Origin of the sequence: Bradyrhizobium sp. SSBR45G, from assembly GCF_030159255.1 — a bacterium.
Classification (GTDB): Bacteria; Pseudomonadota; Alphaproteobacteria; order Rhizobiales; family Xanthobacteraceae; genus Bradyrhizobium.
Map to the genome: position 1 here is coordinate 1 of NZ_BSCT01000028.1, position 57,671 is coordinate 57,671.

45 protein-coding genes (1 of these 45 running past the window's edge) are annotated in these 57,671 nt (G+C 66.4%); 23 read left to right on the top strand and 22 right to left on the bottom strand.

The annotated features are described in order from the left end of the window. Nucleotides 1-129: 129 nt before the first annotated feature. Both QQL87_RS26380 and QQL87_RS26385 read left to right on the top strand, forming a co-directional pair. Nucleotides 130-1,569 (top strand): glutamine synthetase family protein, encoded by a 1,440-nt coding sequence (locus QQL87_RS26380; RefSeq protein WP_284418407.1) that lies wholly within the window; start codon nucleotides 130-132, stop codon nucleotides 1,567-1,569. A gap of 53 nt (nucleotides 1,570-1,622) precedes the next feature. Further along, complete coding sequence (locus QQL87_RS26385) at nucleotides 1,623-1,871, top strand: hypothetical protein (protein WP_284418406.1); 249 nt, start codon at nucleotides 1,623-1,625, stop codon at nucleotides 1,869-1,871. A 6-nt stretch (nucleotides 1,872-1,877) separates the two neighbouring features. Here the strand turns inward: QQL87_RS26385 and QQL87_RS26390 are convergent, their stop codons facing one another. After that, on the bottom strand, nucleotides 1,878-2,582 hold the full coding sequence (locus tag QQL87_RS26390) for an SDR family oxidoreductase (RefSeq protein WP_284418405.1): 705 nt from the start codon (nucleotides 2,580-2,582) through the stop codon (nucleotides 1,878-1,880). A 277-nt stretch (nucleotides 2,583-2,859) separates the two neighbouring features. On the opposite strand from QQL87_RS26390, the gene QQL87_RS26395 reads away from it, so the two are divergent. After that, nucleotides 2,860-4,464 (top strand): histidine kinase famiy protein, encoded by a 1,605-nt coding sequence (locus QQL87_RS26395; RefSeq protein WP_284418404.1) that lies wholly within the window; start codon nucleotides 2,860-2,862, stop codon nucleotides 4,462-4,464. Nucleotides 4,465-4,525: 61 nt separating this feature from the next. Further along, nucleotides 4,526-5,563 (top strand): magnesium/cobalt transporter CorA, encoded by a 1,038-nt coding sequence (gene corA, locus QQL87_RS26400; RefSeq protein WP_284418403.1) that lies wholly within the window; start codon nucleotides 4,526-4,528, stop codon nucleotides 5,561-5,563. Between the two features lie 119 nt (nucleotides 5,564-5,682). Here corA and QQL87_RS26405 read toward each other — a convergent pair whose 3' ends face one another. The 8 genes from QQL87_RS26405 to QQL87_RS26440 all read right to left on the bottom strand — a co-directional run bounded on the left by QQL87_RS26405 (nucleotide 5,683) and on the right by QQL87_RS26440 (nucleotide 13,826). Continuing rightward, nucleotides 5,683-6,282, bottom strand: a complete 600-nt coding sequence (locus QQL87_RS26405; RefSeq protein WP_284418402.1) for a VOC family protein — start codon at nucleotides 6,280-6,282, stop codon at nucleotides 5,683-5,685. 333 nt (nucleotides 6,283-6,615) lie between these two features. Continuing rightward, on the bottom strand, nucleotides 6,616-7,332 hold the full coding sequence (locus tag QQL87_RS26410; RefSeq protein WP_284418401.1) for an SDR family oxidoreductase: 717 nt from the start codon (nucleotides 7,330-7,332) through the stop codon (nucleotides 6,616-6,618). Then, the gene (locus QQL87_RS26415) at nucleotides 7,329-8,189 is read right to left on the bottom strand and encodes an ATP-binding cassette domain-containing protein (RefSeq protein WP_284418400.1); all 861 of its coding nucleotides are present in this window, start codon (nucleotides 8,187-8,189) and stop codon (nucleotides 7,329-7,331) included. The genes QQL87_RS26410 and QQL87_RS26415 overlap by 4 nt, the downstream gene beginning before the upstream one ends. Further along, entirely contained in the window at nucleotides 8,186-9,061 is an 876-nt protein-coding gene (locus tag QQL87_RS26420) for an ABC transporter ATP-binding protein (RefSeq protein WP_284418399.1), read from the bottom strand. Before QQL87_RS26420 ends, QQL87_RS26415 begins: the two co-directional genes overlap by 4 nt. After that, entirely contained in the window at nucleotides 9,058-9,948 is an 891-nt protein-coding gene (locus QQL87_RS26425; protein WP_284418398.1) for an ABC transporter permease, read from the bottom strand. Before QQL87_RS26425 ends, QQL87_RS26420 begins: the two co-directional genes overlap by 4 nt. Continuing rightward, nucleotides 9,941-10,948, bottom strand: coding sequence for an ABC transporter permease (locus QQL87_RS26430; protein ID WP_284418397.1), 1,008 nt, complete (start codon nucleotides 10,946-10,948; stop codon nucleotides 9,941-9,943). Before QQL87_RS26430 ends, QQL87_RS26425 begins: the two co-directional genes overlap by 8 nt. Nucleotides 10,949-10,961: 13 nt before the next feature. Further along, nucleotides 10,962-12,503: an ABC transporter substrate-binding protein gene (locus QQL87_RS26435; RefSeq protein WP_284418396.1), complete on the bottom strand. Its 1,542-nt coding sequence runs from the start codon at nucleotides 12,501-12,503 to the stop codon at nucleotides 10,962-10,964. 78 nt (nucleotides 12,504-12,581) lie between these two features. Next, the gene (locus QQL87_RS26440) at nucleotides 12,582-13,826 is read right to left on the bottom strand and encodes a dienelactone hydrolase family protein (protein WP_284418395.1); all 1,245 of its coding nucleotides are present in this window, start codon (nucleotides 13,824-13,826) and stop codon (nucleotides 12,582-12,584) included. Between the two features lie 159 nt (nucleotides 13,827-13,985). Here QQL87_RS26440 and QQL87_RS26445 point away from each other — a divergent pair, with 159 nt between their 5' ends. Next, complete coding sequence (locus QQL87_RS26445; RefSeq protein ID WP_284418394.1) at nucleotides 13,986-14,618, top strand: helix-turn-helix domain-containing protein; 633 nt, start codon at nucleotides 13,986-13,988, stop codon at nucleotides 14,616-14,618. Between the two features lie 205 nt (nucleotides 14,619-14,823). Continuing rightward, nucleotides 14,824-15,315, top strand: a complete 492-nt coding sequence (locus tag QQL87_RS26450) for a DUF805 domain-containing protein (protein ID WP_284418393.1) — start codon at nucleotides 14,824-14,826, stop codon at nucleotides 15,313-15,315. Here the strand turns inward: QQL87_RS26450 and QQL87_RS26455 are convergent. The 5 genes from QQL87_RS26455 to QQL87_RS26475 all read right to left on the bottom strand — a co-directional run bounded on the left by QQL87_RS26455 (nucleotide 15,258) and on the right by QQL87_RS26475 (nucleotide 21,849). Then, nucleotides 15,258-18,491, bottom strand: coding sequence for an efflux RND transporter permease subunit (locus QQL87_RS26455; protein ID WP_284418392.1), 3,234 nt, complete (start codon nucleotides 18,489-18,491; stop codon nucleotides 15,258-15,260). The two genes, QQL87_RS26450 and QQL87_RS26455, sit on opposite strands and share 58 nt — an antisense overlap. Next, a complete protein-coding gene (ihpB, locus tag QQL87_RS26460) occupies nucleotides 18,484-19,476 on the bottom strand; it encodes a divalent metal ion exporter adaptor subunit IhpB (protein ID WP_284418391.1) in 993 nt (330 codons plus the stop codon). The genes QQL87_RS26455 and ihpB overlap by 8 nt, the downstream gene beginning before the upstream one ends. After that, nucleotides 19,473-20,741 (bottom strand): divalent metal ion exporter subunit IhpA, encoded by a 1,269-nt coding sequence (ihpA, locus tag QQL87_RS26465; RefSeq protein WP_284418390.1) that lies wholly within the window; start codon nucleotides 20,739-20,741, stop codon nucleotides 19,473-19,475. Before ihpA ends, ihpB begins: the two co-directional genes overlap by 4 nt. A 58-nt stretch (nucleotides 20,742-20,799) precedes the next feature. Continuing rightward, the gene (locus QQL87_RS26470) at nucleotides 20,800-21,090 is read right to left on the bottom strand and encodes a hypothetical protein (protein ID WP_284418389.1); all 291 of its coding nucleotides are present in this window, start codon (nucleotides 21,088-21,090) and stop codon (nucleotides 20,800-20,802) included. A gap of 150 nt (nucleotides 21,091-21,240) precedes the next feature. Continuing rightward, on the bottom strand, nucleotides 21,241-21,849 hold the full coding sequence (locus QQL87_RS26475) for a LysE family translocator (protein WP_284418388.1): 609 nt from the start codon (nucleotides 21,847-21,849) through the stop codon (nucleotides 21,241-21,243). 350 nt (nucleotides 21,850-22,199) lie between these two features. On the opposite strand from QQL87_RS26475, the gene QQL87_RS26480 reads away from it, so the two are divergent. Beyond that, a complete protein-coding gene (locus QQL87_RS26480) occupies nucleotides 22,200-23,675 on the top strand; it encodes an amidase (protein WP_284418387.1) in 1,476 nt (491 codons plus the stop codon). Nucleotides 23,676-23,703: 28 nt separating this feature from the next. Here QQL87_RS26480 and QQL87_RS26485 read toward each other — a convergent pair whose 3' ends face one another. After that, a complete protein-coding gene (locus QQL87_RS26485) occupies nucleotides 23,704-24,453 on the bottom strand; it encodes a transglutaminase-like cysteine peptidase (RefSeq protein ID WP_284418386.1) in 750 nt (249 codons plus the stop codon). A gap of 608 nt (nucleotides 24,454-25,061) precedes the next feature. On the opposite strand from QQL87_RS26485, the gene QQL87_RS26490 reads away from it, so the two are divergent. Together QQL87_RS26490 and QQL87_RS26495 are read left to right on the top strand one after the other, a co-directional pair. Further along, nucleotides 25,062-31,478 carry an Npun_F0296 family exosortase-dependent surface protein gene (locus QQL87_RS26490; protein ID WP_284418385.1) on the top strand — a complete coding sequence of 2,139 codons (6,417 nt, stop codon included), beginning with the start codon at nucleotides 25,062-25,064 and terminating at the stop codon, nucleotides 31,476-31,478. Nucleotides 31,479-31,583: 105 nt separating this feature from the next. Continuing rightward, nucleotides 31,584-33,815, top strand: a complete 2,232-nt coding sequence (locus QQL87_RS26495; protein WP_284418384.1) for a CHASE2 domain-containing protein — start codon at nucleotides 31,584-31,586, stop codon at nucleotides 33,813-33,815. A 223-nt stretch (nucleotides 33,816-34,038) separates the two neighbouring features. Here the strand turns inward: QQL87_RS26495 and QQL87_RS26500 are convergent, their stop codons facing one another. Continuing rightward, a complete protein-coding gene (locus QQL87_RS26500; protein ID WP_284418383.1) occupies nucleotides 34,039-35,634 on the bottom strand; it encodes an ABC transporter substrate-binding protein in 1,596 nt (531 codons plus the stop codon). 235 nt (nucleotides 35,635-35,869) lie between these two features. Between QQL87_RS26500 and QQL87_RS26505 the strand changes: the two genes are divergently transcribed. The 10 genes from QQL87_RS26505 (at nucleotide 35,870) to QQL87_RS26550 (ending at nucleotide 47,624) form a co-directional block, all read left to right on the top strand. Then, on the top strand, nucleotides 35,870-37,516 hold the full coding sequence (locus QQL87_RS26505; RefSeq protein ID WP_284418419.1) for an ABC transporter substrate-binding protein: 1,647 nt from the start codon (nucleotides 35,870-35,872) through the stop codon (nucleotides 37,514-37,516). 295 nt (nucleotides 37,517-37,811) lie between these two features. Continuing rightward, the gene (locus QQL87_RS26510; RefSeq protein WP_284418382.1) at nucleotides 37,812-38,765 is read left to right on the top strand and encodes an ABC transporter permease; all 954 of its coding nucleotides are present in this window, start codon (nucleotides 37,812-37,814) and stop codon (nucleotides 38,763-38,765) included. A 2-nt stretch (nucleotides 38,766-38,767) separates the two neighbouring features. Then, entirely contained in the window at nucleotides 38,768-39,670 is a 903-nt protein-coding gene (locus QQL87_RS26515) for an ABC transporter permease (RefSeq protein ID WP_284418381.1), read from the top strand. A gap of 295 nt (nucleotides 39,671-39,965) precedes the next feature. Continuing rightward, nucleotides 39,966-41,015, top strand: a complete 1,050-nt coding sequence (locus QQL87_RS26520; RefSeq protein ID WP_284418418.1) for an ABC transporter ATP-binding protein — start codon at nucleotides 39,966-39,968, stop codon at nucleotides 41,013-41,015. A 28-nt stretch (nucleotides 41,016-41,043) separates the two neighbouring features. Then, nucleotides 41,044-41,241 carry a hypothetical protein gene (locus QQL87_RS26525; RefSeq protein ID WP_284418380.1) on the top strand — a complete coding sequence of 66 codons (198 nt, stop codon included), beginning with the start codon at nucleotides 41,044-41,046 and terminating at the stop codon, nucleotides 41,239-41,241. Beyond that, nucleotides 41,238-42,650 (top strand): amidase, encoded by a 1,413-nt coding sequence (locus tag QQL87_RS26530; RefSeq protein WP_284418379.1) that lies wholly within the window; start codon nucleotides 41,238-41,240, stop codon nucleotides 42,648-42,650. The genes QQL87_RS26525 and QQL87_RS26530 overlap by 4 nt, the downstream gene beginning before the upstream one ends. 306 nt (nucleotides 42,651-42,956) lie before the next feature. Next, the gene (locus tag QQL87_RS26535) at nucleotides 42,957-43,940 is read left to right on the top strand and encodes an ABC transporter ATP-binding protein (protein WP_284418378.1); all 984 of its coding nucleotides are present in this window, start codon (nucleotides 42,957-42,959) and stop codon (nucleotides 43,938-43,940) included. Nucleotides 43,941-44,063: 123 nt separating this feature from the next. Next, complete coding sequence (locus tag QQL87_RS26540) at nucleotides 44,064-44,333, top strand: GlsB/YeaQ/YmgE family stress response membrane protein (RefSeq protein WP_284418377.1); 270 nt, start codon at nucleotides 44,064-44,066, stop codon at nucleotides 44,331-44,333. 194 nt (nucleotides 44,334-44,527) lie between these two features. Next, on the top strand, nucleotides 44,528-46,270 hold the full coding sequence (locus QQL87_RS26545) for a type I secretion system permease/ATPase (protein ID WP_284418376.1): 1,743 nt from the start codon (nucleotides 44,528-44,530) through the stop codon (nucleotides 46,268-46,270). Between the two features lie 13 nt (nucleotides 46,271-46,283). Further along, entirely contained in the window at nucleotides 46,284-47,624 is a 1,341-nt protein-coding gene (locus tag QQL87_RS26550; RefSeq protein ID WP_284418375.1) for an HlyD family type I secretion periplasmic adaptor subunit, read from the top strand. 209 nt (nucleotides 47,625-47,833) lie between these two features. Here the strand turns inward: QQL87_RS26550 and QQL87_RS26555 are convergent, their stop codons facing one another. From QQL87_RS26555 to QQL87_RS26565, 3 genes are all read right to left on the bottom strand, one after another. After that, nucleotides 47,834-48,316 (bottom strand): CinA family protein, encoded by a 483-nt coding sequence (locus QQL87_RS26555; RefSeq protein ID WP_284418374.1) that lies wholly within the window; start codon nucleotides 48,314-48,316, stop codon nucleotides 47,834-47,836. Between the two features lie 78 nt (nucleotides 48,317-48,394). Beyond that, on the bottom strand, nucleotides 48,395-49,708 hold the full coding sequence (locus QQL87_RS26560; RefSeq protein ID WP_284418373.1) for an MFS transporter: 1,314 nt from the start codon (nucleotides 49,706-49,708) through the stop codon (nucleotides 48,395-48,397). A gap of 119 nt (nucleotides 49,709-49,827) precedes the next feature. After that, nucleotides 49,828-50,751 (bottom strand): transcriptional regulator GcvA, encoded by a 924-nt coding sequence (locus QQL87_RS26565; protein WP_284418372.1) that lies wholly within the window; start codon nucleotides 50,749-50,751, stop codon nucleotides 49,828-49,830. A gap of 116 nt (nucleotides 50,752-50,867) precedes the next feature. On the opposite strand from QQL87_RS26565, the gene QQL87_RS26570 reads away from it, so the two are divergent. Together QQL87_RS26570 and QQL87_RS26575 are read left to right on the top strand one after the other, a co-directional pair. Then, nucleotides 50,868-51,071 carry a DUF1127 domain-containing protein gene (locus QQL87_RS26570; protein ID WP_284418371.1) on the top strand — a complete coding sequence of 68 codons (204 nt, stop codon included), beginning with the start codon at nucleotides 50,868-50,870 and terminating at the stop codon, nucleotides 51,069-51,071. A gap of 76 nt (nucleotides 51,072-51,147) precedes the next feature. After that, nucleotides 51,148-51,738 carry a GNAT family N-acetyltransferase gene (locus tag QQL87_RS26575; protein WP_284418370.1) on the top strand — a complete coding sequence of 197 codons (591 nt, stop codon included), beginning with the start codon at nucleotides 51,148-51,150 and terminating at the stop codon, nucleotides 51,736-51,738. 281 nt (nucleotides 51,739-52,019) lie between these two features. Here QQL87_RS26575 and QQL87_RS26580 read toward each other — a convergent pair whose 3' ends face one another. Together QQL87_RS26580 and QQL87_RS26585 are read right to left on the bottom strand one after the other, a co-directional pair. Further along, a complete protein-coding gene (locus tag QQL87_RS26580; protein WP_284418369.1) occupies nucleotides 52,020-52,721 on the bottom strand; it encodes an SDR family NAD(P)-dependent oxidoreductase in 702 nt (233 codons plus the stop codon). Nucleotides 52,722-52,828: 107 nt separating this feature from the next. Further along, a complete protein-coding gene (locus tag QQL87_RS26585) occupies nucleotides 52,829-53,848 on the bottom strand; it encodes a glutathione S-transferase family protein (protein WP_284418368.1) in 1,020 nt (339 codons plus the stop codon). A 119-nt stretch (nucleotides 53,849-53,967) separates the two neighbouring features. Here QQL87_RS26585 and QQL87_RS26590 point away from each other — a divergent pair, with 119 nt between their 5' ends. Together QQL87_RS26590 and QQL87_RS26595 are read left to right on the top strand one after the other, a co-directional pair. Beyond that, nucleotides 53,968-55,752 carry an acyl-CoA dehydrogenase family protein gene (locus QQL87_RS26590; protein WP_284418367.1) on the top strand — a complete coding sequence of 595 codons (1,785 nt, stop codon included), beginning with the start codon at nucleotides 53,968-53,970 and terminating at the stop codon, nucleotides 55,750-55,752. Nucleotides 55,753-56,088: 336 nt separating this feature from the next. Further along, nucleotides 56,089-57,177, top strand: coding sequence for a Zn-dependent alcohol dehydrogenase (locus tag QQL87_RS26595; protein ID WP_284418366.1), 1,089 nt, complete (start codon nucleotides 56,089-56,091; stop codon nucleotides 57,175-57,177). 184 nt (nucleotides 57,178-57,361) lie between these two features. On the opposite strand, the gene QQL87_RS26600 is transcribed toward QQL87_RS26595, so the two are convergent. Next, nucleotides 57,362-57,671, bottom strand: the 3' end of a protein-coding gene (locus QQL87_RS26600; RefSeq protein WP_284418364.1) for an amidase. Its footprint extends 1,160 nt past the window's final position; 310 of the gene's 1,470 nt are visible here — the last part of the coding sequence; its start codon lies off the right edge, out of view; it ends in the stop codon at nucleotides 57,362-57,364.

The following is a 57,671-nucleotide window of genomic DNA, read 5'->3' on the forward strand; positions in this document are numbered from 1 at the left end:
CCCCCTCACCCGGATTGCATCTTCGATGCAATCCGACCTCTCCCCGCAAGCGGGGAGAGGCTGGGATCGAGCCTGCCGCTCGGCCGCGGGCTCGATCGTGCGTTCAGCCATTCGACTCAGGAGCCATCGTTGAGTTTCGTCAGCAAGCATCAGCTGTGGACCGCCGAACAAACCGAAGCCGCGGTGCGCATGCGCCGGATCGCGGAGGAGCAGGGCCTCACGACGATCCGCTTCTCGTTCCCCGATCAGCACGGCATCCTGCGCGGCAAGACGCTGACCGTCGATGCCGCGCTGTCCTCGCTGCAGGACGGCTGCTCGATCACCACCACCCTGCTGGCCAAGGACACCTCGCATCGCACCGTGTTTCCGGTGTTCACCGCGGGCGGCGGCTTCGGCATGACGGAGATGCAGGGCGGCAGCGATGCGCTGATGGTCGCCGATCCCACCACGTTCCGCGTGCTGCCCTGGGCGCCCGGCGCCGGCTGGGTGCTGTGTGATCTCTATTTTGCGAACGGCGCGCCCGTTCCCTTCGCCACCCGCAATCTCCTGCGGTCGGCGCTGGCGACGCTCGATGCGCGTGGCTATCAGTTCAAGGCCGGCCTCGAGGTCGAGTGTCACATCTTCAAGGTCGAGGATCCCAGGCTTGCGCCTGGTGACGCCGGCTCGCCCGGGCAGCCCGGCGTGCCGCCGACGGTCAGCCTGCTGACGCAGGGCTATCAGTACCTCACCGAGCAGCGTTTCGATCAGATGGAGCCGGCGCTCGAAATCATCCGGGCCAATCTCACCGCGCTCGGCCTGCCCTTGCGCTCGATCGAGCTCGAATACGGCCCGAGCCAGTGCGAGTTCGTGCTGCAGCCCGGCATCGGGATGGAGCCGGCCGATACGATGGTGCTGTTTCGCAGCGCCGTGAAGCAGATCGCGCAGCGCCATGGCTATCACGCCACCTTCATGTGCCGGCCCCGCATCCCCAACGTGATGTCGTCGGGCTGGCATCTGCACCAGTCGCTGGTCGCGCGCGACGGCAGCAACGCCTTCATGACTGATGATGCCGACGGTCTTTCGGCGCTTGGGCGCGCCTACATGGCTGGCCTGCTGACGCATGCGCGCGCCGCCGCGGTGTTCTCGACGCCGACCATCAACGGCTATCGCCGCTACCGCGCCTATTCGCTGGCACCGGACCGCGCGATCTGGGGCCGCGACAACCGCGGCGTCATGATCCGGGTGCTCGGCGGCCCCGGTGACCGCGCGACGCGGCTGGAGAACCGCATCGGCGAGCCCGCCGCCAATCCCTATCTCTACATGGCCTCGCAGATCGCAGCCGGCCTCGACGGTGTCGATCGCGCGCTGGATCCCGGCCCGTCGGCCGACGTGCCCTATGAGACCAAGGCGGATCTGCTGCCGAGATCCCTCGGCGAAGCGGTCGATGCGCTGAAGCGCGACGCGTTCTTCCGCGAAGCGTTCGGTGACACCTTCATCGACTACTACACCGTCATCAAGACCGCCGAGATCGAGCGCTTCCAGGCGGAGGTGTCCGACTGGGAGCAGCGCGAATATTTCGAGATGTTCTAAAGGTGGACCGACGCGGTGATTTTGGTGAAAGCGCCGGCCAAAGAACCCGAGTCATGCTCAAGGTATTCACCGACTTCAACGCAACTACCCATGATGATCTCTGTTGGCTTCTCAAATACAGAGAGAATGATCTCGCGCAGCAGATCGATGGTCTCAAATTGGGAAGGGGAGACCGGATCATCCTGTTTCAGGACGAGGATGATTTCGAAGTCGTCGCAACACTCGATGTTCGCTATGTCGACGTGCTTGGGCGTGAAGCATGGGTAGCGATTCCCGACTGGGGAACACTGGTCAGAAAATAGCGCCCCTCACACGCTGCGCGTCAGGCCGCCGTCAACGCGGATGTTCTGGCCGGTGATGTAGGCCGCGCCGTCGGAAGCAAGGAAGGCGATGGTGGCGGCGATCTCCTCGGACTTGCCGTAGCGACCCATCGGCACCGTGCTGCGGCGCGCTTCGGTGGCCGGCAGGCTGTCGATCCAGCCCGGCAGCACGTTGTTCATGCGGATGTTGTCGGCGGCGTAGGTGTCGGTGAAGATCTTGGTGAAGGAGGCGAGGCCGGCGCGGAACACGGCCGAGGTCGGGAACATCGCCGACGGCTCGAAGGTCCAGGCGGTCGAGATGTTGATGATCGCGCCGCCCTTCTGCGCCTGCATGATTGGCGTCACGAGGCGCGCCGGGCGGATGACGTTGAGCAGATAGGTGTCGAGGCCGGTGTGCCACTGCTCGTCGGTCAGCTCCAGGATCGGCGCCCGCGGGCCGTGGCCGGCGCTGTTGACGAGCACGTCGATCCGGCCCCAGCGGTCCATCGCGCCATCGGCCAGACGCTTCAGATCGTCGTTCGACTTGTTGGAGCCGGTGACGCCGAGGCCGCCAAGCTCGGCCGCCAGCGCCTCGCCCTTGCCCGACGACGACAGGATCGCAACCTGGAATCCATCGGCGGCAAGGCGGCGCGCGGCGGCTGCGCCCATGCCGCTGCCGCCCGCGGTGACCAGTGCGACACGTTGTGTGGCCATGACGATGACTCCTGCCTTGGATGATGCCGGCAGCGATGTAGCGCATTTCGACCGATAGCGTCGAGCGCCCGGCATTCGAAGTGTCCATGGCTGTGTTCCCGCACGGGGGGATCGCTTTTTCGTGAGCGGTTGCGGGCCGTAACCTTGGGTCTGCACGCATTGCCGCCTTGCGGGAACCCGATCCCACCGAGCGGCATATTGAGGGGCGGCACCGGCACGAGCCGGCATGCTGCGCGTCGATGCGTCTTATCATCCGGAAAGGGCGGAGCAGTCAAAGATGTCAGACCACAAGCCGCAGCGCGATCGGGCGGTCGTCGACAGCGGCGATGCGTCCGACCTGTCGTCGGAGCACCACGACATCTTCTTCGCCGCCGTCGAGACCACGCGGATGCCGATGACCGTCACCGATCCGCGCCAGGCCGACAATCCGATCCTGTTCGCCAACCGCGCGTTCCTGGAGATGACTGGCTACGCACTCTCCGAGATCGTCGGCGCCAATTGCCGCTTCCTGCAGGGGCCGGACACCGACCGCGACACGATCGATGCCGTGCGCAACGCGATCGCCAATCGCCAGGACATTGCCGTCGAGATCCTCAATTATCGCAAGAATGGCGCGGCGTTCTGGAATGCGCTGTTCATCAGCCCGGTCTACAATCGCGACGGCGATCTCGTGTATTTTTTCGGCTCGCAGCTCGACGTGTCGCGCCGGCGCGACGCGGAGAGTGCGCTGATCCAGGCGCAGAAGATGGAGGCGATCGGCCAGCTCACCGGCGGCATCGCGCACGACTTCAACAACATCCTGCAGGTCATCATTGGTTACACCGAGATCCTGTTGGGCGCCGTCAGCGAGCTCGCCCCGCGCCACCGCCGCGCCGTCGAGAACATCCGCGCGGCGGCCAACCGCGCCGCGACCTTGACGCAGCAGCTGCTGTCGTTCGCGCGCAAGCAGCGGCTCGACAGCCGGCCGATCAACCTCAACAACATGATCGAGACCCTGGTGCAGATGGCGCGGCACACGCTCGGCGACAGCGTGCGCATCGTCGTGAAGGCGCAGCCGGGCCTGTGGAACAGCCGCGTCGACCAGACCCAGGCCGAGGTCGCGCTGCTCAATCTGTTCGTCAATGCGCGCGATGCCATGCCGCATGGCGGCACGCTCACCATTCGCACCGAAAACCAGGAGATCCCGGAGGAGGACGCCGTGCAGTTCGGCGTTCCCAGAGGCGGCCGCTACGTCGCGCTGAAAGTGTCGGACGACGGCATCGGCATTCCGCAGCCTATTCTTGCCCGCGTCGCCGAGCCGTTCTTCACCACCAAGGAGGAGGGCAAGGGCACCGGACTTGGACTGGCGATGGTCTATGGCTTCACACGCCAGTCCGGTGGCAGCACTTACATCACCAGCGAGGTCGGGTATGGTACCACCGTGCAGCTGCTGTTTCCCGCCACCGAGCAGGCGATCGCCAAGCCGTCCGTGCGCGCGCCGACAGCCGCGGACCGCCGTGGCAGCGAACGCATTCTCATCGTGGAGGATCGCGCCGAGGTCGCCGAGCTCGCGCGCTCCATCCTGGAGGATTTCGGCTACCGCACCGAAAGTGCAGCCAATGCGCATGACGCGCTGGAGCTATTGGATTCGGAGCTGCGCTTCGATCTGCTGTTCACCGATCTCGTGATGCCCGGCGGCATGAACGGCACAGTGCTGGCGCGCGAGGCCCGCAAGCGCCAGCCGAAGCTGAGGGTGCTGCTCACGACCGGCTATTCCGACGCGGCGGCCGAGCGCGCCGATGCCAACACCGGCGACTTCGAGATCATCAACAAGCCGTACCGGCGCACCGACCTGGTCCGACGCGTCCGGCAGCTGCTCGACGGCCCGACCGGGGTGACCTGAGGCGACGCTTGACCCGGCGAGTCCGCGCGCCGAAAGTCGGCGCCGAGAGCGGAGAGCGATGATGCGCCACGTGACGATGCAGACGCCGGCCGGTGTGCCGGCAGCTCCGGTTCGCAGCGAGCCGCGCGAGCCCGGCGTGGTCGCGGCCGGCGTCTACGCCCATGGCCATCGCGTTGCCGACATCGCGATCGAGGACGCCGGGGCCTGGCGCAAGCGGCCAGGCCACGTGGTGTGGATCGGGCTGCACGAGCCGGACGCGGCGCAGCTGCAGCGCGTGGCCGAGCAGTTCGGCCTGCATGAGCTCGCGATCGAAGACGCGTCGAAGGCGCATCAGCAGCCGAAGGTCGAGCGTTACGGCGATGCGCTGTTCATCGTCGCCCGCACGGCGCAGCTGGTCAATGAGCACATCGTGTTCGGCGAGACCCACATCTTCGTCGGCCCCGGCTTCGTCGTCTCGGTGCGCCACGGCGCCTCGACGTCCTACGGCGCGGTGCGTGCGCGCTGTGAGAGCTGCCCGGGCTCGCTCGCCAAGGGCGAGGACTACATCCTCTATGCGATCCTCGACTTCATCGTCGACAACTACCGCCCGGTGACCGAGAGCATCATGGCCGAGGTCGAGACGCTGGAGGAGGTCGTGCTGCAGCGTCCGCTGGCGCGCAGCGAGGTCGACCGGCTGTATCGCCTGCGGCGCGACCTGCTGCGGCTGCGCCGCGCCGTCGGCCCCGTGGTCGACGTCTGCAAGCGGCTCGAGCATGTCGACAACGTCGCGATCGATGCCGAGATGGCGCCCTTGTTCCGCGACGTGCTCGATCACGCCAAGCGCGCCGAGGAGGATGCGGATTCCCTGCGCGAGATCCTCGCGTTCGTGTTCGAGGCCAGCATGATGGCCGGCCAGGCGCAGCAGACCGATATCGCCCGCCGACTCACGGCCTGGGCCGCCATCCTCGCGGTGCCGACCGCGGTCGCCGGCATCTACGGCATGAACTTCGAGCACATGCCGGAGCTGAAATGGCAATACGGCTACTACGCGGTGCTCGGCTTCATCGGAGTGGTCTGCAGCGTGCTGTACTGGCAGTTCCGTCGGCGCGGATGGTTGTGAGGACGCGCCGCTGCCTGCCGCTCACCTCTCCCCGCGCGTGATCCAAGCCAGGGAGAGGCGTGCGCCGCGCGAAGCCCGGCTGGCCGGACATCTTGGCCAATCGCGCGCCGGACGAGAGCCTACTTCTGTGGCTCCGTCGTCGACCACAGCAAGGTCGTCGCGTTCTTTTCATATGCCATGCCCTTGGGATAGCTGATCAGCTCCATCTGCAGGTCCCACGGCGTCAGGAAATACAGGATCGACTGGCCGCCGGCCGGGCCGTCGTTGATCGGGATCGGGCCCTGCATCGTGCGCACGCCCTTGGACTTCAGATAGGCCGCAGCCTTGTCGATGTCGTCGACATAGAGCGCGATGTGGTGGCCGCCGAAATCGCTGTTCTTCGGCTGCGTCCTGGCCTGGTCCGGCGCCTCGTACTGGAACAGCTCGATGTTGGAGCCATAGCCGCAGCGGACCATGCTGATCTCGTCGATGACCGCGCGCGGATGGACGTTGACGACGTCCTGCATGAACGTGCCCTTGTCGTCGGAGAACGGCCCGAACGACATCGCCTGCTTGCAGCCGATCACGTCGGTGAAGAATGCGATCGCGGCCTTGACGTCCGGCACCGTGATGCCGGTGTGGTCATGGCCGCGCAGGCCGGGGATGGAGTCGGCCGAGGCGACGGTGGTGGAGAGGGCGAGGGCGGCGAGGGTCGAGCTGACGAACTTGGCAAACTTCATTGAAGGACTCCGACTAAGGGCTGATATCGAATGATTGAGGCCTCGCGGTTCGAGACGCGTTGCCAGGCGGCGCCGGACATCGGCGATCGGTCGCGAGCTCGTTGGGATGAGCCCGGAGCCTTGCGCCGATAGGCGCATATCGCGCCCCTCGAACGGCTCTCGCCCCTCACCCTGAGAGCCCGCCGCAGGCGGGCGTCTCGAAGGGCGAGGCCGCTGCTCGGGCCTCATGGTTCGAGACGGCGCTATGCGCCTCCTCACCATGAGGGTCGAAATTGATCGTTGCAGGCGAGCGTCTCGAAGGACGGCGCACGCGTGCGCTGCCATTCTTGCGCTTCACCCAGACGCCAACTGCTTCTCCACGGCTTTGTGATCGTGCGCGAGGCCGGCGGCGAGGCCCTTGGCCATGTCGCCGACATAGATGTCCTCTTCGCTGGCCTCGTAGCCGTCGAGGATGTCCTTGGCTGCGTCAGCTGGCGTCATTTTCGGGATCGGCAGACCCGCCGTCATGCGCGTATCCACCGCGCCGGGCAGCGCGCCGACGATACGCACGCCCTTTGGCGCGAGCTCGCCGCGCAGGCCCTGCGTGAGGCTGAGCGCGGCGGCCTTCGAGGCGCAATAGGAGCCCATGATCGGCAGGTTCACACGCGCCAGGATGGTGAGGATGTTGAGCACCGCGCCCTGGTTCTTGATCAGCACGGGGGCAAAGGCGCGCGTCAGTCGCAGCGGTGCGATGTAGTTGATCTCGATCTCCTCCTTGGCAATCGCGAGATCCGGCGCCGCCAGCAGCGCGGTGTTGTGGTTGACGCCGGCGTTGTTGATCAGCAGGGTCGCGTCCGACGCCAGCGCGGCGGCCGCCGCTGCATCGGCCTCGCTGGTGACATCCAGCTTCAGCGGCACGACCTTGTCGGACGCCGCAATGCCCGAGATGTCGCGCGCGGCGGCGTAGATCTTGGCCGCGCCGCGGGCGAGCAGCTCGGCGATGAGTGCCTTGGCGATGGCGCCGGTGGCGCCGGTGATGACGACGACGGAGTCCTTGATCGATGCGCTCATGCGGCGGATCCCTGCTGCTGCGGTTGCTGACGGGACGGGGTGTCGTCGAGCCAGCCCGGCTCGACATCGGGCAGTGGAATGGCGGCCAGGAGCTGGCGCGTATAGGGGGCTTGCGGATGGGAGAAGATGCGGCCGACCGGGCCGTGCTCGACCACTTCGCCGCCCTTGAGGATCGCGACATCGTCGCAGAGCACGCGGATCACCGAGAGATCGTGGCTGATGAAGACCACGGTGAGGCCGAGCTTCGCGCGCAGCTCCTTCAGCAGCATCAGGATATGCGCCTGGGTCGAGACGTCTAGGCCGGAGACGATCTCGTCGGCGACGATGAAATCAGGCTGCAGCGCCAAGGCCCGCGCGATGCCGGCGCGCTGGCGCTGGCCACCGGAGAGCTCGTGCGGATAGCGGTCGACGAAGGATGTCGGCAGGCCGACGAGATCGAGCAGCGCGGCGGCGCGATCGCGGCGGTCGCGCCAGCCCTTCAAGAGTCCATAGACCTGGAGTTGCCGCGTCAGTGTCACAGCGAGCGGCAGGCGCGGATTGAGCGAGGACTGTGGATCCTGGAAGATCATCTGGATCCGCGCGCGCAGGGGGCGCAGCGCGGCTTCCGAGAGGTGGCTGATCTCGATGCCGTCGAACTGGATGCCGCCGGAGGTCGGCTCCAAGAGCCGCACCAGCAGGCGGCCGAGCGTGGTCTTGCCCGAGCCAGACTCGCCGACGAGGCCGAGCACGGCGCCGCGCGGCACGGCGAGGTCGACCGATTTGATGACGTCGCGCATCACTGGCTTGCCGAACAGCGACGTCGCGCGCGCCGGATAGGCGAAGCCGAGCTGGCCGGTGCGCAACAGAATCTCGCTCATGCCGGCCTCCCGGCAGCGAGCTGATCGAGCCGGCGCGCTTCGGCCCAGAGGCTCTCGATCAGCGCCGGCGGCACCGGCTTCAGTGCGTCGGCCGGGCGATCGGCGCGCGGCGTCGCCGCCAGCAGCGCGCGGGTATAGGCATGATGCGGCTTCACCAGCACATCAGCAGTCAGGCCGTCCTCGAGGACGCGGCCGGCATGCAGCACGGTCATGCTACGGCAGATCTTGGCGACGACGCCGAGGTCATGGGTGACGAACAGGATCGCGGCGCCATGGCGCTGGCGCATCCGCTCGACGAGCTGCAGCACCTGGCGTTGCACGGTGACGTCGAGCGCGGTGGTCGGCTCGTCGGCGATCACGAGCGACGGATCGCAGGCGAAGGCCATCGCGATCAGCACGCGCTGGCGCATGCCGCCGGAGAGTTCGTGGGGATAGAGGTTGAGAACGCGGACGGGGTCGCGGATCGCGACCTCGGCGAGCAGCTCAGCGGCGCGGTCGTGGGCGGCGCTCTTCGACAGCTTCAGATGCAGCTGCAGCACCGCCGCCATCTGCGTACCGATGCGCCTGACGGGATTGAGTGAGGTCATCGGGTCCTGCGGGATCAGCGCGATGCGCCGTCCCAGCAGGTCACGGCGCGCTTTGTCCGGCATCGCCAGCAGATCGCGGCCCTCGAAGCTCACGCGGCCCGCCGTGATCCTCGCCTTGGCCGGCAGCAGCCCGAAGATGGTGCGGCCGACCATCGACTTGCCGGCGCCGGATTCGCCGACGAGGCCGCGCACCTCGCCGGCCTCGACGCGCAGGCTGACACCGCGCAGCACAGTGGCGGCGCCGATCGCGACGTGGAGATTGTCGATCTCGAGGATGGCGGTCATCGGCGCTGCACCGGATCGAGCGCGGCGCGCAGACCGTCGCCGAGCATGTTGAAGCCGATGACGCTGACGATGACCGCGAGAATGGGCAGTGCCATGATCCAGGGCGACTGATAGACGATCTGCCGCCCCTCGGTGATCATGCCGCCCCAGCTCGCGGTGTCGCCGGTGACCGAGATGCCGACGAAGGACAGAATGACTTCGACCAGGATCGCGACGCCCATCTCGACCGCGAGCAGGGTGACGATCAGCGGCACGAGGTTGGGCAGGATCTCCAGCCGCAGCGCCTGCGCCCGCGTCAGGCCGAGCACGCGCGCGGCGGCCGCATAGTCGCGCGCGAGCTGCGCCTGCGTCTCGGCTCTGGTGATGCGGGCAAAGCGGGTCCAGTCGACCACCACGATCGCCGCGATCACCGAAGTGAGGCCGGCGCCGATGACGGCGGCGAGCACGATCGACAGGAGCACCGGCGGGAACGCCATCCAGACATCGATCAGCCGCGACACCAGCTGGTCGATCCAGCCGCCGAACGCGCCGGCGATCAGGCCGAGCGCGATACCGATGATGGCCGCGAGCAATGATGCAATCAGCGCGACCATCACGGCGGTGCGCGCGGAGTACATCAGCCTGGACAGCACGCAGCGGCCGAGGCTGTCGCTGCCCAGCGGGAACGCCGCCTCGCCGCCCTGCATGAACGCCGGCGGCAGTTGCGCCGACATCAGGTTCTGCTCGGCCGGATCATGCGGGGCGATGAGTGGCGCAAACAGTGCGATCAAGAGCAGCAGCGCGACGAGGCCGCCGCCGATCCACAGCCGCGCGCCGCCACGCGCGAGCGCGCTGCGCCAGCGCGACGGCGGCGCCGTGATCGGGCCAGACAGGACGAGATCAGCCATGACGCAGCCTCGGATCGAGCAATGCCACCAGCAGGTCGACGGCGAGGTTGAGGGCGATGAACAGTACGGCGAAGGTCAGGATCAGCCCCTGGATCAGCGGAAAGTCGCGGTTGATGACGGCATCGATCGCCATGTTGCCGATGCCCTCATAGGAGAAGATGCGCTCGACCAGCACGGTGCCGCCGAGCAGCAAGGTGACCTGCACGCCGGAGAGCGCCACGGTTGGGATCAGCGCATTGGGAAACACCTCGCGCTGCAGGATCGTGGTGCGCGAGAAGCCGCGGGTGCGGGCGATCTGCGCGTAGTCCTGATCCTCGGCCTCGGCGAGCTGCGCCTTGAGCAGCCGCGCGACCAGCGCGGCGAAGGGCAGAGCCAGCGCCAGCGACGGCAGCAGCATGTGGCGCAGGAGATCAGCGGCGACGTCGAGGCGCAAGGTGAGCAGGCTTTCGATCAGATAGAAATGGGTGCGGAAGGCGACGGCGAGCTGTGGGTCGAGCCGTCCGGAGATCGGCAACAGCGGCAGCAGCACGCCGAAGCCGAGCAGCAGGATCAGCGCCCACAGGAAGTCGGGAATGGCGAGGAAGACGCCGTTCGCGGTGTCCAGCAGCCATTCGGCGCGGGTGCCGCGCAGCAGGCTGCCGACCAGCGCGACGGCCACACCCATCAGCAGCGCCATGCTGACGGAGAGCGCGGCGAGCTCCAGGGTCGCCGGCAGCCGCGCGCCGACCAGCTCGAACACCTGCTGGCGCAGGCTGATCGAGCGGCCGAAATCTCCGACAGCGACCTGGCCGAGCCAGGTGATGAACTGCGACAGCAGCGGCTGGTCGAGGCCGTAGAGCGCGCGCAGGCGCGTGATGTCCGCCGGAGAGGCGCCGGGCGGGATCATCATCGCGATGGGATCGCCGGGCACCACGCGCAGCAGCACGAACACGATCGCGCCGACGCCGAGCAGGGTCGGCGGGATCAGAGCGAGGCGCTTGAGAATGGCGCTCCAGCGCATCGCTCGCTCCGTCTCAGCCTTGCGTGACGAGCTGCGGCAGGATCATGCCGTTGGCCTGCGCCACCACCTTCAGCCCCTTCTTGTGGATGATCGGCTGGACATATTGCAGCAGCGGAATCACCTCGCCCTCTTCGGCGATGTATTTGTCGACGGCCTTCCAGCCGGCGATGCGCTTGGCCTCGTCCTTCTCGCCCCAGAGAGGTCCGATGCGCTCGATCAGATCCTTGCCCTTCCAGGCCGAGTGCGGCGACGGGCCGAACATCGCGAAGCCGGTCGACGTCGTGGGATCGCCGATCGCATTGCCCCAATTGTAGAACGCGGCCGGCGCCAGCGCATGGCGGGCGCGCAGCTCGAAATGCTGGGCGATCTCGTAGACCTCGATATTGGCCTCGATGCCGACCTTGCGCCACATCCCGGCGATGGCCTGCACCATCTCGTAGTCCTTCGGCTTGAAGCCGCGCGTGGTCTGGATCGTGAACTTGACCGGCTTCGTCGTCGAGTAGCCGCTCTTGGCGAGCAGGCTCTTGGCCAGCTCCGGATCATAGGCGGTCTTGATCGAGGGATCGAAGGCGGCGTAGCCCGGCGCCTCCAAGGTGTCGATCGGCACGCCATAGCCGCGCAAGAGCTTCTCGACGATCGCCTTCTTGTCGATGGCGTGGTTGGCGGCGAGCCGCACATTGCGGTCGAGCATCGGCTCGATGTCGGTCAGGAAGATCATGCCGATGTCGGAGATCGGCTGGGTCAGGCCGGCGAGAGCAGGCTTGCCCTTGAGGCGATCGAATTCCTCATAGGGAATCTCGAAGGTGATGTCGGATCCGCCGGATTCGATCTCGGCGACGCGGCTGGTCGGGTCGGTGACGAACTTGAAGACGACGGTCTCGAATGCCGGCTTCGGCCCCCAATAGCCGGGATGCGCCTTCAGCCGCAGGAAGGCGTTGCGCTCGAACGCATCGACCTTGTACGGCCCCGAGCCGATCGGCGCCTTCTCGAAGCCCTCCGCGCCGACTTTCTCGTAGTAGGCCTTCGGCAGCACGTAGCCGGTCAGGAACGCCATCCATTTGAACAGCACCGGCTCGAACTCGACGACATCGGCGGTGATGGTCTGGCCGTCGATCTTGAAGTTGTTGATCTTCGACCACACGAACTGAATCGGGTTGCCGCCCTTCGGATCGGCGGCGCGGGTCAGCGACCACACCACGTCCTCCGGCGTCACTTTCGAGCCGTCGTGCCAGGTCGCGTCGGAGCGCAGCTCCATCGTGATCTTGGTGCGGTCCTCGTTCCAGCCCCATTTGGTCAGCAGGCCCGGCGTGAACGAGAGATCGGCGGCCTGGCCGATATAGGGGTCGAAGATCGCCTGGTAGATCGACTGGATCGTCGGATTGACCGCCGAGACGCCGACGGTCGGATCGAACGACGGCAGGTTGACGTTATAGGCGATCGTCAGCGTGCCAGCGGCGGCGCGTGCCGACTGAATCGGCAGGCCGGTGGCTAGCGGGAGAGCAGCCGCGCCCGCGAGCTGCAACATCGTACGACGAGAGATCTGATGGTCACGCATGGTGATGCAACTCCGGATGAGCTGATGGGGGATGGCGCCCCCTGCAGGCGCCATGACGATTTGCAAGACGATCTGCGATCAGTGCGGCGCGCTCTCGGCCCAGCGCTTCATCAGCGTGTTCGAGGGCAGGGATTCATCGACCAGCTTCTTGGCGGTCTCGATGCCCGCGACCGGCAGCTTGGCCGGATCGAGCAGGCCGATCTGCACCAGCACCGAGGCCTGGTCCCAATAGATGTGCTCGTTGTAGAGCTTGTCGCCGCGGAAGCGGACGATCGCGACCAGCGGGATCTCGACATACTTGCCCGTAGGCGGAATGCCCGGCAGCATCCAGTCGATCTCGATGTCGTGGGTGAAGCAGAACAGCATCTCGTCGACGACGCGGTCGGCGCCGATGGTGCGCGAGATCGGCACCAGCTTGGTATCGGCCGGCGTCTTCGGGATGAAGTGGTTGGCGTAGAAGCGCAGCAGGTCCTTGTAGCCGACGCCGCCGGTCATGGTCGGGATATGGTTGACATAGGGCTCGGCGACCATCGTGCCCATCGTCGCCTCGGCCGAGCGGGTGGCGAATTCGAGCTCGGTGTGACGGTCCCACAGCGACGACAGGTCGTAATGCGGGCCGAGGACCTTGCGGAACAGCGCGATCGAGCGCGAATGCGCCATCAGGGTCGCCGGCTTGTCGAAGCTGGCGCGCTCGGGAGCGGCGAAGGCATGGTCGCAGCCGGGATAGAGATAGAACTCGGCGTCGTCGCGGCCGGCGAAGCCGGCCTTGACCGCCTCGCGCGCCTCGGCGGGGGCGAACTTGTCGAGCTCGGCGAAATGCAAGACGATCGGGCCCTTGATGTTCTTGGCCTCGCCGATGTCGGCCTCGATGCCGACGCCATAATAAGAGACGGCGCAGTCGACGTCGGTGCGCGCAGCCGTGAGGTAGGCGAGCTTGCCGCCGAGGCAGAAGCCGAGCGCGCCGACCTTGCCCTTGCATTCGGGCCGGGCGCGCAGCACCTTCAGCGCATCGGCGGTGTCCTTGATCGCGAGATTGACGTCGAAGCGCTGGTAGTAGCCGAAGGCCTTGCCGAAATCGGCCTCGCCATAGCCGAGCTCGATGCCAGGCTCGAAGCGCCAGAACAGGTCCGGCGCCAGCACGACATAGCCTTCCTCGGCATAGTAGTCGGCGACGTCACGCATCGAGGCGTTGACGCCGAAGATCTCCTGCAGGAGCACGATGCCGGGACCTGAGCCTGACGCGGGCACCGCCAGATAGCCCTTGAACGTGCCGCCATCGGCGGCGGCGATGTCGATCCACTGTCCAGCGCTCTTGCCAGCCATCGTGATGCTCCCCGGTTCTGCCGGCGGGCGTCCACAGTGACGCCGCACCTGATGTGTTTTCTTCATTGAATTTTTAATGTAAAAATGTCGGATGTAAACAGCAGAGATTGAGCATGCGCTGCACATCCATTGTGCGGAGCGGCATCGGGAGACGGGATATTGAAGAGGACCGAGAGTGCCGCGGCGAAGCGCAAGCCCGTGGCGGCGAAAGCGAAGGCCGCGGGCGGCAAGGCGGGATCACAGGCCGAGAAGGCCCGCGATAGCTCCGAGAGCGGCGACGGCAAGGGAGCCTGGCATCTCGCCCGCAGCGACGCGGAGCGGCGGCTGTCCGACTTCGAGTTCGCGCTGGAGCGGCTGGCGCAGTCCTATTATCGCTGGAAGGCGTCCTGCCTCGCTGCCGTCTGCGAGGTGCCGCTGACCGGCGACGACGTCGCCGTCCTCAACGTCGTGCGCATGGGCGACGAGCCGAAGCGGCTCACCGAGGTCGGGCAATTGCTCAACCGCGTCGACGTGCCCAATCTGCAATATGCGACGCGCAAGCTGGTGCGCGCCGGGCTGATCGAGACCGAGGGCCGCTCCTCGCGCAAGGAGACGCGTTACCGAGCCACGGCGCGCGGCCGCGCCGTCACCGAGGACTACGCCGCCTTGCGCGCCGCCACCCTGCCTCCGATGTTCGATGGCCTGCCGGGCTGGATCGACAGCTGCGCGGCGACGACCGAGCAGCTCGACCAGATGTCAGGCCTCTACGGCCAGGCGACGCGGGTGGCGATCACCAGGCGGCATCAATCGTGAGGCGGCCGCCGGCCCGCTGTGTCCCTTGCCCCGGAGTGACAGGGGAGATGTGACTCAGGAGGACCAGGTCGGGCTCAGCGATCGCCTTTGCGGTACGCGCGCGGAAGCGAGTGTGTCTGCAATCGCCGATTGTGACCCAAGACAACGTTCAGTCGATGTGCCCTGACGAGGCGTCGTGCTATCGACGGAGCAGGGGGGCACAACGATGATTTCACAATTGTTGCCATTCACGACCGACGGTCGCGACCGGCTGTTCAATCTGCTGTTCGGCTTCGATGGCCGGATCGCCCGTACGCAATACTGGCTGTCGTTTCCGATTATTGGCGTGATGAACCTGCTCGCGCTGATGCTTTTCGGTCTGCTCGGTTGGCTATTGTCCGGCTACATCGCCATCGGTGTTACGATCATCGCCTGGATTCTCATCTTCAATGCAGGCCTCGCGGTAGCCGTCAAGCGTCTTCATGATCGTGGCAAGAGCGGAGGGTGGCTGCTGCTCTACTACGTCGCGCCGATCCTGCTGCATCTTGCGGCAGGCTGGTTGGAAGCCGGCGCGATCGCCTTCGAATTTGCGTCCGCTGCCCTCATCGTCTGGGCGATCGTCGAACTCGGCTTCCTCCCTGGTAAGGTCGGAGAAAACGCTTATGGGCCCGACCCGCTGGCGGAGCCCGGGGCGGTCTCAGTCGTCGGGCTCGATTGAGCGGTTTGCACCTGTGCGTGCGCCTCCCGCCGGAACAGCACGTAGAGTGCCGGCAGCACCAGCAAGGTCAGCATCGTCGAGGAGATGATGCCGCCGATCACGACGGTGGCGAGCGGGCGCTGGACTTCGGCGCCGGCGCCGGTCGCGAGCGCCATCGGCACGAAGCCGAGCGAGGCGACGAGCGCCGTCATCAGCACCGGCCGCAGCCGCGCCAGCGCGCCTTCCTCCACCGCTGCGATCACCGAGCGTCCCTCCTGCCGCAGCCGCTCGATGAAGGCGATGATGACGAGGCCGTTGAGCACGGCGACGCCTGAGAGCGCTATGAAGCCCACGCCGGCCGAGATCGATAGCGGCAGGTCGCGCAGCAGCAGCGCGGCGATGCCGCCGGTCAGCGCCAGCGGCACGCCAGAGAACACCAGCGCCGCATCGGCGAGCGAGCCCATGCTCATGAACAGCAGCAGGAACACCAGTGCAAGCGCGATCGGCACCACGATGGTGAGCCGCTTGGTGGCCGAGACCAGCTGCTCGAACTGGCCGCCCCAGCCGATCCAGTAGCCCGGCGGCAGCTTCACCTTCTCGGCGACCGCGGCCTGCGCCTCGGTGACGAACGAGCCGAGATCGCGGGCCCGAACGTTGGCCGAGACGACGATGCGGCGCTTGCCGTTCTCGCGGCTGACCTGGTTCGGCCCCGGCGCCGAGGCGACGGCCGCGACCGACGACAGCGGCACGTAGCGTGGCTGGGCGGCGGCATTGAAGGCGGTGCGGAGCGGCGCTGTCGTCTGCTCATCGCCGGCGGGCAGCGGGATCGGGATGGCGCGGATGGCGTCGAGATTGCCGCGCAGGCGTTCGGGCAGGCGCACGACGATGTCGAAGCGGCGATCGCCATCGAACAGCTTGCCGACGGCCTTGCCGCCGATCGCGATCTCGACCACGTTCTGCACCTCGGCGACGCTGAGGCCGTAGCGCGACAGCGCCTGGCGGTCGATCTTCACGGTCAGGATCGGCAGGCCGGCGACCTGCTCGGTCTTGACGTCGGTGGCGCCGGCGATGCCACGTATCGCGGCCTCGACCTGGCGCGCCGCGCCCTGCAGGATGTCGAGATCGTCGCCGAAGATCTTGACGCCGACATCGCTGCGCACGCCGGAGATCAGCTCGTTGAAGCGCAGCTGGATCGGCTGCGAGATTTCGTAGTTGCTGCCCGGGATCTCGCCGGCTGCCTGCTCGATCTCGGCGACGAGCTGCGCCTTCGGCTTCGCTGGATCAGGCCACTCCGCGCGCGGCTTCAGCATGATGTAGCCGTCGCCCTGCGACGGCGCCATCGGATCGGTGGCGACCTCGGCGGTGCCGATGCGGGTGAAGACGTCCTTCACCTCGGGTATCCGGCGCAGCCGCGCCTCCAGCGCCTTCTGCAGATCGACCGACAGCGTGAGGCTCGTGCCGGGAATCCGCAGCGCCGCCAGTGCGACGTCGCCTTCGTCGAGGCTCGGAATGAACTCGCCGCCCATGCGCGTGGCCGCCACGCCACTCACGGCGACGATCACGACCGCCACGGCCGCGACCGTCATGCGATAGGCGATCGCGGTCCGCAGCAGCGGCGCGTAGATCCGCCGCGCGCCGCGCATGACGATGTTCTCCTGCTCCGAGACCCTGCCGGTGACGAAGATGGCGACGGCGGCCGGCACGAAGGTGATCGAGAACAGCACGGCCGCGCCGAGCGCCATCAGCACCGTCAGCGCCATCGGCGTGAACATCTTGCCCTCGACTCCCGTCAAGGTCAGCACCGGCAGGTAGACGACGGCGATGATAAGCGTACCGAACAGGCTCGGCCCGATCACCTCGCGCGCGCCGCTGACGATGGTCTGCAGCCGCTCGGATGTCGTCAGCAGCCCGCCCTTGCGGTGCTGCGCGTGGCTCAGCAGCCGCAGGCAGTTCTCGACGATGATGACGGCGCCGTCGACGATGATGCCGAAATCGATCGCGCCCAGGCTCATCAGGTTGGCGCTGACCTTGCTCTCGACCATCCCGGTGATGGTCATCGCCATCGACAGCGGGATGATGCAGGCGGTCACCAGCGCGGCGCGGATGTTGCCCAGCAGAAGGAACAGAACGACGACGACCAGCGCGGCGCCTTCGAGCAGGTTGGTCTCGACGGTGCGGATGGTCGCTTCGACCAGATGGGTGCGGTCGTAGAGCGTCCGCGTGACCACGCCCTCGGGCAGCGACCTTGCGATCTCGTCGAGCCGGGCGGACACGCGCCGCGCGACGCTGCGGCTGTTCTCGCCGATCAGCAGCATCGCGGTGCCCAGGATCGTCTCCTCGCCATTGAGCGTCGCGGCGCCGGTGCGCAGGTCGCGTCCCTCGGCGACCTCGGCGACGTCGCCGATGCGCACCGGCGTGCCGCCGCGGGCGCCGATCACGATGTCCTTCAGCTCGGCGGCGCTGCCGACCTGGCCCGGCGCGCGCACCAGATATTGCTCGCCATTGCGCTCGATATAGCCGGCGCCGACATTGGCGTTGTTCGAGGCGAGCGCGGCGATGACGTCGCGAAAACTGATCTTGTAGGCCATCAGGCGGCCGGGATCCGGCAGCACGTGGAACTGGCGCTCGAAGCCGCCGATGGTGTTGACCTCGATCACGCCGGGGACGCCGCGCAGTTGCGGCCGGATGATCCAGTCCTGGACGGTGCGCAGATCGGTCAGCGAATAGTCGGCGCCATCAGGCGTCTTTGCGCCGGGCTTGGCCTCGACCGCATACATGAAGATCTCGCCGAGCCCGGTCGAAAGCGGTCCCATCGCGACCTCGACGCCCGGCGGCAGCTGATCCTTGATCTGCTGGATACGCTCATTGACCTGCTGGCGCGCGAAGTAGATGTCGGTGCCGTCCTGGAACACGACAGTGACCTGGCTCAGGCCGTAGCGCGACAGCGAGCGCGTGGTGTCGAGCCGGGGCAGTCCGCCCATCGCGGTTTCGACCGGGAAGGTGATGCGCTGCTCGGTCTCGAGCGGCGAATAGCCCGGCGCCTTGGTGTTGATCTGCACCTGGACGTTGGTGATATCGGGCACGGCGTCGATCGGCAGCCGGGTGAAGTTCCAGGCGCCGAAGGCTGTGGCGGCGAGCGCGAGCAGCAGCACCAGCCAGCGCTGGCGGACGGCAAAAGCGAGGATCGCATCAATCATGCTCGGCCTCCCCCTTGCCCATCTCCGCTTTCACGACAAAGCTGTTCTCGGCGACATAGTGCTCGCCGGGAGAGAGGCCGTCGCGGATCTCGACATAGGTCGGATCGGATTCGCCCGTTGCCACGGGGCGCGCCTCGATCTTGTCGCCCTCCTCGCGCACGAACACGACGGTCCTGTTCTCCAGCGTCTGGATCGCGCTGGCGCGCACCGCGACGGCGACGCTGCGCTTGGCGAGCACCAGCCGCGCGGTGACGAACAGGCCGGTTCGCAAGCGGCCGTCGGCATTGGCCAGCACGACGCGCGCGAGCGCCGTCTGCGTCTCGCTGGCGCCGACGGGGGCGATGTAGGACACGTTGCCCTTGATCGCGCCGCGGCCGTCGTCGGGATCGATCAACACCTCGTCGTCGAGCCGGACCCGCCTGAGATCCTGACGGTAGATCGACAGATCGACCCAGATGGTCGAGAGGTCGGCGACAACGAAGGCCGGCTTCTGCTCGGAGGCGTATTCGCCGAGCGAGATCTGGCGGTCGATGATGGTGCCGCCGAGCGGCGCCTTGAGGTCGTAGGCGGTCAGGCTCTGGTTGCTCTCGATGGACGCGAGCTGTTCGTCCTTGGCGACGGTGTCGCCGATGCGCTTTCTGATCGCGCGGACGATGCCGGGAAAGCGCGGCGTCACCTGCACCAGCGCTTCCTGATTGGCGCGGAGCACGCCGTTGAACGCCAGCGTGTCCGACAAGGTCGCGGGTCCGGCTTCGGCGAGCGTCACGCCGGCCGCTGCGAGCTTCACGTCGCTGACGCGGATGCGGTCGGCACCATGCTCGTCCTGCTCGACGTGATCCTTCGGCGCCGGCTTTTCGGCATGATCCGTCTCGGCATGGCCGATGGTCGCCTCCGTATGCGGCACCGCGTCGACCAGGACACGCGACGCGGCGGCGCCGCCCGCGGCCGCGAGGATCGCGATCAGAATGACGGTGGATGTCTTCATCGCGTGGCCTCCCGTGCCAGAGTGAAGGGGCGGCCGATCAGGCCTTCGATCGTCGCGACGGCGACATGGATGTTCTGCAGCGCCTCCTGCTCGCGCAGCCGCGCCTGCGCGACGCTGGCCTGCGCGTCGAGCACCTCCAGCAGCGTGAAGCGGCCGGCGCTGTAGCCCTGCGCGATTTCGTCGGCGGCCTCCTGCGCCCGGGGAATCGCGATCTCGCGCAGCACCGACAATTCGCGCAGCGAGCCCTGCAGTGAATCGTAGGCGCGGCCGGCGATCACCAGCAGCGCGTTGCGGTTCGCCTTGCGCTCGGCCTCGGTCTTGGCGAGGCTTTCCTGCGCGGAGAGAATGTTGCCCTGATTCTGGTCGAAGACGGGGATCGGCACGGAGACGCTGAGCCTGACGGCGTCGTCCTGCGTGTCGTTGAAATGCCGCCACCCGGCGCCGACGCGCACGTCGGGATACGGCTTGAGCCGCGCCAGCAGCAGCTCGGCATTGCGTTGCGCATACACCGCGGTCCAGCGCGTCAGCTGTGGATTGGCGTCGATCGCGGCGATCACGGTCTGGAACGAGGGCGGCTGGCCGGTCGCGTCGAAGCGCCCGGTGACGGTGGGCAATTTCGCCAGGGCATCGCCGGTCAGCACCGCGAGCTCACGGCGGGCACTCGCCAGCACCGCCTTGACGCGCTCGCGATCGGCCCGCACCAGCGCCGAGGCGACCTCGGCGCGACCGGTCTCCGCTGGCGACGAGGCGCCGGCCTCGACGCGCCGCCGCAGCAGCGGCGTCAGGCGATCGAGGGCCGCGACCTGATCGTCGAGGATCTGGATGCGGCGCTGGGTCGCGAGCACGGTCACGAAGGCGACCGCTGTCTCCGACAGCACCTCGAGCCGGACCGCCTGGCGCTGGATCTCGGCGACCTGGACGCCGGCCTGGCCTGCAGCGATGCGCGCATCGCGCTTGCCGAACCATTCGAAGGTCTGGCTGATCTGCAAGGTGGTCTCGGCCGATCTTGTGCCGCGATACGGCCCCGAGCCGAGCGAGTTGTCCTGCTCGTAGCTGAGCTCCGGATTGAGCCGCGCGCCAGCCTGCAGCCGCTGGCCGGAGGCGATGCCGATATCGCGATCGGCAGCCGACAGCCGCGGATTGCTGGCGATCGCGCGCGACAGCGCCTCGCGCAAGGTCAGGGTCTGCGCCGCCGCCGTGTGCACGGGCAGCGCGAGCAGGGCTGCCGCGCAGATCGCGCGTGCAGCCATCGCGGGGAATGGCATGAAATCAACCTGTCTTGACGAGCAATGAGGGACGGCGCTTGCCGTCGGGCACGTGACGTCAGATCAGGTGTCTTGGTGGTGGGGAGTCCGATTCGGGCAGAACCCCGGCCCGAAGCACGGGAATGGGCCAGCCGATTGCAGCAACCCTGTCAGCCGGAACGGCGGCGAGCTGCAGCTGCGGCACGGCGACCGAGAAGCAGCCATGGCAATGATGATCCACCAAGCTGCGCTGATCGGAGTGATCGGCCTTGTCCAGCAGTGATGCGATTTCCGTCTTGCCGGTGGAGGGATGCGCGACGTCGAGGTCGCAGGCGCCGTGCAGCGCTCCGGCGAACAGATAGGCGATCATCACGCACAACACCGCGACCCGGCGCAGCAGGCCGGGACGGCTCGTGAGGAATCGTCGATCATTGATGCGCACCGCGCCCCCTGTCGCCCCGCGGATAGCACGGGGGCGGCGGTGTTGTCGATCAGCAACAATGTAACAAGGGGAACCGCGTCACGGCAGTGCAAGCGCAGGAGCGAGGATCACGCAGGCGAGCAGCGCCAGGGCCGCAGCGCTGCAGCGATAGCCGAACGTCGCCGGGACGGCGCGTCCGAGGCCACGGCGCAGGGTCGCGCCGAGCACGATCCAGCCGCCTCCGATGGTCACGGTCGACAATCCGAGCGCGATAGTGAAGGGCAGCAGGCGCGCGGCATCGGCCTCCGGCGGCAGCAGCGTGAAGGCGAAGATGATCGCCTTCGGATTGAACAGCGTGGTGATGAACACGCGGCGCAGCGTCACCGGCTGCGCATCGCCGGCGGAGCCGCTGCCGTGACGCCACAGCGCGGCAGCAAGGTGCAGCAGATAGAGCACGACGACGATGCGCAGGACGTGTCCCACGAGCGGGGCGGCGGCGAGCGCCGGTCCGAGCACGATGCGCAGGATCAGGATCGCAAGCAGATAGCCCGCAAGCTCGGCCAGCAGCAGATGAAGAGAGACGCGCACGCCGCCGCTGGCGCCCGCGGTGGCAAGCAGCGTGTTGGTCGGGCCGGGCGTGGCGAGCAACGCCACGGCGGCTGCGACGAAGGTCAGGATATCCATGGCCGCATCAAGCACGCGCATCATGTGCCAGCCTTGACGTCGGTCAATGTCCGGCGCGGGCCGTGGCTGAGCATTGATGATCACCTTGCCTGCACGTGGCTTCCGACCGGGCAATCGATTATGCGGCCTTGGCAGCGGCGATCATGAGTCCCGTTTTCCGGAACGCTCTGCACCTCGGCCATTCGTCCGTGCTGATGAGGACAGAGGTAAGCCGTGGCTGCATGAGCGCACCGTATGGCAGCATGCGGGGCGGTTGATTGACTTGGGCCTGCTGCCAACTAAGGTTCGCGCCGCCGGATGTTGAACGGCGCATGATCATCGCGCGGCTCTGACGCCGTGCATCGATGATCGGCGCGCAAGGATCGGAAGACGGGATGACTTTGGCGATGAGCTGGGACGAGTGGGCCCGGCATGATGGCGTGGCGTTGGCGGCGCGCGTGAAGAGCGGCGAGCTGACCCCGGCAGAGCTCGCAAGGCAGGCGGCGGAAGCAATCGCGAAGGTTGATCCCACACTGTCCGGCGTGGTCGAGGTGTTCGCCGATGCCGTCGAGGACCCGGTCAAGGCCGGCGCCAATCCTGCTGGTCCGTTCGCCGGCCTGCCGTTCCTGATGAAGGATCTCGGGCCGACCATGGCCGGGCGGCTGCAGGAGCAGGGCTCGCTCTATATGCGCGGCAACCGTCCCGCCGCCGATACGCACCTGACCTCGAAGATGCGCAAGGCCGGTCTCAATCTGATGGGACGGACCACGACGCCGGAGTTCGGCGTCTGCAGCTCGGCGGAAAATCCGGCCGTCTACGTCACGCGCAATCCGTGGAATACCGACTACACGACCTGCGGCTCGTCGGCCGGAAGTGCGGCGATGGTCGCCGCCGGCGTGGTGCCGATCGCGCATGCGACCGATGGCGGCGGCTCGATCCGCATTCCCGCCGGCGTCAACGGCAATATCGGCTTGAAGGTCTCGCGCGGCGTGTTCTCGATCGCGCCGCACCTGTCGGATCTCTCCGGCCTCGTCTCGATCCAGGGCTGCCAGTCGCGCAGCGTGCGCGACACCGCGGCGTTCGTCGACCATTGCCGTGGCGGCGCGCCCGGCGAGTTCATGCCGTATTGGACCACGCCGGAGCCGTATGTCGAGCTGATCAAGCGCGATCCGGGCAGGCTGAAAATCGCGCTGTCCCACCAATGGGGCGACTATCGTGCGACGCCGCACATCGCGGCCGAGCTCGAGCGCGTCGGCAAGTTTCTCGAAGGCCTCGGCCATCACGTCGGCTACGCCTTGCCGGAGGTCGACTATCGCACAGCCTTCGCCGCGCAGACCACCTGCTACATCTCGAACTTCGCGATCGTCATCAACAATCTGCTCGCGTCGCGCAAGCTCGAGCGGCCGCCGGCCGACCTGATCGAGCCGGTCAACATCCGCATCTGGGAGGCCGGCCGCGGCACCAGCTTCGCCGAGCGTGCGGCGATGCAGGCGGTGTTCAACACGACGTCGCGCGCCTTCGGCGCGTTCTTCGAGGACTGGGACATCATCCTGACGCCGATCACGGCGCTGCCGACGCCAAAGATCGGCACCACGGAATATCTGACGATCAGCGACAATCCCGACGTGCTCGACTGGTTCGAGAATCTCTGGCGCAACTTCGCGTTCACGCCGCTCGCCAATCTCTGCGGCATCCCAGCGATCTCGCTGCCGCTCGCCAGCAACGAGCACGGCCTGCCGCTCGGCATTCAGGCAATCGGCAAGCAGGCCGATGACGGCCTGCTGCTGCAGCTCGCGGCGCAGATCGAGCGCGCCATCGGCGGCGAGTGGAACGGCGGTGCCACCCCAGCGGTGCACGTCACCGCGGGCTGAAGCGGCGTCACCGCGCCGCTGACGGTCGTCAGTTGCGGGACGATGCCCAGCCGGGCCCCTGCCGCTCACGCGGCGGGCTGCTCACCTCGGCCATCAAGGGCTGGTCTTGAAGGATCGAGATGCCGGTCTCGTCGATCACGAAACGCGGCCGCACTTGCCGTGCGTCGCTGTCCTGGATCATGGCCATCCGCTCATTGTCGAGCAGCAGCCAGCGCCCGTCGAGCCGCGCCGCGACGACGGCATGGTCTTCATCGCGCGTCGTGTTGTGCAGGATGATGATGCGCAGGTCGTTCGCCGCGATCCCGGCCAGCCGCAGCGCCATGAACTTCGCGATCGCATAGTCTTCGCAGTCGCCCGCCAGATGGGTGAAGGTGACGAGCGGAGACGCCCAGACGTCGATTTCGCCATATTGGGTGAGGTCGCTGGCGGGACGGATGGCCAGATTGATCGCACGGTTGATTTCGCCAAGCCGGGCGCGGCCCTCTTTGGCGCGCCCCTGATCGACGATGGCCAGCAGGCGCAACGCGGCTGGCGAGACACAATGGTCGCGATCGCCGTCGCACAGCGCAAGCTGCACGCGCTCGTCGTCGAGCCTGCGCGAAAGCGTGAGCCATTTGTTCAGCAGCGGGCTGGCCCAGAGCTCCGTCCGTTGCAGGCCGAACGGCTCGAGGTCGCCCATCGCTGCTGCGAGTCCCAGCGGCTGCCCGATCGGACCGGCGCCGACCGGGCTGATCCAAAGCAGCGCACTGGCGGCCGCTGCCGCAAACGATGCGCCCATCCGCGCGAGTCCAATCATCTGACGCCCCGTTGCCGGAACTCGACTGCGCGAAGGCGCCAGCGGAACCGGATGCTTGTTGAGCCGAGCATCCGCGTCGGGGCTTTGACGCAGCTTAAAGCCGGGCTGCCCGCGAGAAAATCGTAGCCCTCAGGCTGAACGTTGTGTTGCTTCGATGCGACAAATCCTAGCGAAAGCCGAGTGAAGGTCGCGAGCGGCACAGGTGATTCCCGCAAAGGTTGTCGTGTCTGTTTCGGCTAAATCGATGCAATATGTAGATTTTTATTGGCCCGCTCTCGGTCGTCGGCGCGAAACGTCTCCACGGGAGTACGTGGGTGTGGATGTCGCGGTCCGGCCATGTAATAAGTGAAAAATGTATTCTTAAAATGACTGTAGTTAGGTCATTTTTGTCATTCGAATACTTCGCTCGTCTTGGTTTTCCTTGCGAAAAAGAAGGCCGAAACTTGGCGTCCTGAAAGCAAACTCGTGGGATGTGCCGTTTCCCACCCCTTGGAGCACAAGCTGAAGATGGTTCCTCCTGACACTCGCCAGTGATATGCAGACTTCGAACATCAATTGTTATGTAATTATTAACCATAGTCGGTGGCCCCGTGAATTACGCTGGCAAGTCTGACGCCGCGCTTTTCTCCGACGGCCTGGGAACGTCCGCTTCGAAGCTCGTGACGTTGGATGCGCCGCCCGCGCATGCGCCGGCGGACGCGATCATCGTTCCCGACGCGCATTTCCTGTTCCATGCCGATTTCAAGCGGTCTGGTCTCGACTTGGTGCTGTCCTCGGATGGCCGCGACCTGGTCGTGCCGGATTACTTCAAGGGCGAGAAGCGCTCGGCCCTGGCCTCGCCCGACGGCGCGCATCTGACCGGTGATGTCGTCAGTGCGCTCTCCGGCGCGGTCCAGGTCAGCCAGGCCGGTGGTGCGGCCAGCGCCGGCAAGGTGATCGGCCATGTCACCAAGCTGCAGGGCACGGCGACGGTCATCCGCAACGGCGTCTCGATCCTGCTTCATAACGGCGACAACGTCGAGAAGGGCGACGTCGTCCAGTCCGGCTCGAACTCGACGCTCGGCATCACCTTTATCGACGGCACCGTGTTCGGCCTGTCCTCCAATGCGCGGATGGTACTGAATGAGATGGTCTACGACCCCAACGGGTCGAACAACTCCTCGCTGATCAGCCTCGTCGCCGGCACGATCTCGTTCGTGGCGGGCGAGACCGCCAAGCACGGCGACATGAAGGTCGATACGCCGGTCGCGACCATGGGCATTCGCGGCACCGCGGTCCTGGTCGAGATCGACTTCACCGTGCCGGGGCAGGGTGGTCTGCCCGACGCCAAGTTTCAGGTGCTGGTCGAGCCCGATGGCCGCACCGGTTCCTACGTCTTGTTCGACAAGACGACGCTGCAGCCGATAGCCGTGGTCAATCAGGCCGGGCAGCAGATCCAGATCAGCAACGGCGTGGTGAACCAGACGACGGTGCCGCTCACGCCCGACGTCCAGAAGCTCATCAACGACGTCTTCACGCTGAAATTCACCGACAATTCCAACACCAACCCGAAGACGACGACCCACTTCACCGATCTTGGCGTGCCGCAGACGCTGCAGTCGGTGACGTTGCAGAATGGCACCACGGCGACGGCGAAGATCCTGGTCACCGACACGGCGGCGCCGACATCCACCGGCGGCAACACGACCACGGGCCTGGAGCACTATGCCGGCCCTCCCGAGGTCCGGGTGCTGGACGCCAATGGTAGCCTGTCGTCCAGCTTCGGGCTGAGCGAGCGGGCCGGCCAGACCGGGATCAGCACCGATCTCGACACGGTTCTCAGCCGGGTCAATTTCGGCGACATCAATCCCGGCGACCTGCCGACCGTGTCGGTGAAATTCAAGGCCTATGCCTACAAGAGCGCGCAGCAGGGCGATGTCACGGCATCGTTGAACGCCCTGCAGCTGCAGGATGTGATGGCGACGGCGGTGAAGATCACGGTCACGCCGGATCCTAACAACAAGAACTATGGCTCCGCGACGCTGACCTACAGCGTTCCGGACAAGGCTCTGGACTTTCTGGCGGCCGGCGAGACGCTGACGCTGACCTATCTCGTGCGCGTCGATACCAACTACGTGCTGGCCAACGAGTATACGGAGGTGCCGGTCACGATCACCTTGACCGGCACCAACGACAAGCCTGCCATTGCGACGAGCGTCGGAACGATCGCGTTCGAGGGCGGCACCAGCGTGCCCGGGGGGCCGCTGACATCGGATGATCCGACCTCGGGCACGCTGACATTCACGGATGTCGACCTCACCGACACCCATGTCGTCTCGGCCAAGCTGACCAGCGCGGTGCTCCCGAACGGCAGCGTTCCGCCGGCTCCGCTCGCTTTGTTCGAACAGGCGTTGACGGCGTCGATCGCCTCCGACAGCACCGGCAGCGGCACGGGCAAGATCAACTGGAGCCTCGGCAACCTGCCGGTCTATGTCGCGGATTTCATTCCGGCTGGACAGACCCTGACGCTCACCTACACGGTCACCCTGACCGACTCGCAGGGTGCGACGTCGACGCAGACGATCACGGTCACCATCACCGGCACGGACGATCCCGCGGTGGTCTGGATCGCCACGACGCAGGGGCAATCCGGGGAAACCAGCGGCGCGCAGGTTCTGCTGTGGAGCGATGGTGCGAACTGGGCGACCGGCCTCGCGCCGACGGTGGCTGACGACGTCATCATCATCACCGATCAGCTGCATGGACTGACGCCGGCCTTTCCGGTGACAATCGATTCCGAAGCCTTCGCCAAGTCGGTCACCCTGAACGATTTCGGCGGGGGGGCCGTCCCGAGCCTCGACAATCACGACACGCTGACGATCAGCGGCGCGCTGACTGCCAAGGTCGATGCGCGCGTCTCCAATTTCGCCGGCGCAAAGATCAGCGTGGGCGGCGCGATTCAGATTCTCGACCAGAGCGAGCTGAGCAATGCCGGCACGATGCTGCTGGCGGGCGGCGGCGAGTTCGGGAGCGCTGCAAGCATCAGCAACAGCGGAACGTTCGAGCTGTCCGGTGGGACCTTGATCGTGCACGGCGACGTCACGAACGCTGGCGAGGACAGCTCCGGCCTGATCCAGGTCGATCAGGGAGCTACCTTGACTCTCGACGGCGGCAGCATCGACGGTGGCACCATCGTGATCCAGGGCGCGCTGCGCGTTCAAGAGTTCGGCACGCTGGAAAGCGGCGATAACGCGCCGCAGCTCGCCGATGGCCTGCTGGTGTTGAAGGGCGGCGCCGCCATCAGCGACGCCGAGCTGGACAATACCGGTACGATCGAGGTGTCGGGCATCGGCAACGTCCTGTCGGACGACGCCGTCACCAATGCCGGGCAGATCATCGTCAAGGCGCAAGGCGGGCTGAAGCTTGATCTCGACACCAGCATCGACAATGCCGGCGGGGTGATCACCGTCGAGGCCGCGGCCAAGCTGACGCTCTCCGAGGCGAGCATCACTGGCGGCACCGTGACCAACGACGCCGGCGGAACCATCGCCCTCACGGGACAGGCCGCGCTGATCGGCGGGACGCTCGACAATTTCGGCACCCTCAACGTCTCCGGCAGCGGCAATGCGTTCGAGGACGAGACGATCAGCAATGCCAACGCGGCGGCGATCGCAATCGCGCTTGGCGGCGTGCTCTCGCTTGCAGGCACCAGCATCGCCGGTGGCACGATCGGCAATGATGGCACGATCGCGGTGATCGGCGACAGCAGCATCGACGGCAGCGCGGTCGATGGCGGCACGCTCCTGATCGGGGATGGCGAGACCGCTCCCGGCAACATCCGGCTCGTCTCGACGGAGGACGGTCCGCCCGAGACGCCCTGGACGCCCGTGACCCTGACCGTTCAGGGCGGCGCCACTATCGCCGATGCAACCGTCGGCATCGACCCGGGGTCCGTGCTGGAGGTCGCCTCCGCGGCCGGCGCGACCATGAGCGAGATCTCGGTCAGCAATTCCGGGACAATCAAGGTCGACCAGGACGCGCTGCTGCAGATCGAGGACAGCACCATCACGGGCGGCGAGTTCGTCAACCGCGGCATCGTGCATGTCGAGACCCAGGCGGCGACGACGTTCGACGGCGTCACCATCGACAATTCCGGCGGTCAGATCATCATCGACGACGAGGGCGATGCGCCGGTGTCGTCCACTCTCGTGCTGGATGGAAACGCCTCGCTGACCGGCGGCACCCTGAGCGTCGGGGTCGCCGGGACGCTGGAAATCTCCGGCTACGGCGTGTCCCTGTCGGACATGAATGTCGATAATGCCGGCGTCTTCACTGTGGATGTCGATGCGCTGCTCAGCCTGGCCGGCACCACGGTGAGCGGCGACGGCACGCTGCACGTCTACGGCACCCTCACGGCGAGTGGGTTCACCAGCATCGACGGCTCGATCATCAATGACGGCACGATCGAGATCGTCGGAGGCACGTTCGAGATCAACGGTTCGCTGGTCAACGACGGCACCATCGAGATCATCGGCGGTGTCTTCGAAATCGACGGCTCGATCTCGGGCTCGGGAACGATCGCCATCGATCCCGGCGCCATTCTTCACGTCGCCGGCGGCAATACGCAGTCGATCGACTTCAGCGGCGACGGCAGCAGCACGCTCGTCGTCGACGACGCGAATTTCGCCGCCAAGGTCACCGGCCTCGGCATCTCCGACAAGATCGACCTATCGACAATCAAATGGGATCCGGCCACCACAACCGCCTCCTATGATTCGAACAGCGGCGTGCTCACGGTCGTCGACGGCGATGGCCACAGCATCAGCCTGACCTTGAGCGGTGCCGACTACTCGAACGCGCATTTCGTCGGCGGCGACGACGGCCACGGCGGAACGCTCATCACGCTGGTTGCCGAGGATGCGGCGCCTGTCATCTCCGACGCCAGCCAATCCGGTGCGATCGTCGAAACCGCGGGCGCGACAGGCGCGTCCGACCTGCACAGCGTCGACGGCACGATTCACTTCACCGATGTCGATCTGACCGATCGTCCGAGGGCTGCCATTCTCAACAACGCACAGAGCGTGAGCTGGATCGCGGCCGATCATCACACCGATTTGTCCACCCAGCTCACGACCGGCCAGATCGCTGCGCTGGAGCAGGGGCTGCAGCTCAGTCAGAGCGGCAACACCAACAACGGTGCGGTCGGCTGGACCTATGCGATTGCCGACGGTTCGCTCGACTTCCTCGGGGCCGGTGAGACGGTCAAGGTCACGTCCACGGTGACGCTCGACGATCACCAGGGCGGCACGGCGACCTCGACGATCGTCGTCACGCTCACTGGCACCAACGATCGGCCCGTCGTCACGAGCCAGGTGCAGGGGAGCGAAATCGCAGAACGCGCCGGCAAGTCCGGCTCGGATCTGGCCGATACGGCGAGCGGTGCGATCACCTTCACGGATGCCGACGTCACCGACACGCATGTCCTGAAGGTGACCGCCGTTGCGACCTCCGGCAATGATGATGGTCTCCCGTCGGATACGTCCGTGCTGAAGAGCTGGCTGTCGCTCGGTGCGCTCACCACGTCCGTCACCGGGGGAGAATCGCAGGCCTGGACGTTCTCGGCCAAGGACAAGGTGTTCGACTATCTCGGCACCGACCAGCACGTGACGCTGACCTATACGGTCGAGATCGACGACGGCCATGGCGGCGTCGCGGACGTGCCGGTCACGATCACGGTCAAGGGCGCGGAGGACGCGCCGGTGATCACCGCGGAAGCCAATCCGACCGTCCAGACCGTGATCCTGTCCGAACGGGCCACCGTTCTGACGACCGGCGCCAAGGTCAATGCCGAGCACATGCCGACCGAGACATTCGATCAGGTATCGACGCGCTCGACGTCCGATGACGAGCGCGGCCATGGCGGCTTCTACAGCGAGGCGCTGCATGCCACCTTCACGGCCAGCGGCAGTGCGGGAATCGTGCACGGCTCGTCGTCGGTGTCGGCAGCGCCCTACATGAGCGACGGGGCCGACACGACCAACTATCTCAGCATCGGCGGCCACGCGCAGGAAACCATCACCTTCGACAGCGCCAAGAACAGCTTTGGGCTGTATTGGGGCTCGATCGACAGCTACAACAGCGTCTCCTTCTACAACGGCGGCAAGCTGGTGGCGTCCTACACCGGCGACGACATTGCTCCACTGCTCGCCAATGGCGGGCAGACGTCGCTGGCGTCGAACGGCTATGTCGAGTTCCTCGGCCTTTCGCCGTTCAACAAGGTCGTCCTCGCCAGCAGCCAGAACGCGTTCGAGCTCGACAATGTCTCGGCGGGCGTCATCGCCGACCAGCCGGTCAAGCTGGCCAGCGACATGTCCGGCACCCTGACCGTGCTCGACAAGGATGTCGGCGACACGCTGACGGCTTCGGTGCTCGGCAATGGCGTGATCAAATACAACGGCTCGTCGAGCCTCCCGGAGACTGCTCATATCCAGGCGCTGGCCGATGCCCACGCCATCACCTTCGACAGCGCCACTTCCGACGGCCGCTCCGACCTGCTGCATTGGCACTATGATCCGGCCGACGTGAACCTCGACTTCCTGAAGCCCGGCGACACGCTGACCGTCACCTATCAGGCGGTGGTCAGCGACGGCCATGGGACGTCGGCGACGAAGGCGCTGACGGTCACGCTGGCGGGCAATGGTGCGTCGACGGTCAATGGCACGGCGCAGGACGATGATTTCGTCAATGTCGGCGGCGGCGTCACGATCTTCGGCAAGGGCGGCAACGACACCTTCGTCTTCAATTCGCATTTCGGCAGCGCCACGATCGGCGATCTTGATCTCGCCAAGGACACCGTCGAGATCGATCACGCGCTGTTCGCCAATATCGACGCGCTTGTCGCTGCGGCGCAGGCCGCCAACAATGGCCACGACACCGTCATCACCGATGCGGCGCATGATTCGCTGACGCTCAAGGGCGTGACGCTCGACCAGTTCAAGGCGCATCACGACGGCTTTCACCTGGTCTGAGCCGGCCCTGCAACGGCGCGGTTCTGGCGGGCGCGTCGCGCGCACGCCTCCCCGGAATGATGGGGTGTCTCGGATCGCCGGCCCCGGTGTGATATTGGATGCGGCATGAAGCGATTGAGAGCAGTGCCACGATGGTTCGCGCGCAAGTTCGGCTATGCGCGCGGGGTCTGTCTCATGTTGCTGGTCGCCTTCGCCGCATTGCGGGCCGCCGATCCCGCTCCGATGCAGGAACTGCGCCTGCGCACCTTCGACAACTTCCAGGCCTTCAGTCCGCGTGTGAAAAGTGTCCGCCCGGTCACGATCGTCGACATCGACGAGAAGAGCGTCGCTGATCCCCGGCTCGGCCAGTGGCCATGGCCGCGGACGCGGATTGCCGAGATCGTCGACAGGCTGACGCAGCTCGGTGCCGTCGTCATCGCCTTCGACGTCGTGTTCGCCGAGCCGGATCGACTGAACCCGGCGATCGCGGCGGAGACCTTTCCCAATCTCGACGAGGCGACGCGCGAGAAGCTGAAGGCGCTGCCCTCGAACGATCAGGTGCTTGCCGACGCCCTGCGCCGGTCGCGCATCGTGCTGGGCGAGACGGCGAGCCGCAACGTGAGTGCCGATCTCGACAACACGCTGCCCGAGACCGGCTTTGCCATGATCGGCGACCCGATCCCTTTCATGGAGCCGTTCCCCGGGCTGTTGCGCAACGTGCCGGCGATCGAGCATGCGGCGGCCGGGCGTGGCCTGTTCAACATCCCGCCCGAGCGCGACGGCATCATCCGCCGGGTGCCGATGATCATGCGGGCCCAGGACGTCACGATGCTGGCGCTGAGCTTCGAAATGCTGCGGGTCCTGACCGGCACGGATACGGTTATTGTCAAAGCTGAAGACGGCGGAATCACCAGTCTCGTCCTCCGCGGCTTCCAGATTCCGACCGACGGCAACGGCAAGATCTGGGTCCACTATGCCAACAGTGATCCGTCGATCTACGTGTCCGCCATCGACGTGCTCGAGGGCCGCGTGCCGCCGGAGAAGATCGCGAGGAAGCTGGTCCTGATCGGACCATCCGCGATCGGCCTCAATGACATCAAGACCACCCCGGTCTACGCGGCGATGCCGGGCGTCGAGGTGCACGCCCAGGTGCTGGAATCGGTGCTTACGGGCTCGATCCTGACCCGGCCATATTGGAGCGTCGTGGTCGAGTTTTTCGGGGCCGTGCTGCTCGGGCTGCTCGTCATCGTGTTCGCGCCGCGGCTCGGTGCCGTCACGCTGGTGCTCGTCGGGGCCATCTTCGCGAGCGCGCTGCTGGGGATCTCCTGGTACTTCTACAAGCAGCACCGGATTCTGATCGACTTCACCTATCCGATGATGTCGACGACGGCGATCTATCTGACCCTGATCTTCGCGAACTTCATCCGCGAGCAGCAGCAGCGCAAGGAGATCCGCGGCTGGTTCGCGCAATACATGTCGCCGGTGCTGGTCGAGCAGCTCGCGCAGTCGCCGGAGAAGCTCGTGCTCGGCGGCGAGGAACGCGAGATGACCATCATGTTCTCGGATGTGCGCGGCTTCACCTCGATCTCGGAAAGCTACAAGCACGATCCGCAGGGCCTGACGACGCTGATGAATCGCTTCCTGACGCCGTTGACCGATGCGATCATCGCGCGCAATGGGTATGTCGACAAATACATGGGCGACGCCATCATGGCGTTCTGGAACGCGCCGCTCGATGATCGGGAGCACCATCTCAACGCCTGCACGGCGGCGCTCGACATGCTCGTCAAGATCGACGAGGTCAACCGGGAGCGCGAGCAGGAGGCCGCCCATGGCGGTCATGTCTACATTCCGCTCAACGTCGGTATCGGTCTCAACACGGGTATCGGTGTCGTCGGTAACATGGGCTCGGAGCTGAAGAAGAACTATTCGGTGCTGGGCGACAGCGTCAATCTCGCCTCTCGGCTCGAAGGCCAGACCAAGGAATACGGCTTTCCGATCATCGTCGGCTCGGCCACCGCGATGGCGGTGAAGGACAGGCTCGCGATCCTCGAGCTCGACTTCATCATGGTCAAGGGCAAGAGCGAGCCGGAGGTGATCTATGCGATCGCCGGCCGCGAGGATGTGATGTATTCCGAGCGCTTCCAACTGTTGCGCAATCTCACCATCGAGATGCTGGCGGCCTATCGTAGCCGCGACTGGGACGAGGCGCTGGCGGCGATCGCGCGGGGCCGCAGGAACGACGAGGCGAAGGAGCTGGCCAAGCTCTATGACCTTTACGAAGCGCGCATCCGTGACTACCAGCAGGCCCCCCCGCCGGTCGACTGGAACGGCGCTCACGCGCTGCTGACGAAGTAGCTGTTCGCAATTCGTAGGGTGGGCAAAGCGGCGCCGCAGGCGACGCGTGCCCACCATGTTTACCAATATCGCGGATGGAATGGTGGGCTCGGCGCTTCGCGCCTTTGCCCACCCTACGGTCTCTCCATCGTCATTGCGAGGAGCGAAGCGACGAAGCAATCCAGAGTCGTTGGCGTGGCCCTGGATTGCGTCGCTGCGCTCGCAATGACGACGGAGATGCTGACTACTCCGCCCCGATCGTCGTCAGGTCCTGGAACCAGTGCTGGGCCTGGACGAATTTTTTCACCTTCGGCGACAGCGCATGCGGGTTGGTGTCATGCACCACCCAGACCAGCACGGCATCATCCACCACCAATGCATGGGCCTGCGCGATCAGCTCGTCCTGCTTGGCGGGATCGAAGGTCTGCTTGGCCTCCGAGATCAGCGCGTCGACCTTCGGGTTCTTGTAGCCGCCCCAGTTGACGCCCACAGGCGCGATCTGGTCGGAGGCAAAGAAGCGCACGATCGCGTAGAGCGGATCTGACGTGACATAGGCGATGTTGTTGGCGGTGATGCCGGCGTTCATCTCGTCGGCCGCGCCCTTGCGCCAATGCGTGTAGAGGGTCTCGAGCTCGACCACCTTGAAGTCGATGTCGATGCCGATCTCCTTGAAGCTCTGCTGCAGGAACTCGTTCATCGGCAGCGACAGCATCTGGCCGGTGCCGCCCTGGGCGATGATGAAGGTCGTCTTCAGCGGCTTGGCCGGCGAGTAGCCGGCTTCCTCGACCAGCTTCTTGGCGGCGGCGAGATCATATTTCAGCTCGAAGCTCGGCTTGCCGAACCACGGGCTCGACGGATCCACCTGGCCCTTGGCGGGCTTGGCAAGTCCGTTCATCAGGCCGACCACCTCGTCGCGATTGATCGCGAGGTTGAGCGCCTTGCGCAGGCGGATGTCGGTCCAGGGCGATCCCGGAAGCACGCTCAAATGATAGTTCCAGACGTGCGGCGTGATGTTGTCGACCAGCTTCATGCCGGCGGCCTTGAGCTGCGGCACGGCGTCCGGCGCCGGCGTCTCGATCAGGTCGACCTGCCCCGCGAGCAGCGCGTTGGTGCGGGTCAGCGCCTCCGGCATCGGCACTAGCATCAGCTTGTCGACTTTCGGCACCCGGTCCTTGTTCCAATATTCGGAATTCTTCGTGAGTTCGGCGAGCTCGCGCGGCACCAGCCGGGTCAGCTTGAACGGACCGGTGCCCGAGGGCTGGCTGGCGAACTTGTCCCAATCCTTGCCGAGCTTCTCATATTGCGCCGGGCTCGAAATCAGGAACCACAGCATCTGATAGGGGAAGAAGGAATCGACGGTCTTGGTCGTGATCTCGATCGTGGACTCGTCGATCTTGGCGTAGCTTGCCACCGACGGGAGCCGCGTCTTGACCTGCGCGCTCTGCCGCTTGTCGAACTGCGGTGCCTTATCGTTGAGCACCTTGTCCAGATTCCAGATCACCGCATCGGCATTGAAGTCGCTGCCGTCGTGGAACTTGACGCCCTTGCGCAAGGTGAAGCGCCATTTCGTCTTGTCGGACTCGTCGACCTTCCATTCGCTGGCGAGGCCCGGGATCAGCTTGCCCGGCTTGTCGGCGGTGCTCATGTCCCACGCCACCAGCGGATCGTAGATCGTATAGCCGGTAAACTGATAGGCGCCGGCGCCGCGATCGGGCTGTCCCGTCGTCAGCGGGATGTCGGCCATCGAGATGCCGTAGCGCAGGACCGTTTCGGCGCGCGCTGCAGCGGCGGACAGGCCGATCGCGAGCGCGGTGGCAAGCAGGGAAAGTCGGATACGCATGCAGGGAAGCTCCGTTGCGGGATCGGCTTCGCGTGAGCGAAACCGGATCAAATTCGGACTGAAACCTGCAATCCGGGTGCCAAGGGCATCGCGGGATCATTTGAACACAAACGGTTGTGACCACGCGTCGCAGGGGCGCGGTCCAGCCCGTTGGTGGCACAGCCGTTGCATACATTTGCTCAGAAATTAGCCACTGATCGGAGATTTGATCGTGCTGTCGAGCGTTGCGAAATCGATGAGGATGCGTGCGGCCTTTTCGGCTGCGATGATGGCGACGGCGTCGGCCGCAGCCCTGCCTGCGCAGGCGAATGCGGAATCCGTGCTGCGCATCGGCATGACGGCGGCAGACATTCCTCGCACGCTCGGCCAGCCCGACCAGGGGTTCGAGGGCAACCGGTTTACCGGCGTGACGATGTATGACTCGCTGACGATGTGGGACCTGTCGTCGGCCGACAAGCCGAGCGTCGTCATTCCCGGCCTCGCCACCGAATGGAAGGTCGACGAGGCCGACAAGACCAAATGGACGTTCAAGCTGCGTCCTGGCGTCACCTTCCATGACGGCGCGCCGTTCAATGCCGACGCCGTGGTGTGGAACGTCGAGAAGGTGCTGAAGCAGGACGCGCCGCAATTCGATCCGAGCCAGGTCGGCGTGACAGCCTCGCGCATGCCAACGCTCGCCTCGGCGCGCAAGATCGACGATCTCACCGTCGAGCTGACGACGAAGGAGCCGGACAGCTTCCTGCCGATCAACCTCACCAATCTGTTCATGGCGAGCCCGACGAAATGGCAGAAGCTCTATGAGGCCGCGACCGGCGCCGACGACAAGGCGAAGTCGCAAGCCGCCTGGACCGCGTTCGCCAAGGACGCCTCGGGCACCGGCCCGTGGAAGATGAGCAAGTTCACGCCGCGCGAGCGGCTCGAGCTCGTCAAGAACGAGGCCTATTGGGACAAGGCGCGGGTGCCGAAGTCCGACAAGATGATCCTGCTGCCGATGCCGGAAGCCAATGCGCGCACCGCGGCGCTGCTGTCCGGTCAGGTCGACTGGGTCGAGGCGCCGGCGCCGGATGCGCTGCCGGAGATCAAACAGCGCGGCTTCAAGCTCTACGCCAACGAGCAGCCGCATGTCTGGCCGTGGCAGTTCTCGCGTGTCGAAGGTTCGCCATGGAACGACATCCGCGTCCGCAAGGCCGCCAATCTCTGCGTCGATCGCGAAGGCCTGCGCGACGGCCTGCTCGCCGGCCTGATGGTGCCCGCGACCGGTAGCTTCGAGAAGGGCCATCCCTGGCGTGGCAACGTCACCTTCGAGATCAAATACGACAAGGCGGCCGCGCAGAAGCTGATGCAGGAGGCCGGCTACGGCCCGAACAAGAAGCTCGAGGTCAAGACGCAGACCTCGGCGTCGGGCTCGGGCCAGATGCTGCCGCTGCCGATGAACGAATATCTGCAGCAGGCGCTGGCCGAGTGCTATTTCGACGTCAAGCTGGACGTGATCGAGTGGAACACGCTGTTCACCAATTGGCGCCGTGGGGCCAAGGATGCCTCGGCCAACGGCGCCAACGCCACCAACGTGACCTATTCGGCGATGGATCCGTTCTTCGCGCTGGTGCGCTTCCTGCAGTCGTCGATGGCGCCGCCGGTCTCGAACAATTGGGGCTTCATCAACAACCCGAAGTTCGACGAGCTGGTGAAGAAGGCGCGCCAGACCTTCGATCCCACCGAGCGCGACAAGGCGCTGGCCGAGCTGCATGCGGCCTCGGTCGACGATGCCGCCTTCCTCTATGTCGCCCACGACGTCGGCCCGCGCGCGATGAGCCCGAAGGTCAAGGGCGTGGTGCAGCCGAAGAGCTGGTTCATCGACTTCTCGCCGATCTCGGTGGAGTAGTGATGTTCATGACGAGGTGACCTCTCCAATTCGGAAGGCGCTCATTTTCGTTCGTTGGATGCCGACCGTTCTCGGCGCGCGCGGTGCGCTCCCTCGCCCCGCCTGCGGGGAGAGGGGTGGGGTGAGGGGGACTCTCCGCGAGTCTGGTGCTTGTGGAGAGCCCCCCTCACCCGGATTGCATCTGACGATGCAATCCGGCCTCTCCCCGCACGCGGGGAGAGGCGGGCAGCGCGCTCGCTGCAACACAGGTGGAAACCTTCGCTCTCTTCGCAGAGAGTAAGGATGAGGTAACTTCGTGCTCTCTTATGCTGCCAGGCGGATGGTCTATGCGATCCCGATCATCATCGGTGTCGCGCTCGTCTGCTTCATGCTCGTTCACATCACGCCGGGTGATCCGCTCGTCGCGGTGCTGCCCGCCGATGCGTCGCAGGAGCTCGCGCAGCAGCTGCGCGTGGCCTATGGCTTTGACAAGCCGCTGCCGGTGCAGTTCGGACTGTGGCTTTGGCGCGCCGTCAATGGCGATCTCGGCAGCTCGATCGCGACCGGGCGGCCCGTGCTCGCGGAAGTGCTGCGCGCCGTCTCCAACACCGTGACGCTCGCGATCGCCGCGGCGATCATCGGCTTCTCGCTCGGCCTGTTCTTCGGTCTCGTCGCCGGCTATTTCCGCGACACCTGGATCGACAAGGTCGCGACTTCGATCGCGATCGCAGGCGTCTCGGTGCCGCATTACTGGCTTGGCATGGTGCTCGTCATCATCTTCTCGGTCGAGCTGAACTGGCTGCCCGCGGTCGGCGCCGGTCCGTCCGGCTCGGGCGCCTGGGCGTGGGACTGGGCGCATATCCGCTTCCTGGTCCTGCCCGCGATCACCACGTCGGTGATCCCGATGGGCATCATCACCCGCACCGTGCGCGCGCTGACCGGCGACATCCTGAGCCAGGACTTCGTCGAGGCGCTGCGCGCGAAAGGCCTGCGCGAAACGCAGGTGTTCCGTCATGTCCTGAAGAACGCCGCGCCGACGGCGCTCGCGATCATGGGGCTTCAGCTCGGCTACATGCTCGGCGGCTCGATCCTGATCGAGACCGTGTTCTCCTGGCCCGGCTCCGGCCTGCTGCTGAACTCCGCGATCTTCCAGCGCGATCTGCCGCTGCTTCAGGGCACGATCCTCGTGCTCGCGATGTTCTTCGTCATCCTCAATCTCGTGGTCGACATCGCGCAGGCCGCGATCGATCCGCGCATCAAGCGGGGCTAGCGATGAGCATCACGTCCCCGAGCGCCGTCGACGACGCCTCGCTGCAGGCCGCGCCCGCGGCCAACGCGCGCGGCTATTGGGCCACCGTCGGCCGCCGTCTCGTCCGGGACAAGGTCAGCATGGTCTGCGTCGCGATCCTGCTGCTGATCGTGCTGTCCGCGTTGCTGGCGCCCTATCTGCACCTCGCCGACCCCTATCAGGGCTCAATGATCCGCCGCCTGCGCCACATCGGCACGCCGAACTATCCGCTCGGCACCGACGAGTTGGGACGCGACATGCTGGCGCGGCTGATCTATGGCGGCCGGCTGTCGCTGCTGATCGGCATCTCGCCGGTCATCCTCGCCTTCGGCATCGGCACCCTGCTCGGCCTCGTCGCCGGCTATGTCGGCGGCTGGGTCAACACCGCGATCATGCGCACCATCGATGTGTTCTATGCCTTCCCCTCGGTGCTGCTGGCGATCGCCATATCCGGCGCGCTCGGCGCGGGCATCACCAACTCCATCGTCTCGCTGACCATCGTGTTCGTGCCGCAGATCACGCGCGTCGCCGAGAGCGTCACCACGGGCGTGCGCAACCGCGACTTCGTCGAGGCCGCGCGCGCCTCCGGCGCCAACGCCTTCACGATCATGCGCGCGCACATGCTGGGCAATGTGCTGGGGCCGATCTTCGTCTACGCCACGGGCCTCATCTCGGTGTCGATGATCCTCGCCGCGGGCCTGTCGTTCCTCGGCCTCGGCACCAAGCCGCCGGAGCCGGAATGGGGCCTGATGCTGAACACGCTGCGCACCGCGATCTACGTCAACCCCTGGGTGGCGGCGCTGCCGGGCGCGATGATCTTCGCGGTCTCGATCTGCTTCAACCTGCTCAGCGACGGCCTGCGCAGCGCCATGGACATCCGGAGCTGATGATGGCTGTGCTGATTTCGAGCGACGCTTGCGCGGCATCGGCGGTGCACCTCGCCCCGCTTGCGGTAGGGCGATCGCACTGGACGAAATGGGGCAATCGCGGCACGGACGCCAGCCAATTGGTCACTCCGTCATGCCCGGGCTTGTCCCGGGCATCCACGTCATTCCGAGGGCGCTGGACGACGTGGATGGCCGGGACAAGCCCGGCCATGACGATGTGGAAGCAGAAGAGCGCTATACGTGGAGCGCCATCTGGGGCGCACTGTTTCTGCCGCGCCTGCTCGGGTCCATCATCATGAATGAAGCAACGGTGGTCACCGGGCTCGCGCCGATCGAAGACCTCGGCGGCAAGGCGCAGCCGCTGCTGAGGGTCGATGGGCTCACCAAGCACTTCCCCGTCCGCGGCGGGCTGTTCGGCGCGCGGAAGACCGTGCGTGCCGTCGATGATGTTTCATTCAACATCGGCAAGGGCGAGACCGTCGGCATCGTTGGCGAGTCCGGCTGCGGCAAGTCGACGACGGCGCGGCTGTTGATGCACCTGATGGACCGCGATGCCGGCGAGATCATCTTCGATGGCCGCCAGGTCGGGCACGAGATGTCCCTGCGCGAGCTCCGGCGCGGCATGCAGATGGTGTTCCAGGACTCCTATGCCTCGCTCAATCCGCGTCTGACGATCGAGGAGTCGATCGCGTTCGGGCCGAAGGTGCACGGTATGGCGGATACCGCGGCGCGCGCGCTCGCCCGCGAGCTGCTCGGCAAGGTGGGCTTAAGGCCCGAGACCTTCGCCAACCGCTATCCGCACGAGATCTCCGGCGGCCAGCGCCAGCGCGTCAACATCGCCCGCGCGCTCGCTTTGTCGCCGCGGCTCGTCATCCTCGATGAGGCCGTCTCCGCGCTCGACAAGTCGGTCGAGGCGCAGGTGCTGAACCTGCTGATGGACCTGAAGCGCGAGTTCGGCCTGACCTATCTGTTCATCAGCCACGACCTCAACGTCATCAACTACATCTCCGACCGCGTGCTGGTGATGTATCTCGGCGAGGTCGTCGAGCTCGGGCCCGTCGAGCAGGTCTGGGCCAAGCCGGCGCATCCCTATACGCGTGCGCTGCTCGCGGCGATGCCGTCGTCCGATCCGGACAAACGCACCGAGGTGCCGCCGCTCTCGGGCGATCCGCCCAACCCGATCGATCCGCCGGCCGGCTGCCGTTTCCACACCCGCTGCCCGTTTGTCGAGGCGCCCTGTTCGAATGTCGCGCCGAAGTTGACGGCGCTGGATACAATGGGCCATCAGGCCGCCTGCCACATGGCGATCCCGGGTTCGGGACACAGCCGGGCGCCGGCCGCCTGAGGGCAGACACCAGCAGCGAGAAGCGCAGATGACCAGACCCACGCCCCAGCAAGTCCATGCCATCGCGGAGGCCTCCGGCCTGCCGGTCGACAAGGAGGTGGCGACCCGCATCGCCGATTCGATCGGACCGGCCTTCGACAATTTCGCCGCCGTCGCCGGCACCCTGCCGTTCGACCTGGAGCCTGCGAGCTACGTCGTGGCGCAGACGCTGAAGGTGGGCCGATGAGAACCGAACCCGCTTTGATGACGCTGACCGAGGTCGCGCAGGCGATTGCGGACAAGAAGCTGTCCTCGGTCGAGGTGACGCGCTCCTGCCTTCACCGCATCGCGCAATGGCAGCCCAAGCTCAACGCCTTCATGGCCCTGGAGTCCGAGCCGGCGCTGAAGGCTGCAAGCGAAGCCGACGCCGCGCTGGCCAAGGATGGCCCGAAGGGTCCGCTGCATGGCGTGCCGCTGGCGCACAAGGACATGTACTACGAGGCCGGCCACGTCTCGACCTGCGGCTCGCTGATCCGGCGCGACTTCGTCGCGACGACCACCTCGACGGCGGTGCAGCGGCTGAAGGACGCCGGCTCGATCCGGCTCGGCACCCTGCAGATGGCCGAGTTCGCCTATGGCCCGACCGGCCACAACGCGCATTACGGCCCGGTGCACAATCCCTGGAAGCTCGGCTATGTCACCGGCGGCTCGTCGTCCGGCTCGGGCTCGGCGGTCGGTGCCCGCCTGACGTTTGCTGCGCTCGGCTCCGACACCGGCGGCTCGATCCGCATGCCCGCGAATTTCTGCGGCGTGACCGGCTTGAAGGTGAGCTGGGGCCGCGTCAGCCGCGCCGGCGCGATGCCGCTGTCGCAATCGCTCGACACGGTCGGGCCGCTGGCGCAGACCGCGGAGGATTGCGCCCTGATGCTCGGCCTGATGGCCGGTCCCGACCCGGAGGATCCGACCGCCAGCGCCGCGCCGGTGCAGGACTATGTCGCGGCCACCAAGGCCTCGATCAAGGGCCTGAAGATCGGCGTGCCCAAGGCGTTCTATGTCGATGACCTCGATCCCGAGGTCGCGCGCTGCCTGGACGCGACGATTGCAGTCTTGAAGACGGAGGGCGCCGATGTCGCGCAGGTGGATCTGCCCGACCAGCGCCAGCTCACCGCGGCCTGCCAGCTCGTGCTCGCGGTCGAGGCGGCGGCCTTCCACAAGCGCTGGATGATCGAGCGGCCGCAGGATTATGGCCCGCAGGTGCTGATGCGGCTGCAGAACGCGCTGGCCGTCTCCGGCGTCGCCTATCTTGAAGCGCTGCGCTGGCGCGGGGCCGCGCTGGCCGCGCATGTCGCGGCAACCTCCGGCATCGATGCGGTGATCGCGCCGGTGTCGCCGCTGGTGACGCCGTCGATCGCCGACAGCGACGTCGGCGGCGCGCCGGGCGCGGAGGCCGTGATCCAGCGCATCACCCGCTTCACCCGGCCGGTCAACTATCTCGGGCTGCCGTCACTGGCGATCCCGACCGGCTTCACGTCGACGGGCCTGCCGGTCGGCATGCAGCTGATCGGCCGCTCCTTCGACGAAGCCACCATCCTGACCATCGGCGCTGCGTTCCAACGGGCCACCGACTTCCACGCCAGGGTGCCGACGCTGTCATGAAACGTGGTGTTGGCGAGGAACTCCGGCCGCATAGTGCTCAAGGTCTGCGAGAGCGTGGCCTGAACGCGCCGCAGCCGAAGCCGTCGCCTCACATTCGGCGTCGTCCCGGCCAAGCCCGATGTCGCGCAGCGACGTCGGGCGCAGAGCCGGGACCCATAGCCACCGGCTCTTGTGTTGCGATGACTCGGAGTGGCGATCGTAGCGCAAACCTCTATCGGGAGTATGGGTCCCGGGTCGGCGCACGACGGCGCGATGCGCCGACGCGCTTGCCCGGGACGACACCGAGTTTGTGAGGACCAAAACACCATGACCAACCTCGTCGAGATCAACAACCTCACCATCCGCTTCACCGGCGAGCGAACGGTGCATGCGGTGAACGATGTCAGCCTGTCGCTGGCGGACGGCGAGGTGCTGGGGTTGCTCGGCGAGTCTGGCTCCGGCAAGAGCGTGACGATGCGGGCGCTGATGCGGCTGTTGCCGAAGAAGCGGACGCAGATCTCCGGCCGCGTCGAGGTGATGGGCCGCGACGTGCTGGCGATGAGCGATGACGAGCTGTCGCAGTTCCGCGGCCGCACAGTGTCGATGATCTTCCAGGAGCCGGGGCTTGCGCTCGATCCGGTCTATACGATCGGCCAGCAGATCGCCGAGACCGTGATGCGGCACGACGGCAAGAGCCAGGCGGAGGGGCGCGCGCGGGCGCTCGAGATGCTCGATGTCGTCCGCATTCCCTCGGCGAAGCGGCGGCTCGATTCCTATCCGCACGAGATGTCCGGCGGCATGCGGCAGCGCGCGATGATCGCCCTCGCACTGGCCTGCCGGCCCAAGGTGCTGCTCGCCGACGAGCCGACCACCGCGCTCGATGCCACCGTCCAGATCCAGATCCTGCTGCTGCTCCGCGAGCTGCAGCGCGAGTTCGGCATGTCCGTCATCTTCGTTACCCACGACATCGGCGTCGCGATCGAGATCTGCGATCGCGTCGCGGTGATGTATGCCGGCCAGATCGTCGAGCAGGGCGCGCTGCGCGACATCGTGCGCCAGCCCGTTCATCCCTATGCGCGCGGCCTGCTGGCCTCCACCGTTCACGGCGCCAAGCGCGGCGAGCGGCTGCAGACCATCCCGGGCACGCCGCCCTCGCTCGACCAGGCGCCGCAGAGCTGCTCCTTCGCGCCGCGTTGCAGCCTTGCCCAGCCGCGCTGCGCGGAGGCGTTGCCGCCGAACGTTCAGCTCGGGCCGCAGCGTCTGGCGCGTTGCGTCCTGGCCGAGGCGCCGGCCGGTGTGGCTGCGACGTAACGGTTCGCCTGAAACCCGCTCTGCTCAGCTCTGAAACCGACATCGCGTGTCGAAGCGCCGCATCGGCGCCGTTAAAGTGCGTCGATGCGCGGGAGCGGTCGTCCCCGCGGTGTGAGGGCATGCATGCACGTATCGAACGAAGGTATTCTGGTCATCCTGTTCGTCGGCCTCGTGGCCGGCTGGCTCGCGGGCAAGATCGTGCGCGGCACCGGCTTCGGCCTGATCGGCGACATCGTGATCGGCGTGCTCGGCGCCCTGGTCGCGAGCCTCATCTTCCCGCGGCTCGGCATCCGGCTCGGCACGGGACTGGTGTCCGAGATTGTCTATTCCGCGCTGGGCGCCATCATCCTGCTGCTCGTCGTCAGGCTGGTGCGCACCGGCGGGCGGCTCTAGCCTTGTGACCTGGCGCGGGCTGAACGTTTCCGCGGCGCCGCACGACAGACCAAGGACAACAGCTGATTCACGCTATCCTGAGCGTCGTTGGACGCTCGCCGCAGGAATCAGTATATTTTGCCTTGTTTGCCGCCAACTTGTCGTTTTGATCGGCGGTCCTGCAGCTCATTTGATCAATTGAAGAGATGGTGGTGATGGCGGGCGCACCTCAGGTGAGGCAATCCGAGCTGAGCGATGCCTTGCGCGGTTGCCGCAGCGCCTTCATCGGCGTCGGGGTGATGAGCTGCATCATCAACCTGTTGTATCTGACCGGCTCGATCTTCATGCTCGAGGTCTATGACCGCGTGCTGCCGAGCCGCTCGGTCCCGACCCTGATCGGCCTCATCATCATCGCCGCCGGGCTCTACGTCGCCCAGGGCGCGCTCGACATGATCCGCAGCCGCATCCTCGGCCGGATCGGCACCGCGCTGGACGAAAGCCTGAATGCGCGGGTGTTCGACACCGTGGTCCGTCTGCCGCTGTCGGCCGGCGGCCGCAACGAGGGCCTGCAGCCGCTGCGCGACCTCGACAACATCAGGAGCTTCCTGTCGAGCCAGGGGCCGGGCGCGTTCTTCGACCTGCCCTGGCTGCCGCTGTATCTGGCGATCTGCTTCGCCTTCCACGTGATGCTCGGCGTCACCGCGCTGGTCGGCGCCGTCATCCTGGTGACGCTGACGCTGATCACCGAATTCCTCACCCGGACGCCGGCCAAGGAGGCGATGGGCTTGGCGGCCCGCCGCAATGATCTCGCCACCGCCAGCCGCCGCAACGCCGAGGTGCTGGTCGCGATGGGCATGACCGGGCGGATGCTGTCGCGCTGGGGCGAGACCAACGAGAAATATCTCGCCGGCAACCAGCGCGCCAGCGACGTCGCCGGCGGTCTCGGCGCGATCGCCAAGGTGCTGCGGATGATGCTGCAGTCGGCAGTACTCGCGGTCGGCGCCTATCTCGTGATCCACCAGGAGGCGACCGCCGGCATCATCATCGCCGGCTCGATCCTCAGCGCGCGGGCGCTGGCCCCCGTCGACCTCGCGATCGCGCATTGGAAGAGTTTTGTCGCTGCGCGCCAGAGCTGGCGCCGCCTCAGCCTGCTGCTGCAGACCATGCCGGAACGGTCGGCGCCGACCCAGCTGCAGCCGCCGGTCAGCAAGCTCTCGGTCGAGGGCATCTCGATCGTCGCGCCCGGCGACAGCAAGGCGATCGTCCAGGACGTCAGCTTCGCGCTGTCGGCGGGCAACGGCCTCGGCATCATCGGCCCGAGCGCGTCGGGCAAGTCGTCGCTGGTGCGCGCGCTGGTCGGCGTGTGGCGTCCGGTGCGCGGCCATGTCCGGCTCGATGGCGCCGCGCTCGACCAGTGGTCGACGGACGAGCTCGGCCGCCACATCGGCTATCTGCCGCAGGATGTCGAGCTGTTCGCCGGCTCCGTGGCGCAGAACATCTGCCGGTTCGATCCGAACGCCTCCGCGGACAGCATCATCGCCGCCGCCAAGGAGGCCGGCGTGCACGACATCATCATCAAGATGCGCGACGGCTACGACACCCAGATCGGCGAGCAGGGCGCGGCGTTGTCGGCGGGGCAGGCGCAGCGCGTGGCGCTGGCGCGCGCGCTCTATGGCAATCCGTTCCTGATCGTGCTGGACGAGCCCAACTCCAACCTCGACACCGAAGGCGACGAGGCGCTGTCGCGCGCGGTGCGCTCGGCGCGGGCGCGCGGCGCAATCGTCGTCGTCGTGGCGCACCGGCCGATCGGCATCGAGGCGGTCGACCAGGTGCTGGTCATGAAGGACGGCCGCGCGCAGGCGTTCGGCCCGAAGGAGACGGTGCTGGCCCAGGTGCTGCAGCCGCGCCCGCCGGCGCCGATCAAGATCGTCTCTGAAGCCGGCGTGGCGAAGTCATGAGGAGCGGAACCGCATGAGCAGCCAGGTCATCGCCGGCCCCGTGCCGGGTGTGCGAAAGCCTGACGGCGCGCAGCAGTCGATCCGGCGCCATCTCATCGTCGGCTTGGCCGTCGTCGTCGCGGTGGCCGGCGGCCTTGGCGGCTGGGCAGCGACGCAGCAGATCTCCGGCGCGCTGATCGCGCCCGGCCAGATCGTGGTCGAATCCAACGTCAAGAAGGTGCAGCATCCGACCGGCGGTGTGGTCGGCGAGCTCCGCGCCCGCGACGGCGACGTCGTCAAGTCGGGCGACATCGTCGTGCGGCTCGACGACACCGTGACCAAGGCCTCGCTTGCCATCGTCACCAAGAACCTCGACGCGCTGCAAGCCCGCGCCGCCCGTCTCGAGGCCGAGCAGCGCGGCTGGGCCAAGATCCTGTTCCCGCAGCAGCTGCTGGAGCGGATGAGCGATCCCGACGTCAAGAGCCTGACCGCGAGCGAGGCCAAGCTGTTCGAGGTCCGCGTCAACGGCCGCGTCGGCCAGAAGGCGCAGCTGCGCGAGCGCGTGGCCCAGCTGAGCGAAGAGATCGAGGGGCTCTCGGCGCAGGTCGCCGCCAAGGACCAGGAGATCGCGCTGGTGCAGAAGGAGCTCGACGGCGTGCGCCAGCTCTACGAGCAGCACCTGGTGCAGCTGTCGCGCCTCACGACCTTGGAGCGCGATGCCGCCCGCCTCAATGGCGAGCGCGCGCAATTCATCGCGGCCCGTGCCCAGGCCAAGGGCAAGATCAGCGAGACCGAGCTGCAGATCATCCAGGTCGACAAGGACATGGTCAGCGAGGTCTCCAAGGATCTGCGCGAGGCCACCGACAAGATCGGCGAGTTCGTCGAGCGCAAGATCACCGCCGAGGACCAGTTGCGCCGGGTCGACATCCGCGCGCCGCAGGACGGCATGGTGCTGCAGTCCTCCGTCCACACCGTCGGTGGCGTCATCACCGCGGGTGACACCATCATGCTGATCGTGCCGCAGAGCGACGATCTGCAGGTCGAGGCCAAGGTCAATCCGCAGGACATCGACAAGCTGCAGGTCGGCCAGAAGACGCTGCTGCGGCTGTCCGCCTTCAACCAGCGCACCACGCCGGAATTGAACGGCGTCGTCAGCCGCGTCTCGCCCGACGTCACCACCGACCAGCGCACCGGCCAGAGCTACTACACCATCCGCGTCTCGATGCCGCCGCAGGAGATCGCCCGGCTCGGCGACGTCAAGCTGATCCCCGGCATGCCGGTGGAGGCGTTCGTGCAGACCGGCGACCGCACCGTGATCTCCTATCTGATGAAGCCGCTGCACGACCAGCTGATGCGGGCGTTTAGGGAGAAGTGAGAGCCGCGGCTGGTCGTCAGGCTCGCAACCGGCTCCTCACATTCAGTGTCATCCCGGCGAACGCCGGGATCCATAACCACAGGACGCGGTCGTGGCGCGAGATGCTCGTGACGTCTCTCCTCGTACCCCACTCCTGCTGCGGCGTATGGGTCCCGGATCGGCGCCCGCCGACGCTGTGCGTCGACGGGCTTGTCCGGGACGACACCGGATTATGCGTCGAGATTCTTGAGCAACAGCTCCAGCGCGCTTTTCGCGAAGAGCTGCATGTTGGCGAAGCGGTCGCTGCGGCCGCTCTCGAGCGTCACCACGGCGGTCGCGGGGCCGGCCACCGCGAAACAGGCGTGACCCGCCGCATCGCCATAGCGGTTGCCGGTCGGGCCGGCCGCGCCGGTCTCCGACAAGCCCCAATCCGTTGCAAAGCGCGTCCTGATCTGCCGCGCCAGCAACTCGGCATAGGGCTCCGAGGCCGAGCGGATGCCCTTCATCGCCTCGTCCGGAATGTCCATCAGCACGCGGCGGGCGTCGCGCGTATAGACCACGGCGCCGCCGAGGAAGTAGGCCGACGCGCCGGGCACGGCGAGCAGCGCCGCCGCAATCAGGCCGCCGGCGGAGGATTCCGCCACCGCGATGGTCTGCTTGCGCGCGATCAGCCGGGTTGCGACCCGTTCAGCGACGGCAATCAGTTCGTTCATGGCAGACCTCGCTCCCGCCCACGACAAAAAAAGGGCGGCATCGGATGATGCCGCCCGCAACGACAGCAGGTAACCCGCTCAGGCGGCCGCCGGCTCGCGCACCGCCACCGCCTGCTGACCGCCACGATAGACGGTCAGCGCAGCAATGATGCCGAGCGTCGCGGCGAACATCAGCCAGTAGCCGGGCGCGGCCTTGTCGCCGGTCTTGTCGATCAGCCAGGTCGAGGCGAACGGCGTGAAGGTGCCGAACAGCGCCGCGGCGAGCGCGAAGGCGAGCGAGAAGCAGGTGGTGCGGACATGCGCCGGCACGATTTCGACGAGAGCGCCGAGCATGGTGCCGCTATACATGCCGAAATAGAACGACAGCATCATCTCGACCGCCAGCATCTTGCCGAAGCTCGGCGCCGACACCAGCCAGCTCAGCGCTGGATAGGCGGTGAGCAGGGCCAGCACCGCGATCGTGATCAGCACCGGCTTGCGGCCGATCTTGTCGGACAGCGCGCCGCCGACCGGGTTCCAGATGAAATTCGTCACCGCGACCAGCAGCGTCACCAGCAGCGCGTCGGCGCTCGACAGCTTCAGCACGGACTTGCCGAAGGTCGGGGTGTAGACCGTGACGAAGTAGAACGTCGTCGTGGTCAGGATCGCGATCATCATGCCGAGCAGCACGATGCGCCAGTTGGCGAGCGCCGAGGCGAACACCTCGCTCGCGGTCGGATGCTTCTTCATCGCCAGGAACGCCGGCGTCTCCTCCAGCGTGCGGCGCAGGAAGAAGATCAGCGGAATGATCAGGCAGCCGACGAAGAACGGGATGCGCCAGCCCCAGGCGGTGACGGTGGCCGCCGGCATGATCTCGCTCAGCAGATAGCCGAGGATCGAGGCGACGAAGATCGCGACCTGCTGGCTCGACGATTGGAACGAGGTGTAGAAGCCGCGGCGCCCGGGGGTGGCGATCTCCGACAGATACACCGAGACGCCGCCGAGCTCGACGCCGGCCGAAAAACCCTGCAGCAGGCGGCCGAGCAGCACGATGACCGGCGCAGCGACGCCGATGGTCTCATAGGTCGGACAGAAGGCGATGACGACCGTGCCGGCGGCCATGATCGCGAGCGTCACGATCAGGCCCTGGCGGCGGCCGATCTTGTCGATATAGGCGCCGAGCACGATGGCCCCCACCGGCCGCATCAGGGCGCCGAGCCAGAACACGCCGAAGGTGTTGAGCAGCGACGCGGTCTCGTCGGTCGCCGGGAAGAACGCCTTGCCGATCGCGGCCGCATAGAACCCGAACAGGAAGAAGTCGAACTGCTCGAGGAAATTGCCGCTGGTGGCACGCAGGATCGCGCCGATGCGCGACTTGATGTTGGCCGGTTGCTGGGTTGGGGTCGATGACACGCGAGAAAACTCCTACCGTCGAGTGGCTCGTGCGGAAGTCATTCTGCGCCGGCCGAGGGATGAGGTGTGGCAATCTGCCACGCGGCATCGTGTCCGCCAACCGTTTTGCGGGCCTGTGACTAGGCTTGAACAACAGGAATCGGCGACGTGCCCTTTTGTTGCGCCGCACTCTTGAGCCAAAGCCGAAACGCCTTGAGCTTCGGCAGATCGCTGCGCCCCTCCGGCGTCACCAAATAGAAGCCGGCATCGCTCGGCAGCACCATCTTGAACGGCGCCACCAGGCGCCCCTTGGCGATGTCGTCCTGGACGTAGGCGGTGCGCCCGAGCGCAACGCCGGCACCGTCGATGGCGGCCTGGATGGTCATGAAGATCATGTCGAAGCCGAGCTCGGCCCGCCGCGGCATCCCGGCGGGCAGGCCGGCCGCAGTCAACCACAGCGCCCAGTCGTCCTCATAGCCGACGGTGGTGTGCAGCAGCGTGTGATGTGCGAGGTCCTCCGGACAGCGCAGCGGCTTGTCGCCCTGCAGCAACGCCGGGCTGCACACCGGAAACACCTCGTCGGCCATCAGCCATTCGGCGCGCACGCCCGGCCAGTGGCCGCGGCCGTAGCGGATCGCGGCGTCGACATCCTCCTTGCGGAAGTCGACCAGCGACCTCGAGGTGGCGATGCGCACGTCGATCCCGGGATTGGCCTCCTGGAAGGCGCTGAGCCGCGGCAGCAGCCATTTGGCGGCCAGCGAGGCGATGGTCGAGACGGTCAGCACCCTGGCGTTGTCCTTGCGCACCAGCCGCTCGGTCGCGAGCCGGAGATCGTCGAACGCGGCGCGCACCAGCGGCAGATAATCCCGGGCCTGCGGCGTCAGCGCGAGGCTGCGGTTCTGCCGGACGAACAGCCGCAACCCGAGCTCGTCCTCCAGCCGCTTGATCTGATGGCTGATCGCGGTCTGGGTCACGTTGAGCTCGGTGGCGGCGCGGGTGAAGCTCAGATGCCGCGCCGCGGCCTCGAACGCCCGCAATCCGTTCAGCGACGGTAGCCGAGACATCCAGGATCTCCTCCTGATTCATGACTTTATTTCATCCGAAACGGTAATAAATGTCGTTTGTGGATGACGCGCAAGCCCTCGATAATGCACCCGGTGGATTATTTCAGGAGGCTTTCATGTCCCTTTACGTCTCCTCGTCGATGACGAAACATCATGCAGGCGGGGTCTTGTCGGCGGTGACCGAGCTGCTCGCGGCCTGGCGCTTCCGCTATCGGACGCGCCACGAGCTGGCGCTGTGGTCCGAGCGCGACCTGCACGATCTCGGCCTCTCCCGCAGCGATATCGCCGCCGAGATCGACAAGCCGTTCTGGCGGGCCTGAGCCCCTCACTCAAGCCGCCATGCCGGCGCCGCTCCGCGACGGAGGGCGCCGGCAACTCTTCCGGTCGGAGCCCGCCATGCCAACACCCGCGATTGCCGACCTCGCAGCTGGCTCCAGCATCATTCACACAAGGCGCGGTGAAGAGGTGCGCCTGCACTTCGTCACATCGGACGATGCCGAGGCGCTGCAGGCCTATGTGCGTTCTCTGAGCCAGCGCTCGCGCACCAAGCGTTTCCTCGGCGCGCTGAGCGAGCTGCCCAAGGCCGTGCTCGACGATTTCGTCTCGCTCGGCCGCAACGATCGCTACAGCCTGATCGGAACGATGGAGCTGGGCGGCATCGCGTGCGTCGTCGCGGAGGCGCGCTACGCGCTCGATCGCGCCAGCGGCCGCGTCGAGTTCGGCCTGTCGGTGCATGATCGCTGGCACGGCCACGGCATCGGCCCGGCGCTGATCGCGCATCTGGAAGGCCGCGCGCTCGCGCTCGGCGGCGTCAGCCTGTCAGGCGATGCGCTGCGCACCAACGACGTCATGATCGCGCTGGCGCGCAAGGCCGGCTTCACGATCCAGCCGCATGCGGATGACTGGACCTTGGTGCGGTTCGAGAAGGTGCTGACCGGACGCGTCGCGCAGCCGTCAAGTACAGGCCTGCAAGTGGTCGGTCGCTAGCCTTGCATCACGACACATGTCATCACATGATGGCCGTCATGCCCCGCGCAGGCGGGGCATCCAGTACGCCGGGGCCTCTCGGTGTACCACACTGCCGGCTGCGGATACTGGATCGCCCGGTCAAACCGGGCGATGACAGTTGTTATAGAGCAGATAGAGTACCACCGTCATTGCGAGCGTAAGCGAAGCAATCCAGAGTCCTTGCTCGGCCCTGGATTGCTTCGCTTCGCTCGCAATGACGGGGATTGCGGTGCGCCCTCGCCCCTACGCGACGCCGACGCTCAGAACGTCTCCACCCACGGGCGCAGCTCCGTCTCCCAGCTCCAGGCGCTGCGCGGCTGCTGCAGCACGCTCCAATAGCTGGCGGCGATGGCGTCGGGATCGAGCATCGAGTCCGGCCGCTCCGCCGGCTCCTGCCGGGCCACGCTCCTGATCGCGCCATCGATGACGAAATGCGCGACGTGGATGCCCTGCGGCGACAGCTCGCGCGCCATGCTCTGGGCCAGCCCGCGCAGCGCGAACTTGCCCATCGCGAACGGCGCCGACTGCGCATAGCCCTTGACGCTGGCGGAGGCGCCGGTGAACAGGATCGCACCATGCTTGTTCGGCAGCATGCGCTGTGCCGCCTGCTGCGCCACCAGGAAGCCGCCGAACGCGCTGACGGCAATCGACTCCTTCACATCGTCGGGCACGAGATCGGTGAGCGGCCCGCGCGCCCGCGCGCTGGCATTATAGACGACGAGATCGGGCTCGCCGATCTCGCGCGTCACGAGGCCAAACAGCCGTTCGACCTCTTCCGGATTGGTGGCGTCGCAGGGATAGGCGCGGGCGCCGGTTTCGCTGCAGAGCGCGCCCAGCTTCTCGACCTTGCGCGCGGCCAGCGCCACGCGGATCTTCTCGCGCGCGAACAGCCGCGTCAGCGAGGCGGAGAGCCCTTCGCCGGCACCGACGATCAGGGCGATCTTGTAGGCAGGGATGTCCATTGGCATGTCCTTCGCAGCGAAGTCCGTGGAAAAGCGTCCGCAGACCTCAAGCTAGTGCGCCGGCAGCCGACTTCCTATCGGTCATCCCCACATTTTTGCCGCATCGCTCAGGACGGGCGCGGCTGCATGGCGGCAAGGCAGCCGATCTCCTCCAGCACGACGTCGATCCGGCTGTGGTCGTGCAGGAAGGCGTATTTGCTGCGGAGCATGGCCAGTGAGCGCGCATGATATTTCTGCGGCTTCTGCGTCCAGAGGCTGTCGCCGAGCTGGACGTTGAACATGTCGCGGTTCTCGGCCAGCGCCTGCTCGTTGGCGAGCGTCCACGGCATGAACAGCCCGCCGATCTGGCGCGTCAGGATCGGCATCAAGGTGAGCGACAATTCCGGCCATAGCTCGAACTCGCCCTCGGCGCGCGGCCACAGCATGCGCTGGATCCAGGCCAGCACATGCGGCGCGCGGCCTTCGATCAGGGCGCCCGCGGTCGGGTCGGTCCACAGCTCGTAGAACTGGCCCCACAGGCCGAAATCGCCGTAAGCCGGCCGGCCGCCGAACAGATAGGGCCTGACGGCGAGATGCCGTTCCATCAGGTCGAGCATCTCGGCAAAGCTCTGCTCGATCTGCGGCGCGTTGACCTCGTTCGATCCGACGTAAGCGAGGCGCTCGACCATGCGCGCGCGGATCTTCTCCACGAGCTTGGTGATGTCAGCGTCGTCGGCCTTCGGGGCGATCATGCGGGCGATGCGTCCGGCTGACGCACGCTGATCGAGATCGCCGGCCCAGCGATAGTGGAACATCCATTTGTTGGCCCACTCGTCGCCGAACTCCTCGATCAGGGCCGAGATGAAGCTGGTCAGCACGTCGCCGGGATGGATCGAGGGCTCGTGAAAATCGAGCTCCAGCGCGTCGATGATCGGCGTCGAGTCCTGCAGCGGCACCTCGTCGGGCGCGACCACCAGCGGAATGATCGGCAGCTTGGCGTGCCGCGTAAACTCCGACTCGCTTTCCGCGTTGCGCAATATCCAGTGATGCGGAATGCCCTTGTAACGCAGATACGATCGCACCTTGACCGAATAGGGCGACATCTCCGCCCCGAAGATGCGATAAACCTCCGCCGGCTGATTGGTCATGGATCTGCTCCCTCGCGCGCTCGGGCGTGGGACGTGGTGTACCCGATCGGACGCAACCTGTCGAAGAGTCCATGAGAGGCCTGCAGAGACTTGCGCAAACGAACGAGGACTTGACGGTCATGCATCAGTTCCTGAAGCCCGATGACGTGATGACATCAGGCGCGAGGCCGGCGCTGCTGGCGCCCGATACCACCGGGCTGAACTTCTACCGCGCCGATCCCGCTCTGGCCGACCTCCTGCGCATCCATCTGCCCGACGCCCTGTTTCGCCACCTCGTGCCGCATCTCGACCGGCTCGGCGAGCTCGCCGGCTCCTATCTCGACGAATGCGCCCGGCTGGCCGACCGCCACGGCCCGGTGCTGCATCAGCGCGACCGCTTCGGCCGCGACGTGCAGTGGATCGAATATCATCCGGCGTATCGCGAGCTGGAGCGGGCGGCGTTCGGCGAGTTCGGCATTCACGCGATGTCGATCCGCAAGGGCATTCTCGGCTGGCGCGACAAATACCCTGTGACGGCCAAGCACGCCTTCACCTTCCTGTTCAACCAGGCGGAGTTCGGCCTGGGCTGCCCGATCAATGTCACCGACGGCTGCGCCAAGCTGCTGGCGCGCTTCGGCAGCGATGCGCTGAAGGCCAAGTACCTCGACGGCCTCACCCAGACCGACATGCGGAAGCTGACCCAGGGCGGCCAGTTCATGACCGAGAAGGAGGGCGGCTCCGACGTCGGCACTCTGACGACGGTGGCCGTGCCCGAGGGTGACCATTGGCGCCTGCATGGCGAGAAATGGTTCTGCTCCAATGCGGATGCCAAGGTGGTGATGCTGCTGGCGCGGCCTGACGGCGCCGAGCCCGGCACGCGCGGCGTCGGCCTGTTCCTGATGCCGCGCTTCCTCGATGACGGCACGCAGAATCATTATCGAATCGTGCGCCTGAAGGACAAGCTCGGCACCCGCTCGATGGCCTCCGGCGAGATCAAGCTGGAGGGCGCGATCGCCTATGCCGTCGGCCGGCTCGATCGCGGCTTCGTGCAGATGGCCGAGATGGTCAACTCGTCGCGGCTCTCCAACGGCGTCAAGTCGACCGCGCTGATGCGGCGCGCCTGGCACGACGCCATCACGGTCGCGACCAATCGCGTGGTGTTCGGCCAACGCATCGTCGACCTGCCGCTCGGCCGCCGCCAACTGATGAAGATCCTGCTGCCGACCGAGCAGGCGCTGTCGATGAGCTTCCTCACGGCGGACGCGCTCGACCGCGCCGAGGCCGGCAGTCAGGACGCCGCGGCGCTGCTGCGCATCCTGACGCCGACGTTGAAATTCCGTGCCACCCGCGATGCCCGCAAGGTCTGCGGCGATGCGTTGGAGATGCGCGGCGGCATCGGCTATGTCGAGGAGTTCGTGACATCCAGGCTGCTGCGCGACGCGCATCTCGGCTCGATCTGGGAAGGCACCGGCAACATCGTCGCGCTCGACGCGCTCAAGCGCGCCGTCGGCCGCCACGGCGCGGAGACCGCGCTGTCGGCCGATCTGCATGCGCGGCTCGACGACAGCGCCGATGTGCCGCAGGCCTGGTGCGATCAGCTGCATCGGCTCGTCGATCGCGCCACAGGCTTTGCGCGCGAGGTGGCCGGCCGCGCCGACAACGAAGCCGAGTCCCGCCGCGCCACCAGCCTGCTGTATCACACAGCCAGCGCCGTCTCGCTGACCTGGGAAAGCGCGCGCATCCACGCGATGCGCGGCGACGCGCGGCGTCTGCTTTTGGCGAAGCTCGTGGTCGCGCAACGGCTGACGCCGTCCGATCCATTCCGGCTTGCGGAAAACAGGATCGATGATGCCATCGCGACGCTGCTACTTGGCGAGACCGTCGCCAACATGGAAGAGGTTGGCGGACTGCTATCAGCGGCGTAGGCTTGTGGTGAGACATGAACATGGAATGCGATATCCAGCGCAGCTTTTGCCGCGGGCTCGGTGCACCCTCTCCCCTTGCGGGAGAGGGTGGCTTTCATGCGAAGCATGAAAGCCGGGTGAGGGGTTGCCACGGGCGCAGAGCTTGCTTTGTGGCACGAACCCCTCACCCGAGTGAGTTTGTTGCTGGCACCTGTGTAGCCCTCTCCCGCAAGGGGAGAGGGCGCAGTCATGAGCTCGGGAAAGAGGCCTTGTCGTTCGACCGGTGTGGGTAGAAAAATGAGTAGCCGACGTCCTAGCCCGATCTGATCTACAAGAACAATACAGGGAGAACGCAAAATGAAAGCCGCCGTGCTGATGGAGGTCAACAAGCCGCTGGTCATCGAGGATGTCAGCGTACCCAAGCCCGGTCCGCGCGAGGTGCTGATCCGCACCGCCGTTGCCGGTCTCTGCCATTCCGATCTGCATTTCATCGAGGGGCTGTATCCGCATCCGCTGCCCGCCGTGCTCGGCCATGAATCCGCTGGGATCGTCGAGCAGGTCGGCTCCGACGTCAGCTATGTGAAGCCGGGCGATCACGTCGTCACGTGTCTCTCGGTGTTCTGCGGCACCTGCGACAATTGCACCACGGGCCGCCCGGTGCTGTGCACCGACACCACGGTGAAGATGCTGCCGGGCGCCTCCAACCGGCTGTCGTGGGGTCGAAGCGAGAAGCTGCACCAGTTCCTCAACCTCTCATCGTTCGCCGAGCAGATGCTGGTGCACGAGAACGCGATCGTGAAGATCCGGCCGGACATGCCGCTCGATCTCGCGGCGCTGATCGGCTGCGGCGTCATCACCGGCTATGGCGCGGTGGTGAATACGGCGGGCGTCAAGGCCGGCGAGACCGTGGCGGTGATCGGCTGCGGCGGCGTCGGCATGGCCGCGATCAACGGCGCCGAGATCGCGGGCGCCGGCCGCATCATCGCCATCGACACCAATCCGGCCAAGCTGCAGCTCGCGACCAAGCTCGGCGCCACCGACATCATCAATCCGGCCGACGGCGACGTCGTGGCGCAAGTGCGCGAGCTCACCAAGGGCGGCGTGCAACATGCCTTCGAGGTGCTCGGACGCAAGGAGACCGCCGAGCAGGCCTTCGCGATGCTGGCGCCGGGCGGCACCGCGACCATCGTCGGCATGATTCCCTTCGGCCAGAAGATCGAGCTGCACGGCTTCGACTTCCTGCGCGAGCGCCGTATCCAGGGCTCGTCCATGGGCTCCAACCACTTCCGCCTCGACATGCCCCGCCTCGTCGAGTTCTACCTGCGCGGCAAGCTGCATCTGGAAGACTGGATCTCGGCCAAGCTGAAGCTGTCGGAGATCAACGAGGGTTTTGCCAACATGAAGGCCGGCAAGACGCTGCGCAGCGTGATCATATTCGATTCGTGAGGTGCGGGATCTGACGCCGCAAACACCGCTGTCGTCCCGGCCTTGAGCCGGGACCCATACCGCGGAATCTATCGAGTTGGCGCAACTATCAGTCATCGTCCCACAAGCGCCGGTGGCTATGGGTCCCGGCTCAAGGCCGGGACGACGGCGGTGGGCGAGGGCGCGAGTGCGCCCCTGACGCCAGCTAATCGGCAAACATCGGCGGCGGCACGAAGCCGCCGAAGTCGCGCTCGATCAGCTCGGCGAGCTTGATCGGCGTGCGATCCTCGAGGAAGGGACCGACGATCTGCACGCCCACCGGCAAGCCATCGGCGAGGCCGAGCGGGATCGCGGTGGCGGGCAGGCCGGGCAGAGTGGCGATGCCGGGCCAGGCGAGCTGGTCGCCATAGGGATGATCGACGCCGTCGATGGTGATGCGGCGCCGCTCCATGTCGGGCGAATGATCATGCGGATAGGCCGGCGTCGGCATGATCGGGCAGATCACGGCGTCAAAG

Excerpts from the sequence above, each read along its gene's own strand:
- QQL87_RS26395 (WP_284418404.1), top strand. The coding sequence starts at position 2,860 with ATGTCAGACCACAAGCCGCAGCGCGATCGGGCGGTCGTCGACAGCGGC.
- corA (WP_284418403.1), top strand. The coding sequence starts at position 4,526 with ATGCGCCACGTGACGATGCAGACGCCGGCCGGTGTGCCGGCAGCTCCG.
- ihpB (WP_284418391.1), bottom strand. The coding sequence starts at position 19,476 with ATGAAGACATCCACCGTCATTCTGATCGCGATCCTCGCGGCCGCGGGC.
- ihpA (WP_284418390.1), bottom strand. The coding sequence starts at position 20,741 with ATGCCATTCCCCGCGATGGCTGCACGCGCGATCTGCGCGGCAGCCCTG.
- QQL87_RS26430 (WP_284418397.1), bottom strand. The coding sequence starts at position 10,948 with ATGCGCTGGAGCGCCATTCTCAAGCGCCTCGCTCTGATCCCGCCGACC.
- QQL87_RS26495 (WP_284418384.1), top strand. The coding sequence starts at position 31,584 with ATGAAGCGATTGAGAGCAGTGCCACGATGGTTCGCGCGCAAGTTCGGC.
- QQL87_RS26585 (WP_284418368.1), bottom strand. The coding sequence starts at position 53,848 with ATGACCAATCAGCCGGCGGAGGTTTATCGCATCTTCGGGGCGGAGATG.
- QQL87_RS26565 (WP_284418372.1), bottom strand. The coding sequence starts at position 50,751 with ATGTCTCGGCTACCGTCGCTGAACGGATTGCGGGCGTTCGAGGCCGCG.
- QQL87_RS26540 (WP_284418377.1), top strand. The coding sequence starts at position 44,064 with ATGCACGTATCGAACGAAGGTATTCTGGTCATCCTGTTCGTCGGCCTC.
- QQL87_RS26545 (WP_284418376.1), top strand. The coding sequence starts at position 44,528 with ATGGCGGGCGCACCTCAGGTGAGGCAATCCGAGCTGAGCGATGCCTTG.
- QQL87_RS26485 (WP_284418386.1), bottom strand. The coding sequence starts at position 24,453 with ATGGGCGCATCGTTTGCGGCAGCGGCCGCCAGTGCGCTGCTTTGGATC.
- QQL87_RS26525 (WP_284418380.1), top strand. The coding sequence starts at position 41,044 with ATGACCAGACCCACGCCCCAGCAAGTCCATGCCATCGCGGAGGCCTCC.
- QQL87_RS26580 (WP_284418369.1), bottom strand. The coding sequence starts at position 52,721 with ATGGACATCCCTGCCTACAAGATCGCCCTGATCGTCGGTGCCGGCGAA.
- QQL87_RS26420 (WP_284418399.1), bottom strand. The coding sequence starts at position 9,061 with ATGACCGCCATCCTCGAGATCGACAATCTCCACGTCGCGATCGGCGCC.
- QQL87_RS26470 (WP_284418389.1), bottom strand. The coding sequence starts at position 21,090 with ATGATCGCCTATCTGTTCGCCGGAGCGCTGCACGGCGCCTGCGACCTC.
- QQL87_RS26415 (WP_284418400.1), bottom strand. The coding sequence starts at position 8,189 with ATGAGCGAGATTCTGTTGCGCACCGGCCAGCTCGGCTTCGCCTATCCG.
- QQL87_RS26575 (WP_284418370.1), top strand. The coding sequence starts at position 51,148 with ATGCCAACACCCGCGATTGCCGACCTCGCAGCTGGCTCCAGCATCATT.
- QQL87_RS26535 (WP_284418378.1), top strand. The coding sequence starts at position 42,957 with ATGACCAACCTCGTCGAGATCAACAACCTCACCATCCGCTTCACCGGC.
- QQL87_RS26570 (WP_284418371.1), top strand. The coding sequence starts at position 50,868 with ATGTCCCTTTACGTCTCCTCGTCGATGACGAAACATCATGCAGGCGGG.
- QQL87_RS26595 (WP_284418366.1), top strand. The coding sequence starts at position 56,089 with ATGAAAGCCGCCGTGCTGATGGAGGTCAACAAGCCGCTGGTCATCGAG.
- QQL87_RS26505 (WP_284418419.1), top strand. The coding sequence starts at position 35,870 with ATGAGGATGCGTGCGGCCTTTTCGGCTGCGATGATGGCGACGGCGTCG.
- QQL87_RS26480 (WP_284418387.1), top strand. The coding sequence starts at position 22,200 with ATGACTTTGGCGATGAGCTGGGACGAGTGGGCCCGGCATGATGGCGTG.
- QQL87_RS26410 (WP_284418401.1), bottom strand. The coding sequence starts at position 7,332 with ATGAGCGCATCGATCAAGGACTCCGTCGTCGTCATCACCGGCGCCACC.
- QQL87_RS26455 (WP_284418392.1), bottom strand. The coding sequence starts at position 18,491 with ATGATTGATGCGATCCTCGCTTTTGCCGTCCGCCAGCGCTGGCTGGTG.
- QQL87_RS26435 (WP_284418396.1), bottom strand. The coding sequence starts at position 12,503 with ATGCGTGACCATCAGATCTCTCGTCGTACGATGTTGCAGCTCGCGGGC.
- QQL87_RS26450 (WP_284418393.1), top strand. The coding sequence starts at position 14,824 with ATGATTTCACAATTGTTGCCATTCACGACCGACGGTCGCGACCGGCTG.
- QQL87_RS26555 (WP_284418374.1), bottom strand. The coding sequence starts at position 48,316 with ATGAACGAACTGATTGCCGTCGCTGAACGGGTCGCAACCCGGCTGATC.
- QQL87_RS26550 (WP_284418375.1), top strand. The coding sequence starts at position 46,284 with ATGAGCAGCCAGGTCATCGCCGGCCCCGTGCCGGGTGTGCGAAAGCCT.
- QQL87_RS26385 (WP_284418406.1), top strand. The coding sequence starts at position 1,623 with ATGCTCAAGGTATTCACCGACTTCAACGCAACTACCCATGATGATCTC.
- QQL87_RS26520 (WP_284418418.1), top strand. The coding sequence starts at position 39,966 with ATGAATGAAGCAACGGTGGTCACCGGGCTCGCGCCGATCGAAGACCTC.
- QQL87_RS26590 (WP_284418367.1), top strand. The coding sequence starts at position 53,968 with ATGCATCAGTTCCTGAAGCCCGATGACGTGATGACATCAGGCGCGAGG.
- QQL87_RS26475 (WP_284418388.1), bottom strand. The coding sequence starts at position 21,849 with ATGATGCGCGTGCTTGATGCGGCCATGGATATCCTGACCTTCGTCGCA.
- QQL87_RS26500 (WP_284418383.1), bottom strand. The coding sequence starts at position 35,634 with ATGCGTATCCGACTTTCCCTGCTTGCCACCGCGCTCGCGATCGGCCTG.
- QQL87_RS26390 (WP_284418405.1), bottom strand. The coding sequence starts at position 2,582 with ATGGCCACACAACGTGTCGCACTGGTCACCGCGGGCGGCAGCGGCATG.
- QQL87_RS26530 (WP_284418379.1), top strand. The coding sequence starts at position 41,238 with ATGAGAACCGAACCCGCTTTGATGACGCTGACCGAGGTCGCGCAGGCG.
- QQL87_RS26440 (WP_284418395.1), bottom strand. The coding sequence starts at position 13,826 with ATGGCTGGCAAGAGCGCTGGACAGTGGATCGACATCGCCGCCGCCGAT.
- QQL87_RS26405 (WP_284418402.1), bottom strand. The coding sequence starts at position 6,282 with ATGAAGTTTGCCAAGTTCGTCAGCTCGACCCTCGCCGCCCTCGCCCTC.
- QQL87_RS26425 (WP_284418398.1), bottom strand. The coding sequence starts at position 9,948 with ATGGCTGATCTCGTCCTGTCTGGCCCGATCACGGCGCCGCCGTCGCGC.
- QQL87_RS26515 (WP_284418381.1), top strand. The coding sequence starts at position 38,768 with ATGAGCATCACGTCCCCGAGCGCCGTCGACGACGCCTCGCTGCAGGCC.